Annotated in this window: 48 protein-coding genes and 2 pseudogenes (1 of these 50 running past the window's edge); 42 read left to right on the top strand and 8 right to left on the bottom strand. The window is 31.8% G+C overall.

The genetic code is table 11. From position 1 onward, the window contains the following. From N4A55_RS02450 to N4A55_RS02420, 8 genes and pseudogenes are all read left to right on the top strand, one after another. Positions 1-532 carry the 3' end of a M23 family metallopeptidase gene (locus N4A55_RS02450; protein WP_293753861.1) on the top strand. It extends 578 nt beyond the left edge of the window, so only the last 532 of its 1110 coding nucleotides appear in the window; the start codon falls outside the window, past its left edge; the stop codon is at positions 530-532. Positions 533-603: 71 nt separating this feature from the next. Beyond that, positions 604-1026, top strand: a complete 423-nt coding sequence (locus N4A55_RS02445; RefSeq protein ID WP_293753860.1) for a bactofilin family protein — start codon at positions 604-606, stop codon at positions 1024-1026. Positions 1027-1277: 251 nt separating this feature from the next. Further along, positions 1278-2714, top strand: coding sequence for a S1C family serine protease (locus N4A55_RS02440; RefSeq protein ID WP_293753859.1), 1437 nt, complete (start codon positions 1278-1280; stop codon positions 2712-2714). Positions 2715-2946: 232 nt separating this feature from the next. Continuing rightward, complete coding sequence (locus tag N4A55_RS02435; protein ID WP_293753857.1) at positions 2947-3888, top strand: 3'-5' exoribonuclease YhaM family protein; 942 nt, start codon at positions 2947-2949, stop codon at positions 3886-3888. Between the two features lie 121 nt (positions 3889-4009). Next, on the top strand, positions 4010-5395 hold the full coding sequence (gene rlmD / locus N4A55_RS02430; protein ID WP_293753856.1) for a 23S rRNA (uracil(1939)-C(5))-methyltransferase RlmD: 1386 nt from the start codon (positions 4010-4012) through the stop codon (positions 5393-5395). A gap of 214 nt (positions 5396-5609) precedes the next feature. Further along, on the top strand, positions 5610-5885 hold the full coding sequence (locus N4A55_RS02425; RefSeq protein WP_293753855.1) for a DUF6809 family protein: 276 nt from the start codon (positions 5610-5612) through the stop codon (positions 5883-5885). Positions 5886-5897: 12 nt separating this feature from the next. Further along, positions 5898-6086, top strand: a pseudogene (locus N4A55_RS17005) (TnpV protein); the annotation flags it as partial. Positions 6087-6579: 493 nt separating this feature from the next. Further along, entirely contained in the window at positions 6580-6828 is a 249-nt protein-coding gene (locus N4A55_RS02420) for a hypothetical protein (RefSeq protein ID WP_293753853.1), read from the top strand. A 743-nt stretch (positions 6829-7571) separates the two neighbouring features. Here the strand turns inward: N4A55_RS02420 and N4A55_RS02415 are convergent. Further along, positions 7572-8213, bottom strand: a complete 642-nt coding sequence (locus N4A55_RS02415; RefSeq protein ID WP_293753852.1) for a Crp/Fnr family transcriptional regulator — start codon at positions 8211-8213, stop codon at positions 7572-7574. 127 nt (positions 8214-8340) lie between these two features. On the opposite strand from N4A55_RS02415, the gene deoD reads away from it, so the two are divergent. The 15 genes and pseudogenes from deoD (at position 8341) to N4A55_RS02340 (ending at position 27167) form a co-directional block, all read left to right on the top strand. Then, positions 8341-9039: a purine-nucleoside phosphorylase gene (gene deoD / locus N4A55_RS02410; RefSeq protein ID WP_293753851.1), complete on the top strand. Its 699-nt coding sequence runs from the start codon at positions 8341-8343 to the stop codon at positions 9037-9039. 262 nt (positions 9040-9301) lie between these two features. Then, a pseudogene (locus tag N4A55_RS02405) lies at positions 9302-9418 on the top strand (IS3 family transposase); the annotation flags it as partial. A 62-nt stretch (positions 9419-9480) separates the two neighbouring features. Beyond that, a complete protein-coding gene (locus N4A55_RS02400; protein ID WP_293753850.1) occupies positions 9481-10110 on the top strand; it encodes a YczE/YyaS/YitT family protein in 630 nt (209 codons plus the stop codon). A gap of 113 nt (positions 10111-10223) precedes the next feature. Beyond that, positions 10224-11888: a sensor histidine kinase gene (locus tag N4A55_RS02395; RefSeq protein ID WP_293753849.1), complete on the top strand. Its 1665-nt coding sequence runs from the start codon at positions 10224-10226 to the stop codon at positions 11886-11888. A gap of 22 nt (positions 11889-11910) precedes the next feature. Continuing rightward, positions 11911-13395 carry a response regulator transcription factor gene (locus N4A55_RS02390; RefSeq protein ID WP_293753848.1) on the top strand — a complete coding sequence of 495 codons (1485 nt, stop codon included), beginning with the start codon at positions 11911-11913 and terminating at the stop codon, positions 13393-13395. 223 nt (positions 13396-13618) lie between these two features. Then, positions 13619-14647, top strand: a complete 1029-nt coding sequence (locus N4A55_RS02385) for a BMP family lipoprotein (protein WP_293753847.1) — start codon at positions 13619-13621, stop codon at positions 14645-14647. Positions 14648-14760: 113 nt separating this feature from the next. Then, entirely contained in the window at positions 14761-16296 is a 1536-nt protein-coding gene (locus N4A55_RS02380; RefSeq protein WP_293753845.1) for an ABC transporter ATP-binding protein, read from the top strand. Next, a complete protein-coding gene (locus N4A55_RS02375) occupies positions 16289-17374 on the top strand; it encodes an ABC transporter permease (protein ID WP_293753844.1) in 1086 nt (361 codons plus the stop codon). Before N4A55_RS02380 ends, N4A55_RS02375 begins: the two co-directional genes overlap by 8 nt. Continuing rightward, entirely contained in the window at positions 17371-18291 is a 921-nt protein-coding gene (locus tag N4A55_RS02370) for an ABC transporter permease (protein ID WP_293753842.1), read from the top strand. The genes N4A55_RS02375 and N4A55_RS02370 overlap by 4 nt, the downstream gene beginning before the upstream one ends. Before the next feature lie 30 nt (positions 18292-18321). After that, a complete protein-coding gene (locus N4A55_RS02365) occupies positions 18322-19854 on the top strand; it encodes a sulfatase (protein ID WP_293753841.1) in 1533 nt (510 codons plus the stop codon). A 91-nt stretch (positions 19855-19945) separates the two neighbouring features. After that, positions 19946-20782, top strand: coding sequence for a purine-nucleoside phosphorylase (locus tag N4A55_RS02360; RefSeq protein ID WP_330666283.1), 837 nt, complete (start codon positions 19946-19948; stop codon positions 20780-20782). Beyond that, the gene (locus tag N4A55_RS02355; protein ID WP_293753839.1) at positions 20783-21241 is read left to right on the top strand and encodes a nucleoside deaminase; all 459 of its coding nucleotides are present in this window, start codon (positions 20783-20785) and stop codon (positions 21239-21241) included. Between the two features lie 605 nt (positions 21242-21846). Next, positions 21847-22740: an AraC family transcriptional regulator gene (locus N4A55_RS02350; RefSeq protein ID WP_293753838.1), complete on the top strand. Its 894-nt coding sequence runs from the start codon at positions 21847-21849 to the stop codon at positions 22738-22740. Between the two features lie 237 nt (positions 22741-22977). Next, a complete protein-coding gene (locus N4A55_RS02345) occupies positions 22978-25077 on the top strand; it encodes a methyl-accepting chemotaxis protein (protein ID WP_293753836.1) in 2100 nt (699 codons plus the stop codon). Between the two features lie 188 nt (positions 25078-25265). Beyond that, positions 25266-27167 (top strand): heavy metal translocating P-type ATPase, encoded by a 1902-nt coding sequence (locus tag N4A55_RS02340; protein WP_293753835.1) that lies wholly within the window; start codon positions 25266-25268, stop codon positions 27165-27167. A 26-nt stretch (positions 27168-27193) separates the two neighbouring features. Here the strand turns inward: N4A55_RS02340 and N4A55_RS02335 are convergent, their stop codons facing one another. After that, entirely contained in the window at positions 27194-27757 is a 564-nt protein-coding gene (locus N4A55_RS02335; protein WP_293753833.1) for a TetR/AcrR family transcriptional regulator, read from the bottom strand. Between the two features lie 344 nt (positions 27758-28101). Between N4A55_RS02335 and rsmH the strand changes: the two genes are divergently transcribed. Continuing rightward, positions 28102-29151 (top strand): 16S rRNA (cytosine(1402)-N(4))-methyltransferase RsmH, encoded by a 1050-nt coding sequence (gene rsmH / locus N4A55_RS02330; protein ID WP_293753832.1) that lies wholly within the window; start codon positions 28102-28104, stop codon positions 29149-29151. A gap of 90 nt (positions 29152-29241) precedes the next feature. Here the strand turns inward: rsmH and N4A55_RS02325 are convergent, their stop codons facing one another. Continuing rightward, complete coding sequence (locus N4A55_RS02325) at positions 29242-29865, bottom strand: hypothetical protein (protein ID WP_293753831.1); 624 nt, start codon at positions 29863-29865, stop codon at positions 29242-29244. A 338-nt stretch (positions 29866-30203) separates the two neighbouring features. On the opposite strand from N4A55_RS02325, the gene N4A55_RS02320 reads away from it, so the two are divergent. From N4A55_RS02320 to N4A55_RS02290, 7 genes are all read left to right on the top strand, one after another. Further along, entirely contained in the window at positions 30204-31271 is a 1068-nt protein-coding gene (locus tag N4A55_RS02320; RefSeq protein ID WP_293753830.1) for a helix-turn-helix domain-containing protein, read from the top strand. After that, entirely contained in the window at positions 31258-32511 is a 1254-nt protein-coding gene (locus tag N4A55_RS02315) for an FAD-dependent oxidoreductase (protein WP_293753829.1), read from the top strand. Before N4A55_RS02320 ends, N4A55_RS02315 begins: the two co-directional genes overlap by 14 nt. A 387-nt stretch (positions 32512-32898) precedes the next feature. Further along, complete coding sequence (hypB, locus tag N4A55_RS02310; RefSeq protein ID WP_293753827.1) at positions 32899-33567, top strand: hydrogenase nickel incorporation protein HypB; 669 nt, start codon at positions 32899-32901, stop codon at positions 33565-33567. A 34-nt stretch (positions 33568-33601) separates the two neighbouring features. Further along, positions 33602-36280 (top strand): FAD-dependent oxidoreductase, encoded by a 2679-nt coding sequence (locus N4A55_RS02305; protein ID WP_293753825.1) that lies wholly within the window; start codon positions 33602-33604, stop codon positions 36278-36280. A gap of 28 nt (positions 36281-36308) precedes the next feature. Next, positions 36309-36650 carry a hydrogenase maturation nickel metallochaperone HypA/HybF gene (locus tag N4A55_RS02300; RefSeq protein ID WP_293753824.1) on the top strand — a complete coding sequence of 114 codons (342 nt, stop codon included), beginning with the start codon at positions 36309-36311 and terminating at the stop codon, positions 36648-36650. Between the two features lie 51 nt (positions 36651-36701). Next, positions 36702-37292: a class I SAM-dependent methyltransferase gene (locus N4A55_RS02295; protein WP_293753823.1), complete on the top strand. Its 591-nt coding sequence runs from the start codon at positions 36702-36704 to the stop codon at positions 37290-37292. Between the two features lie 62 nt (positions 37293-37354). Then, a complete protein-coding gene (locus N4A55_RS02290) occupies positions 37355-38176 on the top strand; it encodes a MerR family transcriptional regulator (RefSeq protein WP_293753821.1) in 822 nt (273 codons plus the stop codon). A gap of 66 nt (positions 38177-38242) precedes the next feature. Here N4A55_RS02290 and N4A55_RS02285 read toward each other — a convergent pair whose 3' ends face one another. Next, entirely contained in the window at positions 38243-40240 is a 1998-nt protein-coding gene (locus N4A55_RS02285) for a methyl-accepting chemotaxis protein (RefSeq protein ID WP_293753820.1), read from the bottom strand. A gap of 310 nt (positions 40241-40550) precedes the next feature. Between N4A55_RS02285 and N4A55_RS02280 the strand changes: the two genes are divergently transcribed. Together N4A55_RS02280 and N4A55_RS02275 are read left to right on the top strand one after the other, a co-directional pair. Beyond that, positions 40551-41270 carry a DUF554 domain-containing protein gene (locus N4A55_RS02280; protein ID WP_293753818.1) on the top strand — a complete coding sequence of 240 codons (720 nt, stop codon included), beginning with the start codon at positions 40551-40553 and terminating at the stop codon, positions 41268-41270. Positions 41271-41484: 214 nt separating this feature from the next. Next, positions 41485-43266: an S-layer homology domain-containing protein gene (locus N4A55_RS02275; protein ID WP_293753817.1), complete on the top strand. Its 1782-nt coding sequence runs from the start codon at positions 41485-41487 to the stop codon at positions 43264-43266. A gap of 229 nt (positions 43267-43495) precedes the next feature. On the opposite strand, the gene N4A55_RS02270 is transcribed toward N4A55_RS02275, so the two are convergent. Together N4A55_RS02270 and N4A55_RS02265 are read right to left on the bottom strand one after the other, a co-directional pair. Continuing rightward, the gene (locus N4A55_RS02270) at positions 43496-46957 is read right to left on the bottom strand and encodes a hypothetical protein (protein WP_293753815.1); all 3462 of its coding nucleotides are present in this window, start codon (positions 46955-46957) and stop codon (positions 43496-43498) included. After that, complete coding sequence (locus N4A55_RS02265; protein WP_293753814.1) at positions 46954-49404, bottom strand: efflux RND transporter permease subunit; 2451 nt, start codon at positions 49402-49404, stop codon at positions 46954-46956. The genes N4A55_RS02270 and N4A55_RS02265 overlap by 4 nt, the downstream gene beginning before the upstream one ends. 48 nt (positions 49405-49452) lie before the next feature. On the opposite strand from N4A55_RS02265, the gene N4A55_RS17000 reads away from it, so the two are divergent. The 3 genes from N4A55_RS17000 (at position 49453) to N4A55_RS02255 (ending at position 51674) form a co-directional block, all read left to right on the top strand. Further along, positions 49453-49593 (top strand): GNAT family N-acetyltransferase, encoded by a 141-nt coding sequence (locus tag N4A55_RS17000; RefSeq protein WP_443083807.1) that lies wholly within the window; start codon positions 49453-49455, stop codon positions 49591-49593. Positions 49594-49937: 344 nt separating this feature from the next. Next, the gene (locus N4A55_RS02260; RefSeq protein WP_293753812.1) at positions 49938-50672 is read left to right on the top strand and encodes a GGDEF domain-containing protein; all 735 of its coding nucleotides are present in this window, start codon (positions 49938-49940) and stop codon (positions 50670-50672) included. Between the two features lie 144 nt (positions 50673-50816). Then, positions 50817-51674 carry a DMT family transporter gene (locus tag N4A55_RS02255; RefSeq protein ID WP_293753811.1) on the top strand — a complete coding sequence of 286 codons (858 nt, stop codon included), beginning with the start codon at positions 50817-50819 and terminating at the stop codon, positions 51672-51674. 86 nt (positions 51675-51760) lie between these two features. Here the strand turns inward: N4A55_RS02255 and N4A55_RS02250 are convergent, their stop codons facing one another. Next, positions 51761-52138, bottom strand: coding sequence for a metal-dependent transcriptional regulator (locus N4A55_RS02250; RefSeq protein ID WP_293753810.1), 378 nt, complete (start codon positions 52136-52138; stop codon positions 51761-51763). A gap of 444 nt (positions 52139-52582) precedes the next feature. On the opposite strand from N4A55_RS02250, the gene N4A55_RS02245 reads away from it, so the two are divergent. The 5 genes from N4A55_RS02245 to N4A55_RS02225 all read left to right on the top strand — a co-directional run bounded on the left by N4A55_RS02245 (position 52583) and on the right by N4A55_RS02225 (position 55726). Continuing rightward, positions 52583-52834: an acyl carrier protein gene (locus N4A55_RS02245; protein WP_293753809.1), complete on the top strand. Its 252-nt coding sequence runs from the start codon at positions 52583-52585 to the stop codon at positions 52832-52834. 379 nt (positions 52835-53213) lie between these two features. Then, positions 53214-53870 (top strand): phage head-tail adapter protein, encoded by a 657-nt coding sequence (locus N4A55_RS02240; RefSeq protein WP_293753808.1) that lies wholly within the window; start codon positions 53214-53216, stop codon positions 53868-53870. 88 nt (positions 53871-53958) lie between these two features. Beyond that, complete coding sequence (locus tag N4A55_RS02235) at positions 53959-54537, top strand: TetR/AcrR family transcriptional regulator (protein WP_293753806.1); 579 nt, start codon at positions 53959-53961, stop codon at positions 54535-54537. 42 nt (positions 54538-54579) lie between these two features. Beyond that, positions 54580-55302: a putative ABC transporter permease gene (locus N4A55_RS02230; RefSeq protein WP_293753805.1), complete on the top strand. Its 723-nt coding sequence runs from the start codon at positions 54580-54582 to the stop codon at positions 55300-55302. Beyond that, a complete protein-coding gene (locus N4A55_RS02225; protein ID WP_293753804.1) occupies positions 55253-55726 on the top strand; it encodes an HD domain-containing protein in 474 nt (157 codons plus the stop codon). Before N4A55_RS02230 ends, N4A55_RS02225 begins: the two co-directional genes overlap by 50 nt. Positions 55727-55730: 4 nt before the next feature. Here N4A55_RS02225 and N4A55_RS02220 read toward each other — a convergent pair whose 3' ends face one another. After that, a complete protein-coding gene (locus N4A55_RS02220) occupies positions 55731-56741 on the bottom strand; it encodes an SPL family radical SAM protein (RefSeq protein WP_293753802.1) in 1011 nt (336 codons plus the stop codon). Positions 56742-56981: 240 nt separating this feature from the next. Between N4A55_RS02220 and N4A55_RS02215 the strand changes: the two genes are divergently transcribed. Continuing rightward, positions 56982-57671, top strand: a 690-nt coding sequence (locus tag N4A55_RS02215) for an RluA family pseudouridine synthase (protein WP_293753801.1), incomplete at its 3' end; no start/stop codon positions are given.

The following is a 57671-nucleotide window of genomic DNA, read 5'->3' as shown; positions in this document are numbered from 1 at the left end:
TGTAGAGGAAGATTTTCAAACTAAAGCAGAAGATTTAATAAATAAACTTCAAGAGACAATGAAATTGATTGACAGTGAAACTAATACATATAATGAACTTAATGATAAAGTTGATGAGATAATCCCTTATTGGGAAGCTTATCCTTCAATGTTGCCTGTTAAAAATACGTGGGTAACAAGTCCATATGGTTGGAGAAAAAATCCTTTTGGACGCAAAGCCTTTGAATTTCATAGAGGTGTAGACTTAAAAGCTAGTTATGGAACAAGCGTATATGCTACTGGTAAAGGAACCGTTGTTTTTTCAGGATATGACGGTATATATGGAAGATTGGTAATTATTGACCATGGATATGGTATTACTACCAAATATGCGCATAATTCCAAATTATTAGTTAAAAAAGGTGACAAGGTAAAACGTGGAGATAAAATAGCAAAATCAGGAAGTACTGGCAGAAGCAGTGGACCTCACGTTCATTATGGAGTTCTTATAAATGGTGAAACACAAAATCCAATGGATTATATATATAAATGAAAATAATTATATTTAATTAACAAAATTTAATTACAAAAATTTATTCGAATTTGTATCAAAGGAGAGTTGAAATGATTAAGCAAAAGAAACAAGCAACTTATGATAAACCATCTACTATAATAGGAAAAGATACAATATTAGAAAATTCTACATTAAAATCCAAGAGTTCAGTACAGATAAATGGTAAGTACTATGGAGATATGAAAGTTGAAGCTAGTTTAGCTATTGGGGAAACTGGATATATTAAAGGTAATATAGAAGCAGATTTTTTGTTGGTGGCAGGTAAGATTGATGGTAACTTGAAGATTACAGGTCAGCTTCACCTGACTAAAACAGCGAAAATAACAGGAGATATTAATACAGCTAGTATCATTATTGATGAAGGTGCTCATATAGATGGTAAATGCAGTATGTCAAATGTAAAAAATAATGTTAATCAAATTGTAAATAATAAAGATAAGTCAATTGAAAATAAAAACAAAGATAATAAATAATATTATATTAAAGTTCAATAATAACTAATTTATCCAGATTGTCTAAGTATATTGCTTAGATGGTCTTTTTTATTGTTATTTAACATAATGCTAAATTATTCAAAATTATTAACAAAGAGTTCATATTTTATTCAAAGAAAATGAGTATAATCTTATTATAGAATATATGATTAACCAACTTGGAAGAATTATACTTAGAAAAAAATGCAATGATTAGGTTAATCTAAAAATAAAGATTTGGAGGAATATATATGGATGAATTCAAAAGATATGATGAGAATGGAAATGAAATCAATGGTAACGAAAATAATACTAATAATTTAGAAGGAAATGATTATGATGATATTATAGAAACAACTATTATCAAAAGTCATATCAACGAAAGTAATAATAGCAACTTATCAATGGATGAACATAATCAAGCTTATTCAAATCAATGTTTTCAAGAAAGAATAAAAAATGAAGAGAGAAAAGTTCGTAAAAGAAATTTTACTTGGAAAAAGGTGATAGCAAGTGTTTTAGTAGCAGTTCTTCTAGGAGGAGCATTCCAAATAGGTATGGTAGTTACTAAACCATTTTTTGAAAAATATGTAGGTTCAACAATATCTCAAAAAGATGATTCAAATCAATTTTCTTTTGGAGATACAAGCAATACAACTACTTTATCTGAAGATCTAAAGGAAGTAAGTAGTGAGTATACTTCCATAATTAATGAAAAATATAAATCACCAGTTGTTGCAATAGCGGAAAATATGAAACCTTCAATAGTGACAATTACAAGTGTTGTCACTGCTAAAGATTGGTTTAACAATCAATATGAACAAGAAGGAACTGGCTCAGGTATAATATTTGGAGAAAACAAAGATGATATATATATTGTAACTAATCAACATGTTATAGATGGCGCTAGAAATGTTGTGGTAACTTTTTTCAATTCTGAAAATATCAATGCAAAAGTTGTTGGTTATGAAAGAGATTATGATCTAGCAGTTCTATCTGTAGCAAAAAAGGATATGAAAAATGAATTATTGAATAGTATTAAAATTGCTAAGTTAGGTGATTCTGCCAAGATAAAGGTTGGAGAACTAGCAGTTGCTATAGGTAACCCTCTTGGAAAACAATATAGTAATACTGTTACAGTAGGATATATTAGTGCTATTAACAGAACATTAGAATCTACTGATAAGAGTTTGCCACTTATTCAGACTGATGCAGCAATCAACCCAGGTAATAGTGGTGGAGCATTAGTTAATGCACAGAGTGAAGTTATCGGTATCAATAGTTATAAATTAGCTTCTACAGATATAGAAGGTATGGGATTTGCTATACCAGTCAATGAAGCAAAACCTATTATTGAAGACATTGTTAATCAAAAAGATAGACCAGCATTAGGTATTAGAGGTATTGACGTTACCGAAGAAATGGGTGATTTCTATGGATTACCTATAGGAATACTAGTTAAAGAAGTAACAGAAGGCAGTGGTGCCCAAAAAGCTGGACTTAGATCACAAGATATTATATTTGAATTTGGTGGAGCCAAAATCTTTAATTTTGAAGATTTACAAAAGGAAATTGAAAAATATGAAGTGGGAGACACTGTATCAGTAAAAGTAGCAAGAAAAACAAACAAAGGTTTTAAAAAGGTAGAACTTAATGTGAAACTAACTGATAGACAAAGTATTATGTAATTATTGATAACGGGCTTTGATTATATATAAATACAATAATCAAAGCCTTTTTTAAATTATTATAAAAGAAATCGTGAGTTTCTTTTTTTTTTATATAAAATAGGGTATAATGTAAGATGAATGTTTGGAATAAAATAATACTAAGTTTAAGGTTATTAATATATCTTATTGATATATTGGATAGTATATAGATTATGATATAAATTGATGGTGGTTTTGAAAGGAGTAATATATGCGTTACATAGTAGACATGAAAGAAGGAGAACAAATACAAGACCATTACTTGTGTGTTAATAAGCAAGTATTGAAAACAAGAGCTGGTAAAACTTACTATTCTCTAAAATTACAAGATAAAACAGGTGTAGTAGATGCTAAAATATGGGATTTAAATGATGGTATTAATGATTTTAATGAGCATGAGTATATTAAAATCGATGCTTTGGTTATAACATTCCAAAACTCCATACAGCTTAATATAAGAAGATTGAGAAAAAGTAGCGAAGGAGAGTATGACCCAAGAGAGTATATTCCAGTTTCCAGCAGGGATATTAATGAGATGTATTCTGAATTACTCACATTTGTTAATGATATAGATAACAAATATCTTAGCGTTTTAGTTAAGAAATTTTTTGTTGAAGATAGGGAGTTCATTAAAACCTTCAAAGAACATACAGCAGCGAAAACAATGCATCATAGTTATCTAGGAGGTTTACTAGAGCATACTCTTTGTGTACTCAATATGTGTAAATTCTTTGCTAGTAATTATAAAGTGATTAATAAGGACATATTATATACTTCTGCATTGTTCCACGATATAGGAAAGATAAAAGAGTTATCAAAATTCCCTATTATCGAATATACTGACCCTGGTCAATTATTAGGGCATATAATGATATCTACTGAGTGGGTTTCAGATAGAATCAAAGAGATTCCTGGTTTCCCAGGGGATTTAGCTTACATGGTAAAACATTGTATCTTAGCTCATCATGGAGAATTGGAATATGGTTCACCTAAGAAACCACAAACAATAGAAGCACTTGCTCTACATTTTGCAGATAACTGCGATGCAAAACTAAGAACATTTTCTGATCTATTAGAAACAAGTGATGTGGAAGATAATTGGTTAGGTTGGCAGAGAATCTTTGATTCTAATGTTAGAAGAACTAGATATTAATTAGTAAAAAATAAATTCTATGAGGGGCTTTCTCATAATACATTTCTTTAACTTAGAGAAAAGCGTATTATTGTATTATGGGAATGCCCTTTTTATATTAAAGTATAGAGGATGAATAATCATGAAGGCAAAAAATGTTGAGTTACCCGTAGTTAAGAATGAGTATTATGAAATGGTTATAGATGATCTAGGTATAAATGGTGAAGGTATAGGTAAGATAGATGGCTATACGCTATTTGTTGATGGAGCATTGCCACAAGAGAAAATCAAGGTAAAAGTAATTAAGACAAAAAAGAATTTTGGGTTTGGAAAATTAATTAATATCTTAGAACCTTCAATTCATAGAATTGACCCTGTGTGTGATATAGCAAAACGATGTGGCGGATGTCAGTTACAGCATTTATCCTATGAGGGCCAACTAAGTTATAAACAAAAAAAGGTGCAAGATATTATTGAAAGAATTGGTGGTATAACTGATATAAAAGTTAACAAAGTGATAGGTATGGATAAGCCTTATTTCTATAGAAACAAAGTACAATTTCCTGTAGGAAGCATGGGAGATGATTCTGTCAATATTGGATTTTATGCTATGAGAAGTCATAATATAATATCTACAGATAGATGTTATATACAACAGCCGATAAATAAGGACATTATTAGTGTTATTAAAAAGTATATGTTGATGAATAATGTAAGACCATATAATGAAGTAAGTCATAAGGGTTTTGTTAGACATATTGTTACTAGAGTAAGTTTTCATACGAAAGAGATTATGGTAGGGGTTGTAATTAATGGTAATAAGTTGCCTAATAGTGATGAACTGATCAATAATCTTAGAAAAATAGATAATGTGGCTAGTATATTTATTAGTGTCAATAAAGATAAAACTAATGTTATCATGGGTAATAAAATAAAGATGTTATGGGGCAAACCTTATATAACTGATTATATTGGAGAAGTTGCTTATAATATTTCGCCTTTATCTTTTTATCAAGTGAATCCTGTACAGACTGAGAAGTTGTATAGTAAGGTATTAGAGTTTGCAGATTTGTGTGGAAATGAAGTAGTTTGGGATGCTTATTGTGGTATTGGTACGATATCATTGTTTTTAGCAGATAAGAGTAAGAAGGTTATGGGAGTAGAGATAGTTTCAGAAGCTATAGAGGACGCTAAGAATAACGCTGAGCTTAATAACATAAGTAATACTAAATTTTATGTTGGTAAGGCTGAAGAGGTTATTACAGAAAAGTATAACGATGGTGTTAGGGCGGATGTTATAGTGGTTGATCCACCTAGAAAAGGTTGTGATAGTGAGTTGTTGGAGACTATTATAAAGATGAAGCCAGAGAAGGTTGTGTATGTGTCATGTGATCCTGCGACTATGGCTAGAGATATTAAAGTGCTTGGTGAAGGCGGTTATAGGGTTAAGGAAATTCAGCCGGTGGATATGTTTCCGCAGACTGTGCACGTCGAGACAGTGACAGTACTCTATCGTCAAGACTCTTAATAATCAAGGAATTTACACACTTCTGCGATTATTGTACCTTTAGTACTGACATAGCAAATTTCAGAAATATCGAGAGATTACGGTGCGTGTTGCTATCAAAATAGGTACTGAGTAGATATGTTCAGTCAGTACTGAACTATGGTAGGGCGTGAGTGGATATAAGGATGTTTTTGTTTGGATTACCTTTTAAATAAAAATAAGAAAGGTGATTTGGATGAAACGTATGTTAGAAATGTTGTATTATGGTGAAATTTATAGAAATGAAGAGGATTTCCCAAAAGGAGAAAAATTTGAAAAGATTAATGTGAAAGTTGGTCTAGAAAATGATTTTACAAGTAGACTAGGTAAAGCTGAATTTAGGCTTTATGATGAACTACTGACTACACGTAATGAAAGAGATTCCTATTATTATCTTGAAACCTTCATAGAAGGCTTTAAAATTGGAGCTAGGATGATAATGGAGAGTAAGTTTAAGCCTGTGGAATTGTAGTATGAAGAGGTTGATGGGATATTATATCCTAAGATTCAGATTTCTAATGATGTTAAATATGATGAAATGCCACTTGGGAAGTATGGGAGAATGAGACTCAGGTATCTTAAAGAGTATAAGGCTTATATTTATATCAAATATCATGAATTGATATATCATTATAAACACCGCCTAGTGCTAGTAAATTTAAATATAATATAGTTAGAGTATATACAAAAATATTGTAAACATTAGCATAAGATAATAAAAAATTAGAATTAGATACAGGTTACATTTTATAACAAGTAAGACTATGATAAAATAAAACTGAGGACATAGCACTAATCCTCAAAAAAATAAAATAATCTTAACCAGAGGGATTACATATAATATGTAACCCTAATAGCATGCCATTTACCCAATCGTATCAAGAGAACTATTTGACAAATGCCAAGAAATTAGAAAAAGAAGAAACGTCAATAAAACCCAAGGCAGAATAGACAGATACAGCAGGCAATACACCTTCAGCAGTAAAATAAAATGTGGTTTCTGCCAAGGTGGAGTAGAAAGAAGAGCATGAAATGCAGGCACTAAAAATAGTAAAGTAGTATGGCATTGCATACTATCAAGCAAACATGGCAAGAAAAACTGTCCAGACAGTAAAGGAATACATGAAAAAATCATAGAAGAAGCCTTTGTTAAATGATTCAATGAAATGTGTAAGAATAACAAAAAAATACTAGAAGATTTCCTAGCAACAGTACAAGAAGCATTAAATCAGCAGATAAACGAACTCAGAATAACAGCAGATGAAGAAATAGCCATATCCGAGAAAATTAAAGAATTTAGAAAGCTATTCAAAGACAACAAGATACTGAAAGAATTTGACAAAGAAATATTTGACTCCGTTATAGATTACATCATATTAGGTGGAACAGATGAAAAAGGAAACAGGAAAAGCTAATACTGCTTTTATTTTTCTAGTACCATAGTTGTTTTTACTATCTTTAAATATTCTAATAATTTTATTTTCAAGCTCTGTGTTATTTTTTCTTAATTTCTTTTTATAATAGATTAAGCTTCTAGGGATTTTCAAAACTCTACACATAGCGCTGATGCTGTACTCAGGCGTTCTATTGTCTTTAGCTTTAAAGGATCCAGTATTATCATAATCGGATACCCATTTATTAATAGTTGATTTTGCGACATCATATTCTCTAGCTAATTGAGTTACGCCTTTTCCACTTTTTCTAAGAGCTACTATGTTGCTTTTTAAACTTATCTGTATAATTCTTGCTTTTTCTTGGCATGATATTTACCTTAGTATAGCCTTTCTTAAAAGATTTCTCATGCGCTAAGAAAAGAACTTCATATAGAATTTAGATAAGCGAATTCGACTGCCATCGTGCAGTCGTTTTTATAGCTTAATATAGGTGTTTAGATATTAATGATAAAATAATAAAAAAATCTTGACATTAATACAAGCGATCGTATCATAACGCACACAGTCTAGATACAATCAATGAGGCTATAGGAGGATCTTATACGACTTACTTGTAGATAAAAGACAAGATATTGAGCTTAACAGCATATAAATTGGTGCTGGCAGTTGTCCAAACATTGGGGTGCTGCCAGCATTCATTTTGCATCAAGAGAGGTGCTTTCCAAGTTGGGGTGAGATTCAAAACAGGGTGCGCTTGTAGTTGACTACATATTAAAGTTTAGAGAACCTATTGAATCTTCAAGTGATTTGAGGTTAATAATATGAAATGTCTTGCTGTTATATTCAAGGATTCCTTCCTCATAACAATCTTGAATAATTCTATTTAAGCTTCTTCGAGGTGTACAAACTTCATTTATTAACATTTCTTTAGTCAATGATGTTAGTGTTCCTGATTTATGATGCTGATATATACTAAGCAACACTCTTTCTTTTATCGTCATAGTCGACAAAATGGATGCAAGAGCATTTGCCTGCCTGAAACAAGAAGACAGAAGTTTAATAATATACAAGTTAAATTGAAAGTCTTCCTCCATCCATTGAAGCACAAATTTCCGTTGTACAACAATGACTTGACAATCAGTTTTTGCAATGACACTTTGTGTTTTAAGCTGATCGTCAAAAAGCTCAAGAACACCAAACGTATCAGGAGCAGTATGTAATCGTAGTGATATATTTTTACCTTGGTGACTCTGCATGCTTACTTCGGCTATACCTTCTGTAAGGAGAAATAAACTGGTATTTGATTCTCCTGGAAAGAGAATATGGCGTCCCTTTTCATAATACCGTGTGGTAAGCAGTGGTTTGATATTTATAGGGGCGTGGTCGATCAGGGCTGAAAGTGACATTAGCAGGACCTCCTTTTAGTACTTTATAAGTAAAATTATAACATATTTACCAAACGGGTCAAATGACCTGTTTATTGGCATAAGAATAAGTGATAATAAATCTAAGAAGTTTATAAGGAGGCATTTTATGAGTACACACATTAACGCTAAACTGGGGGCAGTGGCGGAAAAGGTATTGTTACCAGGCGACCCATTAAGAGCAAAGTTTATTGCTGATACATTCCTGGAAGATGTTATTTGCTACAATGAAGTCAGAGGTATGTACGGCTATACTGGTACATATAAAGGGAAAAGAGTCTCGGTACAAGGGACGGGCATGGGAATTCCTTCTGCGTCAATCTATATTAATGAACTGATCGATGACTACAATGTGGAGTCAATGATTCGTGTAGGTACATGTGGAGCTATCCAAGAAGATGTGAAAGTTCGTGACCTGATTATTGCAATGGGTGCATGCACGAATTCAAATATCAATAAGAAGACGTTTGGTAATCTGGATTATGCAGCAATAGCTGATTTTGAACTTTTAAAAGCAGCTTATGACAATAGAGAAATTGCCAATGTGAATACACATGTTGGTAATATTGTTTCAAATGATTCTTTCTATGACGGTGATAAAAATGACATTGAGAAGTTGAGATCACATGGTGTCTTGGGAATAGAAATGGAAGCTGTTGCCTTGTATACAATTGCTGCTAGAAAAAAAGTAAAAGCTCTTTGTCTCTTAACAGTAAGCGATTCATTGGTGACATTTGAAGAAACATCAGCAGAAGAACGTCAAAAAACGTTCATAGATATGATGAAAATAGCTTTGGAAATTATATAGCCATGCCTTTTTGTTCATATTTGGTATAGGAATGAGTCAAATTGAGCTTAGACATAACTGTATTAGGTGGAAAGTTTTCTGAGTCAAAGAATGATGGATAATTTATATGACAGAAATTGTGAAACGAACGGCCTTACGTTTTGTAAGGTCGTCTTTTTTGCTTTTAAGATTGATTTGAATAAAATGATTATGGATAGGTTATAATAAATTATACAATAATTAAAATTATTAGAATATTTGAAGAAAGTAAAACAACCATGGTACTATAAAACAATATAAAGTACATAAATCAACTTGTAATAATGATAAAACAGAAAACATTGTAAATAGAGAAGATTTGGATGTAGTTATAAGTGACTTAACATATATTAATGTTAAGTGAAACGGGTCAAATGACCTGTAAACTGTAATCAAAAAATATAATAATAAAGGAAGATCATCTTGAAAGGAGAGCAAATTATGTATTATCGTTGGATGAAGTATTGGTTAGGATTGATTATTATGGGTATGGGGGTGTCTCTTGTCGTCAGTGCAAACTTGGGAACTGATCCGATATCAACAATTATACTGGGGGTAGCCAATGCGGGCGGTCTGAGCTTTGGTATTGCATCCCAGATTCTACTCATCATCGTAGTTGCTATAGTATATTTCATTGACAAGTCTAGGTTAAAAGTTGGGACGTTGGTTCATGCCATAGCGAGTGGTTCTATTATTGGACTGTGTCTTAAATTACAAATAACTACAGAGCATTTGCCTATAAGAATATCATTACTTGTGAGTGGGGCTATTGTTTTAAGTGTTGGGATTGCAATATACATTTCCTCTAGTCTTGGTGAAGGTGCATTTGATGCATTGATGATGGGGGTACATAATCGATTTGGGCTAAATGTTGGTGTCGTTAGGGTATTTCAGGATGTCGTCCTTACAGCTATTGGATTTATTTTGGGTGCTAAAGTTGGTGTGGGTTCAATATTTATGGTATTAGTAACTGGACATATGATTGGATTCGCCTTGAATGGGATCTCTGTGATAGAAAACAGAAAGAAGAAGACAGCTGGTTTTGCAGGATAATTGTATTATGAACATAATAAGAATAGTATTTAGAACAGACCACTCCGAGAGTGGGCGTTTGTTTTCTGGGATAACAAAGATCTTAGTGATATAATTAAGAAAAGGAGGCAACCATGAATAGAAATTACATCACACAAATATATTTAACTATGGCGTTAGCGCTTTTTACAATGATAGTTATTATTGGATTTCTTGGTTATTATCACTTTAGGGACAGATTGATCAATGAAATAGTTGAAATCAATCAGAATAATGTTGCTCAGTTATCAGACAATATACATGATTTTCTATCAGTAGAAGTAGGAGTGAGTGAGTTGATTGCTTCGGATGTAGAGTTGATAGAGTATTTTAATGAACATGGGAAACCAAAGGACAAGATGGCTGAGAAATCAATAAATGATTTATTGAGCAATATATTGGAGCATTTACATGGAGCAGAAATGAATCTATTCAATGTTCAGTATGTAGGAGCAGCGGAATTTGAAGAGTACGATTTAAGCCCTTTTGATGAATCATGGCTCAGCAGTACTACGGTTGATGATGCATTTGAAAGTATTTATCGTAATATTTTTTGTCTGTATCATGAAATAGAAGATCCCATTACTGGTGAATCATATGGCTACATAAAACTTATTATTAACGAAGCCTTGTTAGCAAGGAAGTATATTAACATGAATAACCTAACAAATGAGTTTTTTATTATGAATGATTCAGGTGAGGTTATTTCACATAAGAACAAGTCATTACTGGGCAATAGATACTTTGATATTAATCTAGCAAATACCAATACAGAATATATGCGATATGAGGAGAATGATAAGTCATATAGTGTTTTTGTGGATCGAATACCAAACACTAGTTGGCATTTAGTTGGTGAGGTCGATGAAGCAATAATAGATAATGTAAGGAAGGAAGTTAGATTCCTGATAATAATCCCAACGATCATAGCATTTATGATTATCATCGTATTAAATTATTTATCAGCAAGAAGGATGAAAAAACCCATCAAGTATATTTATTCAGTTCTTAACAAGGTTTCAGAAGGTGATTTAACAATACGTACATCGTTTGAACATGAAAATGAGTTTTCAAGAATTGGAGAAAGTTTTAATGAAATGGTGGTCAAAATTGGTGACTTACTTGATAAGGTTGCATTAGAAGAAAAGCAAAAAAGACTTGTGGAGATTGATTTTTTAAGAGCTCAGATTAACCCACATTTTATATATAATACTTTAATTTCTATTCGCTTTTATGTAGAAATGGAGAGAAATGAAGAAGCTACAGAAATGTTGTATTTTTTCACACGTATTCTTAGGAAAACATTATCAAGATCAGAAGAATTTGTAACCGTTTCAGAAGAACTGGATATATTAAAGAGTTACGTCGAGTTACAGAAGCATCGCTATACAGAGGAATTTGATGCTGTGTTTACATGTGCGCCTCATCTAAATAAAGCGGTGATACCGAATTTCATACTTCAACCAGTTGTGGAGAACTCAATATACTATAATGCAAATTCAGGCGTTAAGAATATGATTACAGTGGATGTGAGTGAAGTAGATAGCTGTATTGAAATTGTTATTAGTGATGACGGAATAGGGATTTCAAGCGAGAAAATCAAGGATATTCTTGATAGTGAAACCAATATAAACAGGATAGGATTAAACAATGTTAATGAGCGAATAAAACTAATCTATGGCAATGAGTATGGTCTTGAAATTAAAAGTGTTAAGGGGAGTGGAACGACAGTCATTTATAGATTGCCGTTGATGAAATAACTATATTGAAGGAGAAGGTACTATGAAATTAAATATTGTTATTGTTGATGATGAGGCTCCTATTAGAGACTGGTTAAAATATAGAGTTCGTAAGTTAGGTGAGCCTTATGAAGTGATTGGAGTATGTAAATCAGCTCAGGAAGCAGAAACGGTGATAAACAGTGGAGAAGTTGATGTTCTAATAACAGATATTGAAATGCCAGGCATGACTGGGCTTGAGTTAATGTCACGCATTAAGAATAAGTATCCAACAATTTCATTTGTTGTTCTAACAAGTCATGCGGATTTCTCATATGCAAAAGAGGCTATAACATTAGGTACTGTAGAATATCTATTAAAATCTGAGCTTAGGGCCGAAGAGCTTGCTTATTTACTTAATAAGCTTTTCAAGGAGAAAGAGGCAAGTGAAAAGGATAAACTATGGTCTAGTAACCGGCAGAGTTTTGATGTTTCATTGCTAAAATCGAGTAGTGAAAGCCCGAGTGAATACAATAGCTATCTAAGTAAAATGGGCGTGTTAGATGCTGCTTACTGTTGTGTTCTAAGTGTGATAAATAGTAGTGATCTGAATATTGGCAATAAGGTTAGAGATTATACTGAACGAGTCAACTATGATGTAATATTTTATTCGGCAGCAAACGAATATGACTATATTCTATTTTTCGGACAGGCTAAATCAAAAATCAGTGGACATATGGAATATTGGTTAAGTGATGAGTTGGTAAATGAAAATGTTGGTGTAGGTGTAAGTGAACTTGGCAGTGACATGCAAATGATACCAGAGTATATAAAACAGTCCGAGATATCAGCTAAAATTTATTTTTATTCATCAAAGTATACCATATATCATTATAAACAAATCGAAAAGAATAGTTTGCTGCCTCGAAATGAAATATGGCGCTTATATAAAGAAACCTTGTTCAGTCTGAAAACGCAAAAATATGAACTTGTGAAGGACTATCTTGATGAATGGCAGAGTATCTTCGGGTTTCCTAATCCGATGGATGTTTTGTGGGGAATTGAGATGAGCATTAAGATGGTTTTAGCGTTTGAGGAACACTACTATAGCCAGAGAGAGAAGACTCTGGAAAATATGGTGAATATTAACAATATTCTCACACTTAATGACTGTATCTCCCTTTGTGCTATTATGCTTGAGAAAATTGATGATGCTGATAAGCATAACTATTCTAAAAGAATAGAGGAGGCGTTAATATTTATCCATGATAATTATAATAAAGATATTTCCATGGTGGAAGTAGCAAGAAAAATGCACTTAACACCAGAGTACTTTAGTCGTCTATTTAAGGCAGAGGTTAAAGATTCATTTTCAACATATCTTATTATGTACAGGTTGAACAAAGCTGAGTTTTTGTTAGCAAATACAGATATGACTATTTCTGAGATTGCATATGAAATTGGTTATAGTGCACCGGGTAACTTTTCGAGAGTCTATAAAAAGTATAAGGGTATATCTCCTGCTGCTGCTAGATCAAATGATTTGTAGTAAGATGTCATATTCGGAACCTTTCATGTCATATGAGGATATGGAAGGTTTTTTTTGGTTGTTGTATAGTTATAGGTGTAAATAGTTGGTGTGAATTATTAACAGTGATAAAACAGGAGGTATTGGGATGACAAAACTAATCAAACTATTAACCGCACTTGTACTTGTTTTTGTAATGGTAGGCTGCTCACCAAAGAGCAATTCACCAAAAGAAGTCGAGAAGGTGAGTGAGGAGAGTAATGGAACAGAAGCGACAGCAGAAGAAGACAATCAGGCAGATGTTGTTAATCTGAAAGTCGGTATTGTACTTTCAACTGGAGGACTTGGTGACAAGAACTTCAATGATATGGCTTATGCAGGTCTCTTACAGGCCGAGGAAGAGTTTGGGATCGAATTTGATTATTTTGAGCCAAAAGCTGTCAGTGACTATATTGCGAATTTTAGACTTTTTGCAGAAAGTGGAGAATATGACTTAATCATTGGTATTGGTAACGAGCAAGTTGATGCAGTTACCCAGATTGCAGCAGAATACCCGGAGATAAAATTCTCTCTAATTGACTCAGCTGCAGAAATTGAAAATGTAAGAACTGTATATACTGACTGGACTCATCAGACGTTCTTATGCGGTGTAATCGCAGGGCTAGAAACTACAGCAGGAAATTTGCCGAAGACGAACGAAGAAAATGTTATTGGCGTTGTTGTAGGAAAAGAATATCCAGCACTTATGGAAGGTGTAACGGGATTCATGGCAGGTGTAAAATATGTTAACCCAGACGCTGAAATCCTTTCTGCATCAGTTGGAGACTTTGCAGATCCTGCAAAGGGCAAAGAGATTGCTTTATCTATGTATAGTAGAAATGCTGATTTTGTCCAGCATATTGCAGGGGCAAGTGGTCTAGGTGTATTCGCAGCAGCAGAAGAAACTGATAATTATGCATTTGGTGTAGGTGGTAATCAAAATGCTATAGAACCTGACTATATTGTTGCCACGTCAATTAGAAATGTAAATGAAATGGTGTTCAATGAAGTATGGCATGTGATTCAAGAAACTTGGGTTACTGGTTCAGTTGGAAGTGGTATAAAGCAGGGTTCTGTTGGATACTCTGTTGAAGGTTCCAATGTGACATTATCTGAGGAAACTATTAAAATTGTTGAAGAGGCAAAGAAGAGAATTATAGATGGTGAACTTATTCCATGTAGAACTGTAGAAGAGTTGGAAGCTTGGACAGCTGAAAACCAATACTTCAATTAGAGTTATAGCGATATTATTGACTGACGAAGCGATGGAACTTGATGGCTATAATGAGTTCCATCGCTTTTATAGAAAGACAGTCTCTATGAAATCGACTGGAAAGGAATAGTGGTATGGTAGATGCAGTAAGAATGTTGAATATTGAAAAGATTTATACCAGTGTTAATGTAAAGGCTGTTGATAAAGTTGATTTTACACTTCAAAAAGGTGAGATACATTCGCTCTTGGGTGAAAATGGTGCAGGTAAATCAACGCTTATGAAAATTCTTTACGGAATGAACTATCCCTATGAAGGAGAAGTTTATATAAATGGAACAAAACAGATAATGAAACATCCGATGGATGCAATTAAACAGGGAATTAGTATGGTACATCAGCATTTTATGCTAACCCCTGTGATGACAGTGACTGAAAACGTTGTAATAGGTAGAGAACCCAATAAGGGCCTCTTTTTTGATAAAGCCAGGGCGGAGACAGAGATTCAAGAGATGATTGATACGTATGGCTTTAATATGTCTGCATCAGCTAAAGTAGAATCACTGTCCACCGGTGAACAACAACGTGTTGAAATCTTGAAAGCTATGTATGGTGGTGCAGATATCATCATTTTGGACGAGCCAACTGCTGTTCTAACACCTCAGGAAGTTGACGAGTTGTTTAAAATAATGAGTAAACTTAAAAAAGATGGCAAGACGATCGTTATTATTACACATAAACTAAAAGAGACAATTAATATTGCTGACAGGGCTTCTGTGCTTCGGGATGGAAAGATGATAGAAAAGAATATTGATGTGAGCAAAGTTACAGTCGAAGACCTGTCAAAAATGATGGTGGGAAGGGATGTAGAACTTGGTATGCAGAGACCGAGTACATCTGTAGGAGAAACAGCTTTTGAGGTTAAAAATTTGTCATTAGAAAAAAATGGTAGAAACATTCTAAACAACATTAATCTACAGCTTAGAAGAGGAGAAATTCTTGGCATTGCAGGTATTGAAGGGAATGGGCAAAGTGAGTTACTCGAAATTCTTACAGGTGTGAAAAAAGCAACTACGGTTGAGATGTACAAAGACGGTGCTAAGATTGATGGAAATGCAAGAAATATGATTAGCAATAAGGTGGGACATGTTCCAGAGGATAGGATGTCCCAAGGCCTTGTGACAGAAATGTCATTAATGGATAATGTCATTCTTGGCTATCATAAGAATCCTGAGTTCAGTAAAAAAGGGATTCTAAAGAAGGATGCTATTCATGAATTTGCCACAGATAAGATAGATAGTTACAGAATAAAAGCCTCAAATGCAAAAGTTGCATGCAAAACTCTTTCAGGTGGAAATCAGCAAAAAATTGTGATAGCAAGAATATTTAGCCAGGATCCTGATGTTATTATCATTGCGCAACCAACAAGGGGTGTTGATATTGGAGCAATGGAATATATACATTCAAAAATGTTAGAGCTTAGGGATGAAGGAAAAGCTATTTTATTGATATCTGCAGATCTTGATGAAGTGAGAAATCTCAGCGACCGCCTTGCGGTGATTTACGAAGGCGAAATAGTTCTTGAGGCCAAAAGAGATGAATTTACAGAGTCTGAGCTTGGTGTATACATGACCGGTAGCCATACGATTAAAGGAGGTGTTGGCGTTGAATAGACTAAGAGGTTTGTTGACTAGTAAAGATAATAAAGTGTTTATGTCAATTACTGCTATGATTATGGCAATTCTCGTCAGCGGTGCTTTTATTGGTATTAGCGGTTATAGTCCAATTGAAGCTCTTAAAGCAATAATTTTGGGAGCGTTCGATGGAAAAGCTGCTATTGCTAGAACTTTGACTCAAGCAACACCACTTATACTTAGTGGTTTGGCATTTGCGATTGCAGGAAAGGCCAATATGATTAACCTTGGTGTAGAAGGTCAGCTTTACCTGGGCGCACTTGGCGCTGCGTATATAGCAACAACTGTACAAGGAATACCTTCAACCTTAGTTATTTTACTAGCTATAGGTGCTGGTATGGCCATTGGCGGATTTTATGCCGGTATTGTAGGCTTCATGAAAGTTAAGTTTGGTTCCAATGAAGTAATTGCAACCATTATGCTTAACTCTATAGCAGTACTCATTGCAAATTATTTGGTTAGTTTTCCCCTGAAAGCAGAAGGGAGCGTTATTGGCCAGACAGAAATGATTGGAGATCAGCTCAGACTCATAAAACTGGTACCCAAAAGCCAATTAACAGTAGCTTTTATCATTGCAGTATTAGCTTGTTTTATAGCCAAGTATGTAATTGACAATACTATACTTGGTTACGAAATCAAGGTTGTAGGTCTCAATAAGAGAGCCGCAAATACGGCTGGCATCAACGTTGGACGTACAGTAATGACATCAATGTTTCTTAGTGGCGCAGTAGCAGGTTTGGCTGGCGCAGTACATGTTTTAGGTGTAGATGGACGATTTATCGTTGATTTTTCTCCTGGGTATGGCTTTAGTGGAATAGCTGTATCTGCCTTGGCAGCGGGTAGTCCGATTGGTGTTCTTTTTTCTGGATTGGTTTTTGGTGTTATTAGGGCTGGGTCCATGATTCTTGACCTAAAGACGGATATACCTCTAACATATGCAGATATTGTTCAAGCACTAGTAATTATATTTGTTGCTACTCCGCTTTTAATTAAGGAAATTCTATCTTTGCCTAGTAAAGTAAAAAAATGTTTCAAAGAAGGAGGACATCATAAATGAGTTTATTGCAAGGAAACCTTGAATATATACTTATCGCAACAATAAGTATGTCGATACCATTGATATTGGCATCGTTAGGCGGCGTGTTCTCTGCGAGAAGCGGAATTATGGCATTGGGGCTTGAAAGTATGATGATGACCGGTGCTTTTTCAGCGGTTGCAGGTTCTTATGCAACTGGAAGTGCCCTTTGGGGTGTATTGATAGGAATGCTAGGTGGGGCTCTGTTTGCTTTTCTGTATGGAATATTATGTATTAGATACAAGGTTAATCAAGTTATTGCAGGTGTAGGGATGAACTTGCTGGCCCTTGCTGCTACAACTTTATTGACAGAGCTTATTTGGGGCTCAAAGGGTAGTTCACCACAGGTGGCCAGCATTAGTGTTGAATTGGATTTCCTTAAAGGAATTCCGCTAATTGGCAATATAATTGGCAGCCAGTCTATACTATTCCTGTTTATGGTGATTTTCATTATTGTTGGATGGATTATACTTTTTAAGACAGTCTTTGGCATGAGACTCAGAGTTGTGGGAGAGAATCCAAAAGCTGCATCTACAATGGGTCTAAAAGTAAAGCAGATTAAATATACAGGTGTACTAATATGTGGAGTTCTGGCTGGTTTAGCAGGAGCATACTTGTCAATTGATAACATAAATCTATTCCAAAAGAACATGACAGCTGGTAGAGGGTATATTGCCGTTGTTATAGCGATTCTTGGTAGGTACAATCCGTTTTATATTGTATTCTCAGCATTGATCTTTGGTTTCTCCGATGCGCTACAGATATATTTACAGGGACAAGGTGTACCATCACAAATTATGCAGACAATTCCGTATTTTGTAACCTTATTTGTGTTGGCATTCGGTGTTAAACATATTCGCCCACCAGCAGGAATTGGTAAGCACGAGGATGAACACTAGATTTTCTATATAACCTAAAGGAGGTATATTATGAAGGCAATTATGGTGATGTACGATTCCTTAAACAGGCATATGCTACCCGCATATGGATGTGACTGGACTCATGCACCTAACTTTCAGCGTCTTGCTGAAAAGAGTTTAACATTTGATAACTGTTATGTAGGAAGCATGCCTTGTATGCCGGCAAGAAGAGAGCTTCATACAGGAAGATTGAATTTTCTGCATAGGAGTTGGGGACCGTTAGAGCCATTTGATGACTCTATGCCTAAACTTCTACACAAAAATGGTATCCACAGTCATCTCGTAACTGATCACTGGCACTACTGGGATGAAGGCGGTGCAAATTACCACACCAAGTATAGCACTCATTCGTTCTCAAGAGGACAAGAGGGTGAAGGATGGATGGGAGTCGTTGGCGATATTGATATTCCAGATCACCTTGATGGGAAAGGTGGATTCTGGGGTCGACAAGAATATGTAAATCGCCAATTTATGCAAGAGGAGGTTAATCAGCCTCAAGCTAAGACCTTTCACAATGGACTGGAGTTTATTGAATTAAATCATAGTGAGGACAATTGGTTCCTTCAAATTGAAACATTTGACCCACATGAGCCATTTTTTACAAGTGCAAATTATAAAGAATTCTATCCCCATGAGTATGATGGACCAGATTTTGATTGGCCTAATTATCATCCGGTTAGTGAGACAAGGGAGCAAATTGAACATTGTAGATATGAATATGCTGCACTTCTGTCTATGTGTGACAATTATATTGGTAAAGTCCTGGACATGATGGATAAATACAATTTGTGGGAGGATACGATGTTGATCGTAAATACTGACCATGGATTCATCTTGGGTGAGCATGAATGGTGGGGCAAAATGTTTATGCCATATTACAATGAAATAGCAAATACGCCATTGTTCATATGGGACCCACGAGCACAAGTAAAAGGTGAAAGACGATCGTCGTTGGTTCAGACAATTGATCTTGCACCAACACTGTTAGAGTACTTCGACTTAGAGATACCTAAAGATATTCAAGGCAAAGTTTTGAAAGACGTGATTATGAGCGATAAAACAGAGAGGGACTATGCATTGTTTGGACAACATGGTGGCCATGTCTGTATCACTGATGGGCGGTACGTTTATATGAGAGCGCCACAAGGCGGAGTCATTGAGAATCGAAAGAATCTGAACAACTATACACTGATGCCGGCTCACTCCAAAAATCCATTTCCTATCGATGAACTTGAAAACATGGAGTTAGTGGATGGCTTCGAGTTTACAAAAGGTGTGAAAGTTCTTAAGGTTGCTGGGGGAAAATCATTTACATTTAAAGAAATCAACATGGAATTTCCACCAGTTGATTTATTTGAGGAAGGCAACATGCTATTTGATTTAGAATCGGACAAGAAGCAGCTTAGCCCAATTACTGATGAAGATATTGAAGATAGAATGTGTTTTCATATGGTCCGACTGATGAAGGATAATGACAGTCCTATGGAACAATACACTCGACTTGGACTGGAAGAGTATTTTACTAAGATTCTTGATGATTAATGGGTGGAATGGTACCTATGATCTACAAACAATGAACGTGTAAAACGTTGACTAAGACAATAGAATAAAGAGTAAGCAGAAGGAGACGATCATGGATAAAATGTACGAAAAAGTGATGCAATCTGTTGAGTATATCAACAGCAAGGTCAACATTGAACCTGATGTAGCAGTAATACTTGGATCAGGTCTGGGACAACTGGTTGATAGTATAGAGAAACCGACTTATATCAAGTATACAGATATTCCGAATTTCCCTCAATCAACTGTAGTCGGACATGAAGGTCAACTGGTGTTTGGGAACATCAAAGGAGTGAATGTGTTGGCCATGCAAGGTAGGTTTCATTATTATGAAGGATATTCAATGAAGGAAGTTACTTATCCGGTGTATGTGATGAAGCAACTGGGCATTGAAAATCTGATTATAACAAATTCTTGTGGTGGGATTAATACGTCTTTTGCACCTGGAACTTTGATGCTTATCACTGACTTCATCAATTTTGTAAGTGATAATCCATTATATGGTCCAAATGATGAGCGATTTGGTCCACGGTTCCCTGATATGACTGAACCATATGATTTGGAACTTCAAAAGCGTGCTAAGTCAGTTGCAATGGAGTTAGGCATTAGCCATGGCGAAGGGGTATATGGAGGTTTTATTGGTCCTTGTTACGAAACAGCTGCAGAAATTAGAGCTTTTGGTAAATTGGGTGCGGATGCGATCGGTATGTCGACTGTGCCAGAAACGATTGCGGCCAATTATCTTGGTATGAAAGTTTTAGGCATCTCATGTATTACAAATATGGCAACTGGCATTCAACAGCAAAAGCACTCCCATGCTAATGTAGTTGCGATTGCAAAGAAAGCTTCATTAGACTTTTGCAAATGGGTAGGTGGCGTCATTGAAGATTTTGGAAGGGAAGATAATTAGATGAATACAATGGATAAGGCTTTCATGATAGAAGCAATCAATATGGCAAAAGAAGCAAGAGAAAAAGGAAATGAACCATTTGGAGCAATTCTTGTTAAAGATAATAAGATTGTAATGCGTGCTTCAAACCAGATTTTTTCAGGAAGCGATCCGACGTATCATGCTGAGATAGGTCTGATTCGTGATTTCTGCCGTACCAACAACACTAGCGACCTAAGCGAATATACTCTTTATACAAGTTGTGAACCATGCTGCATGTGCGCAGGAGCAATGGTTTGGAGTAAGTTAGGGAAAATGGTGTACAGTGTCACGCATGATCAATTGGCAGAAATTGCTGGTAGTAATATCATGATATCTTCGGAAGAGATATTTGAAAATAGTCCCAACAAGCCAACAGTCCTACCAAAGTTGCTAAATGAAGAAGGGCTTGAAGTTTTTGACGGTTATAAGTTTGGGTAAATAGGCGAGTGAAATCCCGAAAGCCACAGACATCTTACTTCTCATATTATTATTTTATTAGGTGGAGAGATGAGTTGGCGAATAAATAAGATACTTTCTATTCAATGCCGTTAAAAATATAATGATAGAATAGGAATATGGCTGAGGAAATATAATTAAATAACATAGTAGTATACATTAAGAGACAAAATTTCTAGTGTTTAACAAGAGATTTTGTCTTTTGTTTTTAAAAATTATCATTATTAATTGAATAATATTGGAATATGTTATTGTTAGTGATATAATATTCAATAAATACACTATGACGGTGAAAGGGGGCATAATTAATGGCATTAAAGAACAATAAGATTGATGTATAAGGGACAGAGATAACTATAAGTTTAGTGAATAAAGAAGAATGACATTTGAAATTAAAATAAGCTTTGAATTAAAGGGTAAAAAAAATATACATGTATGGTATAATTAGTAATAAATAAAAATCTACTAAAAACAATTGTATAATACTTTGACTATCTTTCAATAGAAGTGATTGAATAAAAATGTGTTTATAAACGAATTTTTCAGCCACTTGCTTATGAAATAAAGAGAGGAGGAATTTACATTAGATGGGAATAGATAGCAGTGTACATGCATGTGTTAGAGTTGTTAAAGACCACCTCTATCATTGGCACGATAATATGACAGTTGTTATGGTAGTAGCAGGTAAAATTAAATTGAGAGTTTGGGCAAAAGATAATATAATGAAATCAGGAGATATATTAGTTCTAAATAAGGGAGAGATACATAAATTAACAGCAATAACAGAAGAAAATTTAGTTGTTGTGGTAACGTTTGATAGGGAATTTTGCCTTTCAGCTTGTTGTGACTATAAAGAATCAATTATATTATGTAATTCAGTTAAATACGGAAATAGAAATAAAGAAAGATATAATGAACTTCAATTGAAACTAAGAGATTTAATTCATGAATATGGGAAAACTTCGTGTAATTGCAATACAAGAAAAAAAGCAAAAGAGATAATAAAATTCTTATGCTATCATTTTGACTATATTTCGTCTGGAAAGAACCATAAACGATTTAGCGAATATATTATTGCAAGAAACAAATTGCTATATAAGAAGATTTTTTTGGAAAATAGTGAGTTATCTGAAATGAGTTTAAAGAATTTATCAAGCTACCTTGGAGTGAGCTATGCTTATTTAAGGATTGATATTCTTGAGCGATTTGGATATGGGTTTAGTTGGCTAAAGCATACAATGATGACAGAGAAAGCTGCAAGAATGATGTTGACAACCGACAAAAGGCTGATAGATATATCTAATCAATGTGGATTTTCTGATCAGAAATATTTAAGAAAGTATATTAAAAAATTTTATCAGTGCAATCCATCTGAATTTCGGAAACAATATAAAGTTCAGTGTGAAAAAGAAGGTTATGTTGAGATACCTTTAAGGTATGTAACAGGGTTTTGTGAGAATTTTAGGAGGCTAGAGGGATAGAAATATCTTCTAGCTTTTATTAGTTAAAAAATTATTATAATTCTGTATTTTCTATAATTTCAGATATTAGATCCTAATAATTCTAAGTAAAAGTTACTTATTAAATAGACTGTAACATAAAATATTTCTTCAAGAAAATAAAAGACCTAACAATAGTCATAGTTATAAAGACAGTTCACTGTTATAATAACAAGTACTATGTTTCGACAAATTAATGGATTAAGGAGATGACTAACAATGAAACTAAGAAATAGATTAGTGTACTTAAATTTAGGTATTATTATTCTAGTTATGGTAAGTATCGTTGGATATTTATTATTCGTGAATCATTCTTTTAGCAAAGAATCAGCTATCAGAGAAATAGAATTGTTTACTGAAAACAAAGCAAATGATTTAGAAAAAGTTTTAGATCACGCTCGACATGCAACTATTGGATTAAGTGAGTCAATAGAATTAATGATGTTAAGTGGTAATAATAATCGAGAAAGTGTAATTAACTATATAAAAGAACAGCTTAGTAATAATAATGATTATGTAGATGCTTGGGCAGTGTTTGATTCCAATGCTTTTGACAATAACGACTTGATTAATAGAAGTACACAAGGTAGTAATGCAAATGGGCGTTTTGCACCACTTATTACTCGTAAGGGGAGTGATTTGGTAATAGACTATTGTAAAAACATTGAAGGAAACGAATATTATGATGTTCCAAAAGAAACTGGAGAATTGTATATTTCTGATCCTAATATATGGAATATTAATAATGAAAGCGTCACATGTATTACAATGAGTCAGCCTATATTTAAGAATGGGAAGTTTATAGGTATTGCGGGATTTGATATTTCTCTTAATACTTTGAAAAATATTTGTGCTGATGTTAAGTTTTTTGATACAGGATTCGGTAGACTAATTAGTGACAAAGGCATAGTACTTGCTCATCTAAAAGAAGATAGACTTAATAAAATTGGTGGAGAATTTACTGGTGATAAAGGGGAAGAAATATTAGATAAAATAAATAAGGGTGAGTCTTTTATTAGCTTCTCATGGTCTGAATCAATGGGTAAAGATGTACAAAAAGTATATGAACCAATAAATTTTGAAGGATCTGATTTAAAATGGTCGTACAGTGCCATTGTTCCATATGATGAAATGATGGCTGAAGCAAATAACCTACTTAAAATAACTATTGTACTAGCTATAATAGGAACAGTTTTAATGACACTTTTTATGTATTGGAATAGTAAGTATGTTGTTAATACAATACATATTCTATCTGAATTAATAAACCGCTTAGCAGCATTTGATCTATCTTTTCAAAAAGAACATAAAGCAATTAAGTTTTTAAATCGTAAAGATGAAACAGGAGATATAGCGAGAGCATTAACTACAATGCAAAATAATTTTATTGAGCTAATTAAACAAGTTCAGGACGTATCAAGTCATGTTTCTGCCTCTTCAGAAGAGTTAACGGCAACTGCAGAACAGGTAGCAAGTAGTTCAGAAGAAGTATCAAAAACCATTGATGAATTAGCAAAAGGTGCAATGGGTCAGGCTCAAGATACGGAGAAGGGAGCTTCAAAAATTACGGATCTTGGTCAATTGATTAATCAAAATCAAAGCTATATGGATGATGTAAATAACTCATCTAATAATGTCTATAGATTGATAGACGAAGGGTTGGAAGTTATCAAAGATTTAATACATAAAACTAGAATAAGTGGACAATCAGCTAATGAAATTTTTAAAATTATTGAGGAAACAAATTATAGTTCTGACAAAATAGGAAAAGCTAGTGGAGTTATAGCATCTATTGCAGAGCAGACAAATTTATTAGCATTAAATGCTGCCATTGAAGCTGCAAGAGCAGGTGAAGCAGGTAAAGGTTTTGCAGTGGTAGCAGAAGAAATAAGGAAGTTAGCAGAACAATCTACTTCTTCGACTAAGGAGATTGATAGCATAGTAAATGAATTGCATAGAAATTCATCAGGGGCAGTAGAGAAGATGGAAGAAGTTAGAGTAACAGTTAATAAACAAGTTGATAGTGTGAAAGAAACTGAAGAAAAGTATAATGAAATATCAGTAGCAGTTAGTTCAACTGAAGATGCGATTGAAAAAATGAGCACCTCTGTGGAAGAAATGGATAATAGAAAATCGAATATCCTTGATATAATACAATCACTTTCTGCAATAGCTGAAGAAAATGCTGCTGGTACAGAAGAAGCATCGGCATCTACACAAGAACAATCTGCTTCTATTCAAGAAATGGCTAATGCCAGTGCTAATCTAGCAGAGTTAGCTATGGAATTGCAGCAGACTATTTCTAAATTCACTATATAAAAGTAGTGAAGTGAAAATTGAGGTAAAGACAAATATAAAATATCTTTTTTGAACATTTATTCATATATGTACAGTATTGAACATTTATATGATATTGATTATTGTTTTCGTTTATATTTAGAATTATAATTACAGTACAATATTAACTAACAGGTATATTGTACTGTTTTTGTAAGGAGGAATATACAATGAAGAAATTAATGGACTTTTTATTTGGTGTTAAGATGACAATTGTATCAGGCATATTCTTAATATTAAGTCTAATATGTATGCTTTTTGGAATACAATCTCCTATTGATTTTGCTTGGGGTGCAGTTTTAATTTCTGGTATTCCCATGTTAATATTAGCATTGGAGAGGTTAATATTTGAAAGGTGGGTATCTTCGGCATTATTAATATCAATGGCTATGGTTGCATCTATTTTAATAGGCGAATTCTTTGCGGCTGGTGAAGTTGCTTTTATTATGGCAATAGGAGCCATATTGGAAGATAAAACTGTAGAGAAAGCACATAAAGGGTTAAAGAATCTTATTAACCTTACGCCAGTAAAAGGAAGAATACTTACAGGAGATGATAAAGAGGAATTAATAGATGCAAAAGATATTAAACTAAATGATAATCTAAGAGTATTACCAGGAGAAAAAATACCTGTAGATGGCGTTATAATAAATGGTAGTTCATCTATTGATCAATCTATAATGACAGGAGAATCCTTACCAGTTGATAAGTCTATGGGTGATGATGTATATTGTGGAACTCTGAATTGTTATGGAACTATTGATATAAAAGCAATAGCTGTTGGAGAAGATTCATCACTTAAAAAGATGATAAAGATGGTTGAAGAAGCTGAAAAAAATAAAGCTCCAATGCAGAGAATTGCAGATAAATTAGCTGTATGGTTAGTTCCTATAGCGTTATTAATTGCCATATTTGTTTGGCTCATTACTGGTAATGTAGTAAGAGGCGTAACTGTTCTTGTTGTTTTCTGTCCTTGTGCGCTGGCATTAGCAACCCCTACTTCAATAATGGCTGCCATTGGTCAGGCTACAAAAAAAGGTATTATTATAAAATCTGGTTCAGCATTAGAAAGTATGGGCAAGGTTGATACAATAACTTTTGATAAAACTGGGACATTAACTTATGGTAAATTGACAGTTAGTGATATATATTTTGATAAAAATATGATAGACAGAGAGAAATTTTTGACATTGGTATCAAGTATTGAAAGGTTATCCGAACATCCACTAGCTAAATCAGTGGTAGAAAAAGCTCAAGAGGAAAATATAGATTTTATAGATTGTGAAAAATTTTCAATGATTCCAGGAAAAGGAGTAAAAGGTATAATTGATTCTAAAGCTGTATATTGTGGAAAAGTAAATTTCTTGAAGGAAAACAATATTACAATTGATAAGCAAATAGAATATAATATCAATGAACTTCAAAACAAGGGAATGGCTTTAATTCTTATGGCAATAGATGGTATATGTGTTGGTGTAATTGGACTATCTGATATATTGCGTAATGATGTAAAAGATATTGTTGATGAATTGAAACATATGAATACAGAAGTAGTATTACTTACAGGGGATAATGAAAAAACAGCTAATTTTTTTGCTGAAAAAATAGGTATATCAAATATTCACAGTGATTTATTGCCAGAGGATAAAGTTTCCCATGTTAAAAAATTAAAAAATAACAAGAAAATAGTAGCTATGGTTGGAGATGGAGTAAATGATGCACCAGCATTAAAAACTGCAGACGTAAGTATAGCAATGGGTACAATAGGTTCTGATGTTGCAATTGAAGCAGCTGATATTGCGTTATTAGGAGATGATATTGGTAAAATACCATATGTAAAAAGACTTGCAAATGCAACTGTAAAAACAATTAAATTTAATATAACAGTGTCCATGATTATTAATGTGCTCGCAATAATAATGAGTGTACTGGGACTTTTGAACCCTATAACAGGTGCACTTGTCCATAACGCAGGTTCTGTTCTTGTTGTTCTAAATGCAGCATTGCTGTATGATAGAAATTATGAGAATAAAGAGGATAACAAAAATACCAGTTTAGCTAAAGTTATGTAAAGGAATACAAAATATATATTATAAAATTAAATTATACTTTTGATTATATATAAATAATAATCAGCCACTTTTTCTGGTGAATCTTTCAAATTATGGTTAAACCACCATCTTATTGTTTCAACAAAGCTTGATACAATATGATTATTTATATATTCTATATCAATGTTATTAGTATTAATTGGTTGAATAACTTTTGAAAAAGAATCATAAATGTATTCTTTAAAGTAATTCATAAATACACCGCTATCTTCAAAGGTTAACATGGATTTAATAATTTTCTTATTATCCTTTAGGTGATATAAAATATGAGTAATATAATCATTAAAATCTCTAGCTTGTGAAAAATCATGAGTTGCTTCTACAAAAACTTTTTCAGCGAATACATGTTGAAAAAGTTTTTGGCATGATTTATATAATAATTCATCTTTTGTTTGAAAGTGAGAATAAAATGTTGATCTTCCAATGTTGGCTCTTGAAGTAATATCCTCAACAGTAATTTTGCTGTATTGATTTTCTGAGAGTAATTCATCAAATGCTTCAAATATTAATTTTTGGGTTCTCATAGATCGTCTATCTAATTTACCATTCATTGTATCACCTTCAATAAAATATTAATATATATATTGCACTATTTGTTAAAAATATAAATATTAAGCTAACTTTTAAATATGATTAATTTAATCTAATATAGTGAATGTACAAGATGTTAAATGCAAGCTAATTATACTATGTTTTTAGTAATTCGTAAAGACATGGAAAGACCTATCTAAACAGTCTATAATCATAATATACACGTATCAACATATTATTTTGAAACAAAGTCTTAAAATCTAAGAGTTATAGGAAATGAAATTGACTGGCATGTTTGTGAATGATATAATTTTTACATATTGACAATTAATAATAATACCCATAAAAAAAGAGAGGTTATACAATGGATAGGCAAGAACAAAAACATAAGCGACGTGTTAGATATAAAGGGACTCATCCTAGATCTTATAAAGAAAAATACAAGGAACTTCAACCAGAAAAATATGGCGATACAGTAGCAAAAGTGATTCGTAAAGGTAGTACACCTGCGGGTATGCATATTTCAATTTGCGTGAAAGAAATATTGGAATTCTTACAAATAGTTCCTGGACAAATTGGATTAGATGCAACATTAGGTTATGGTGGTCATACCTTGGAAATGCTTAAATGTCTAGACTCAAAAGGACACTTGTATGCACTTGATGTTGATCCTATTGAATTAGTACGTACTAGAGAACGCTTAGAGAAGTTAGGTTATGATGGTAAAATATTAACTATCAAGCAAATGAACTTTTCCAACATAGATGAAATAACAGCTGAGTCAGGACCACTGAATTTTGTATTAGCTGATTTAGGGGTATCTTCAATGCAAATAGATAATCCTGAAAGAGGATTTTCATATAAGAATGAAGGACCACTAGATTTACGACTAAATCCGGATAAGGGCATATCCGCAGCAGAGTGCTTAAAAGATATTTCACAAGAGGAGTTACAAGGTATGTTAATAGAAAATGCAGATGAACCTTATGCAGAAGTAATCTCTCGTGCTATTATATCTGAAATAAAAAAAGGAACAAATATTATTACAACAACTCAGTTGCAATGTATAATAAAAGAGGCTCTACAATTTATTCCAAAAGATAAAAGAAAAGATGAGATTAAAAAATCCTGTCAAAGATCTTTTCAAGCTTTAAGAATTGATGTCAATAATGAATACGAAGTTTTATATGAATTTTTGGAAAAACTACCTGATAGCCTCGCTCCAGGAGGACGAGTAGCAATATTATCTTTTCATTCAGGTGAAGATCGTCTTGTTAAAAAATCCTTTAAGCGTTTATTACGTGAAGGTGTCTACCAAAAAATTGCTCCTGACATTATTAGACCATCAGCAGAGGAATGTCGTATTAATAGTCGTGCTCGTTCTACTAAAATGCGATGGGCAATAAAAGCATAGTATTAATATTAGAATCAAACAAATAAGAACCTGAATTTCATGAAATTCAGGTTCAAGAACAGTTAGTATACTATCTAACTGGTAGCTATTTTATAACGATTTCATATAGCATTTTTCACCTTCAAAAGAATCTAATTGAAATCCCATCTTCAATAAATATTTTATATGCTTCTCATTAGAAGAAAAACTAACAAGGTTATAGTAGCCTTTATCAGTAAAATATTCTTTATTCTTATCAAAAATATAATTTGCTATCTTAAAATCCCTGTATTCCGGAACTACAAAATCCAGATTTATCTTAAGGGTGTTATCATTTAGTTGTGCTGACATGAATATTCCTGCTGGAACCATGTTTCTTAGAATATAGAAAGCTACATCTGAATTTTCTATACTAAACTCTGATTCGTGGAATTTATTTATCTCATCCCTATAAAAATCAAGAAAATAGTCATAATAAAGGGAACGTTTCTTGATTGGTAGTATCTTAAAATATTCCTTATAATTATATATCTTGAATAAGAAATAGATATTGATAAAGCAAATACCTAGATTCATAAACCCTACAGGTAAAGCACCTATCAAAAAACCATACAATGAAAATAAAAAAGAACCTAGTAGACTTATCCATCTTAATTTTATTATTGAACTCATAAGTAAAGATACTAAAACAATAAGTGAAGCTAAATAACCTAGCCATTCAAGCCAATTTTCCATGGTGTAACTCCTCTCTAATTACAAAGATTGTTAATATAATTTTATAATGCAAAATAAATGTTAATAATTTGTTTCATTATAACAGATATCATATACTAATAAAAAGGACATTTTAGCTTGTTATCTACTAAAATATTAGATGATATAAAAAAATTATCCCGATTATATGATATATACGATTTATATTTTGTAGATTCACTATCTATGTCTAAAAAGTTAGCCTTAGAGATAATAGGAAAAAGATTAATATAATAAATTGATTTTATTAAGTATTTAGACTAGAATGTATATATAAACCAAACTCTTATTCATAATATATGAAAAAGTGAGGGACTGATATGAAAGCAGAAGTTTTTAATTCATATAACAAATATATGATTCTGAAACATGCTTTGAAAGAGAACAATGTTTCTGAGACATGTGATTTGTTTGGAATTTCAAGAACTACATATTACAATTGGAAAAGAGCTTATCTAAAACATGGTATGATGGGACTAGAGATCAAAGAACACAAAAAGCCTAAAATGCCTAATAAAGTTAATAAAACAATAGAAAATGAAATCTTATCATATGTACAAAGATTTCCTGAAGATGGACCCAATAGAATCTATTATGAGTTAAAAGCTGAGGGTTATGATATCGGGGTATCGGGGATTTATAATGTCTTAAAAAGGAACAACCTATCAAAAAAAGTCCAAAGACTACAATATTCTAAAAATAAAAAACAAAATTCTGGCGGGAATAGAAATAATAGAAAATTAATAAAATGTTTTGATAACAAAAAAAAGTCATATGTAGGTTATCTAGTTATTCAAAGAATCGATTTTATAGGTACATATGAAGGTATTGGCAAAATATATCAATATACTCTCTATGACACTTATTCAAAATGGGGTTCTGTTAAGATATATAATAAAAAACAAGACATAGATATGTGGGATTATTTCGAGCTGAAACTAGGTTACTTAATGAGCACTTTGAACTTAGACATTGATAATTTATTAACAGAAAAAACAAGAGAATTCATACCCTATTTTATTAAAAACAATAAGTATAGGAATATAATGGAAGATTTTAATATTAATCACAAGTTCATTTCACATGAAAACAATTCTATCTTCAATGATATGGATGAATTTAATAAGTTATTGGTAAAAGAGTTCTATAGTAGAATTACTAAAGAAAATATTGACTCTTTCAATAAGGTAGAACGAGCATTACACAAATTCCTTAGACATTATAATTTCGCTAGAAAGATATCTGGTGGCTGCAATGAAGGAAAAGTACCTGCTAAGGTTATCCTAGAAAGAGTAGCTCATAATAATGTTGATTTTGAAACATTACCACTTTGGATTCTTACTTTGATTAATTCTCTAAAGCGGGGTGATTACAATGAAGAAAACTAATTGTAAGGTCGCTGTAATCGGTGGGGGTATTTCAGGGCTTGTAATAGCGGAAGGTCTACAAGAAAAGGGATACGGAAAGGTTACTGTTTTTGAAAAAGATAATAGGGTAGGAGGTAAATTACATACAATATGGTATAAAGGAAAGTCTTATGAGCTAGGTGCTCTTTTTGGACTGCCTTCTCAAAATAGTCTTAAGGAATTAATGAAGACTTATAATATCAAAAATGATGGACCCAAATTATCAAGGGTCAATTATGATGCAAGTGGTAATAGAATCATGCAGATTCCAAAAGAAGATTTAGATGATTTTGTTGAAGAACTAGACAGATTCCCACATATTCTTAATGAATACAAATCTTTAAAAAGAGTGAATATTCACAGCATAGAAGATTCTCTAATGATTCCTTTTTCAAAGTGGTGTGATATGAATGATTTTAGGGTTTTAAAGACAGTATACGTCAATTATTTTACAAGCTATGGTTTAGGAGATATTAATGTTATACCTGCACTTTATGTCCTTAGGATATTGGATTATGATACATTAATGTCTTTTATGGAACTTCCTGAATTCTATACATGGGAGAAAGGAGTTTCAACATTCATAAATTCCTTGAAGCATAAGATAAAAGATATCAGGTTGACACAGAATGTTAAAGAAATCACTAAGACTGATAACGGAAAAGTATGTGTTCATACTAATTTTGAACAATTAGAATATGATAGGGTTATTATTACTGCTTTACTCAATCAATTTTCTAATCTTTGTGATACAAATTACCAAATGAATCATTACTTTAGTTCCATAAAATACCAAGATTTTAATGTTTATGCTTTTATAGTTGAAAAGATCCCAAAAAAAAGTGGTTTTGTACTAGAAAATCTATCTATAGAAAATAGAGGACATGTTATTATATGGAATTCTAGATGGGATTCAAGTGATGGGGAAGAACTGGTAATGGTTTATGCTTATAATTCACCTAAAAGATCCAAAGAAGCATCATTAAAGATTATTAAAAGTGATTTATTGAAATTGGGATTTCTTAATCCGAGACTTTATCAATTTAAGAGTTGGCATCAGTGTCCATACGTAGATACCCGTACTCTGCAAAAAGGATTCTATGATAAAATAGAAGAAATACAAGGTAAAAATAACATATATATAGCTGGTGAAATTATGAGTACAGTATCAATAAATAACTGTATTAAGTTCTCAAACTATATACTCAACAGATATTTTTAGGAGTTGTTAGATGATTTTAATCAATTTAGCAACTTTTTTACTTTCAAGTATAGTTTACATTTGTTCATATATTATTCTCTCTAATCAGCATTATATATAGGATTAGAGGTATCGTTTGTGTGTAAATCAAACTTGAAATAGAAAGTCATAAAAGCTTGATTTTATAAGGTTTTTGCTTTTTTGACAATAATATCATTTTCAAATATACTGAGAGTGATAAAATAATAACAATCTTAATGGATTAAATTTATAAAAGTAAATTAATTACTTTCTATTTTTTAGCATTAGGTCAAAGCACCTAATATGTGTCAAAAACATTCCAAACTAACAAATTTATGAGACATAATACTAACAATTAAAATCTATAAGATAAGGAGATGGATAAAAATGGATACATACAAGGTTCTAGAAATCAAGCAGAGTGTATTTGAGGATAATAATCGCCAAGCAGACTTGCTTAGAGAAGAATTGAAAAAAGAGAAAACTTTTTTATTGAATCTAATGTCATCACCAGGTTCAGGTAAGACAACAACTCTTACAAAAACAATTAACGCTTTGAAAGATGAAATGAATATCGGGGTAATGGAAGCTGATATTGATTCAGATGTTGATGCTAACACAATTTCTCAGACAGGAGCAAAAGTGATTCAACTTCACACAGGAGGTATGTGTCATCTTGATGCCGATATGACAAAACAAGGATTGGTTGGTCTTGGAACAGAAGGAATTGATTTCGCTATTCTAGAAAATGTTGGAAATCTAGTCTGTCCAGCTGAATTTGACACAGGTTCATCAAAAAATGCCATGATTCTCAGCGTACCAGAGGGAGATGATAAACCTCTTAAATACCCTTTAATGTTTAAAATAGTGGATGTTTTACTAATAAACAAAATGGATGTCATTGAATATTTTGATTTTGACTTAGAAGCTGTAAAAAATCGTGCTATAAAATTGAATCCAAATATCAAAATAATTCCAATATCCGCTAGGACAGGGGAAGGGATTGATGAATGGGCTGATTGGATACGTACTGAAGTGAAAGAATGGAATCAATAGTATCATATTATAATAAAATTTGGAGGGAATAGGCATGGTTAACGAAAAGGTATTGGATCTTGCTAATAAGATAAGCAGAACAAAAAAAGGTTCTAAGATGGAAATAAAACCTGAATATCCAGAATATAAGATTTTAGAACCTGTTGTAACAGAAGAAATGGCAGAAGTAGCACTTTGTCTTGAACTAAGAAAACCACAGAGTGCAGAAGAAATTGCTCCCAAGTGTGGTAAATCTGTAGAAAAAACAGCAAAGCTATTATGGGAAATAGCAGTTGCAGGAGTGGCTTTTGTTAATAAGATTGACGGTGTTGATAAATATTGGCATGAAGTTTGGGTTCCAGGTCATATGGAAATGATGGTTAATAACAGAGAGAATGTAAAAAAATATCCACAGATAGCCATAGCCTTTGATGAATACGGAAAAAGAAAAGGTCCAATGGGAGTAGGCGTTTTTTCACCAGGAACAGGTCCTATGCGTGTAATTCCTATTGAAAGTGCAATAGATGGGGAGACTAGAAAAGCATCTTATGAAGAAGTATCTAAATATCTTAATGATAACACTATATTTTCTGTTTCAGATTGTGCCTGTCGTACAACAAGAGAGGTTATGGGAGAAGGCTGTGGCCATCTAAAAGAAGATATGTGTATTCAGATGGGTCATGCTGCAGAATACTATATTCGAACTGGCAGAGGACGTGAGATTACAAGAGAAGAAGCATTTGAAATCATTAAAAAAGCAGAGGAAAATGGATTAGTACATAGTATACCCAATCTAGATGGTTCTGGAAAAACTCATGCTATTTGTAACTGCTGTGGTTGTTCGTGTTTTTCAATGAGAATAGCAGAAATGTATGTGAACCCTGATATGGTACGTTCCAATTATGTCTCACATGTTGATCCAGAAAAGTGTGTTGGCTGTGGTGAATGTGTAGAGGTGTGTCCAGTAAATGCATTAAAATTAGGACAGAAAATATGTGCAAAGACTCCAATCCAAGAAGAGAAGAGAAAGGATTTTCCACATAATACTGAGTGGGGACCAGATAAATGGAATCCAGATTATCGTATAAATAGAAAAAATGTTGTTGATACAGGTACTAGCCCTTGTAAAACAGAATGTCCAGCCCATATCTCTGTTCAGGGTTATATCAAATTAGCATCTCAAGGTAGGTACAAAGAAGCTCTTGAACTTATTAAGCATGAGAATCCATTTCCAGCAGTATGTGGTCGTGTCTGTCCCAGGAAATGTGAATCAGCATGTACAAGAGGAGATATTGATGACCCAGTTGCTATAGATGAGATTAAAAAATTCATTGCTGAACAAGATTTAACAGAAGAAAACAGATATGTACCAGAATTATGCCATGAATATGGGAATAAAATTGCTATTATAGGTGCTGGACCTTCAGGTCTTTCATGTGCTTATTACCTAGCTCTAGATGGTTATAAAGTAACTGTATTCGAGAAACAAAAAGTTCTTGGTGGTATGTTGACACTTGGAATACCAGCTTTCAGACTTGAAAAAGATGTAATTAATGCAGAAATAGATATTTTAAAGCAATTAGGAGTTCAGTTCAAGACAGGTGTTGAAGTGGGAAAAGATATCAGTTTGAAAGAACTGAGAACTCAGGGCTATGAGGCGTTCTATCTAGCTATTGGTGCACAAGCAGGTAGAAAACTTGGATTAGAAGGAGAAGATTCAGAAGGAGTTATAACAGGTGTTGATTTCTTGAGAGAGGTAAATTTGGGTAATGATATGAAACTTGATGGAAATGTAGTTGTTATAGGTGGCGGAAATGTTGCTATTGATGTAGCAAGAACTGCTACAAGAGTTGGTTCACCAAAAGTTGAGATGTTCTGTCTTGAAAATCAAAAAGAAATGCCAGCTCTACCAGAAGAAATAGAAGAAGCATTATCAGAGGATATAACAATCAATAACTCTTGGGGACCAAAACGAATTATAGAGGAAGATGGACGTGTTGTAGGAATAGAATTTAAAAAATGTCTTTCGGTTTTTGACGAAAATGGAAGATTCAATCCTACTTATGATGAAAATGAAACCAAAGTAGTTAAAACAAATCATGTATTAATATCAGTAGGTCAAAGTATGGATTGGGGAGATATATTAGAAAGTAGTAAAATAGAATTAAATAGAAATAATACAATAAAAGTAGATTCATTTACTTTGCAGACAGGAGAACCAGATATATTCGCTGGTGGAGATGCTATGACTGGGCCTAAGTTTGCTATTGACGCTATTGCTTTGGGCAAACAAGGAGCAATATCAATACATCGTTATGTTCAACCAGGACAGAGCTTGGTTCTTGGTCGTGACAGAAGAGATTTTCATGCACTTGATAAAGAGAATCTAACACTTGATGGATATGATCGTATGCCTAGACAAAGACCACTACATGTAGATGGTAAGGAATCAAAGAAAACATTCAAAGATTTACGTACTACATTTACAGAAGAGCAGATCAAAAAGGAAACAGAACGTTGTCTTGGTTGTGGTGCTACTACTGTAGATGAATTCATGTGTCTAGGTTGCGGCGGATGTACAACTAAATGTAAATTCGATGCCATCTCACTTGTAAGAAAATATGATAAAGAGAGTGTAGAGTTAGAAAAACTTAAACCAATAGTTGTCAAAAATATGATTAAACGTAAAGGTAGAATCGCAGTTAAAAAGGTAACAAAAGTTTTTAAAGGTTAAAAGTAGCAAATAAGGTTAGGTGAGTAAATTGCATGAATTAGGAGTTGTAATTGAAGTTGTCAAAACGGTACAAAATATTGCCCAGGAAAATAAATTGACTAAAATAGATTCATTAGTTTTGCAGATTGGAGAATTATCTTCAATGATTCCAAGATATATCAAGGAATGTTATCCTGCCGCAGTTGACGGTACCTTATTACAGGATACCAAATTGAAAATTGAGATTATACCAGGTAACGCTCTTTGCAAAAACTGCAATAAGGTTTTCAATCTCTTAGAAAATAAAGGAAAATGTCCTCATTGTGGGCTAAAAGACTGGGAGTTGTTAAGCGGAAAAGAATTTATGATTAAGGAGATTGTCGCTTGTTAGAATCTCATGCGAGAATAGTGATCTAACAAAAAATACTGTAGGAGAGTTTATATGAAATTAAAAAAAGATTTTTTTAATAGCGTAGCAGACTCGTGGGATGAAATGTGCAACCATGATATGAAGAAAGTAGAATACATTCTGGACTTGGTAGATATACAAGCTGGAAGCAGAATTCTGGATGTGGGTACTGGAACAGGGGTTTTGATTCCAAGTTTGTACAAAAGAGTTACTAGTTCAGGTAAAATCAAAGCTATTGATATGGCTGAAAGTATGATAGAAGTAGCTAAGAAGAAAAATAGTTACGAAAATGTATTCTTTGAATGCAATGATATACTAAAAAACAAAGGTGAAGAAGCATACTATGATTATATCATCTGTTATTCCATGTTTCCTCATTTTCACTGCAAAGAAGAAGCAGTAGAAAAGCTTTCAAAGAAATTAAAGAAAGGAGGAAAACTTACTATCTGCCATTCTCAAAGTAGAAAAGCTATTAACAATCTTCATAAAAGAGTTGATAATACGGTTAAAAAAGATAATCTACCTAATATGAAAATTTTAAAAGAATATTTTTCAGAATCGGGTTTGGAAGTAGTGGAGCAAGTCGATAATAAGGATATGTTTGTAGTAATAGGAATTAGATAATTAAGGTTGTAAAAAGTATAAGATATTAATATAGAAATAAAAATAGTAATTTTGGTGATATTATGAATACAAAATTTTCAATTGGAGAAATGGCAAAACTACATAACATATCAATAAAAGCCTTAAGATACTATGATGAAATAGGTCTATTCAAACCTATTGAAGTTAACAAAGATAGTGGATACAGGTATTATTCACATGAACAATTTGAGCAATTGAATACAATAAAATATTTGAAATACTTAGGAGTACCTTTAAAAGATATAAAGAATTACTTGGAAATCAGAGATATTGACTATTACTTAGAAATGCTACATAAAGAAAAAGATATTGTTACTGAAAAAATAAAAGTTCTAGAAAAGATAACTAAAAGACTAAATAATCAAATCCAGGAAATTAATCAGGTAAAAACGATAAATAATATAGGTATTGTTCATATTAAAGATATTCCAGAACGAAAAATAATTAGTTTAAAAGAAGAAATCAATTCTAATCTTGAACTAGAACTTTCATTACGAAAATTAGAAAACTTAACTAAGAAAAGATTACCTATTGTAATTGGACGAGTAGGGGTTACTCTTAGTATGGATAATGTTAATAATCATAATTATGGAAACTATAATTCTGTTTTTATTCTTCTTGAAGAAGATGTGGAGAGTGATATGATAGCAACTCTAAAATATGGGAAATATGCAAGTATATATTATAGAGGTTGTGACCACAAAGAATCACCAAAATACTATAAAATGATACATGAATATCTTAAAATCAATAGTTATAAAATTAGTGGAGACAGCATTGAACGAGTAATAATCAATGAATATAAATCAAATAATACACATGATTATCTTACTGAGATTCAAGTTCCTGTAGTACATTTATAAATAATACTCATTAAAATAAAGGTGGTTAAGTAAAATAAATAACCACCTTTATAATTAGAAAATAGTTTATAGCTTAAACTTACTTATAACGTTTTGTAGATCAGTTGCCATATTAGCTAATGATTCACTAGCATTAGCTATTTCTTCAATAGCTGATGTTTGTTCCTCTGTAGAGGCTGATGCTTGTTGAGTACCTGCTGCATTTTCCTCAGCTATAGCAGCTAGATTTTGAACAATGCCAAGTAGTTCATCTTTTTTTGCATCTATATCCTTACTCATATCTTTTAGTTCATTTGTTGTTTCTCCATTTAATTTTACTGAATCAGAAATTTCATTATACTTATTTTCCGCAAACTTTATGTATTCTACTTGATCTTTTATAATATCAACAACTTGATTTATAATTTTTACTGATACTTCCGAGTTTTTTTGTAATTCATTTACGGCATCATCAATAACTTTGGTTGAATTAGCTGATTGTTCTGCCAGATTTCTTATCTCATCTGCGACAACGGCAAATCCCTTACCTGCTTCCCCAGCTCTTGCTGCTTCAATTGCAGCATTTAAGGCAAGTAGATTAGTCTGTTCTGCTATCAATGAAATCACTTGACTTGCTTCACTGATGTTGGCTACACTCTCACTAGTTTTTATTATCCCATCATAGACTTCTTTAGCTCCCTTACCACTATTATTCGCTTTTTCCGTTAAAGTATGTATAGTTTCCAAACCTTCTTTTGTTAAGTCAATAACTTGATTAGATATATTGTATGACTTATCAATCGTTTTGAGGTTCTGTTCTATAAGGTTATTTAATTCTGATAATTTAGTGGTACCATCTTCAGTTTCTTGTGCTTGTGATGAGGCACCGTTTGCAATTTCTTCAATAGTTTCAGCCATCTCTTGGGAAGTTATAGCAGCTTGTTGTGAAGTTGCTGTCAATTCTTCTGACGATGATGTTACCTGTTGAGAAGTATCTATTATATTAATTACTAGAAGTTTTAGGTTTTCATTAATATTTTTAAAAGATTTCCCGAGTAATCCGATTTCATCTTTTCTGTTTAAAAACTGTTGTGGAACATCTTTTGTTAAAATCCCTTTGGCTATTAATTCAGCATGTTCAGAGGCTTTTATTATTGGTGTAGCTATCATATGTCCTGTTCTTAATATTAATAAAGTTATAATAGCAAGAATGATTGTGGAAATAATTAATAAGGTAACTTTCAAAGAAGATAAACCAGACAACATTTCAGAATCTAATGCAGTAACTGAAATACTCCAGTCTGAATTATTGATAGGGGCATATCCCATTATTTTATGGTCGCCATAGTAATAGTATTTACTGCTGCCAATTTCTTTGTTCATCATTTTCTTCGTAATTTCTGATAATTGATAATGGTTTTTATTGTTAAGAGATTCTTGATATAAATTTGTTCTATTAGTAACCAATTCAATATTTTTATGTCCTACAATAATACCTTCAGAATTTACTACAAACGTATACCCCGATTCTCCTAGTGTAATGTCACTTACTAATTTACTTAGACTGTTCCCATCACGAATAGCTACTAAACTGCCTGTAATTTCATTATTATACTTTATTGGAGTGGCATAAGCTATAACTAAAGAATTAGAACCCACTTCACAAATTAAAATATCTGATATACATGATTCACCTTTTAGAGACTTTTTGATATACTCTTTATCGGATAAATTAATATTATCTCCATTAGTTGAATAACCGTTTCCAGTTTTATCTACAATATACATTTTAAGATGATCACTTCTTGAAACTTCAACTTTCAGGACAGTTAATTTATCTTTCATTGAATGATCTGGGTTGGAAATAATATCATTATTTGCAACAGTTTCAAGATTGATAATTTGTCCAGTAATTCTACTTTCAATAGTTTTAGCTGATTGAACTGCAATTAATTCTAAATCTTCTTTTTTACTGTTAATCAATGAATTTGATGATAGGATATAGGAAATTATTCCAAGAGATCCTACTGCAATAATAAAAATGATGCTGAATACTAGAATAAGATTTGACTTTATACTTTTCATTGCTACACCTCCAACTATATTATGTATTTTGAGTATAACAAAATCTACATAATTCGTCAATAAAATGGATGTTTTGCGAAAATTAAAAATATATATATTATTACTAAATATTATATTTAAAATATTATAAATATAGTATTAAAAGCATTTCTTTTATATAAGATATTATGATATATATTAAAAAATTAATATAATGATATATAATTTTCTTATTGAGATTCAAACTCCTGCTAACTATATATTGACTCTCCCCTTACTGGATGCTTTTTAATATAGGTATGAGATTAATTTTACTTATCAGGAGGTTATTATGTTAGGGACAATAGTCAATACAAGTGCAATAATTATGGGAAGTTCTGTTGGTGCTATCTTCAAAAAAGGTATCAAAGAAAAACAGAAAGCAATATTATATCAAGCAATGGGGCTTGTAGCCATTTCATTGGGAATTACATGGATAGTTACTAATCTTAGCAAAAATAATCAACCACTTTTATTTATTGTAAGTATGGTGATTGGTGGGCTAATAGGAGAAGCTATTGATATTGAAGAGAAGGTTAACAGGTTAGGTAAGAGAATTAGTGGAAACAATGATAAAAAACTTATTGAAGGATTAACAACTGCTGTACTTCTTTTTTGTGTTGGTACATTATCTATATTAGGACCTATAGAAAGTGCATTAAAAGGTGATAATACTTTGCTTTTTACAAATGCAATGTTAGATGGAATTACATCTATGATACTGGCAACAACCTTTGGGATTGGGATCATGCTATCAGGAGTCATATTATTTATATGGCAGGGGACTATATTTTTGTTAGCTCAGTTTATAGGACCATATGCTACACCAGTAATACTTAATCAAATATCTATTATAGGAGGGATACTTATCTTTAGTACAGGGATCAATATACTGGAAATAAAGAAAATAAAAACTATAAATCTCATACCAGCTCTTTTTATACCTGTAATTTACAATATACCATTTATTAATAAATTTATTGTTGAAGTATTGAGCTATTTCGCACATTAACTTTTTTATTCTAAAGAGATGAATTCAATATGCTAGTAAAAGGCAATGTAACAAACACAATCTGAAGTAGTGGTTATAAATGTTTACAACTTTATCCAATTATGATAAAATAAACATATTACAAATGTAATATGTTGGTAAAATATATAATAAACTTATGTGTGAAAGATATTTAGTAAATTGTATAGTATTAAAACCTACAAGGAGGAATAATATGTTCAAGAAAAATCACAAGATAATTATACTTATGCTAGTAGTAATGGCATTAAGTATAACAAGTTTTGCAGGGGGATGGGATGTATCATCAGCAAGTTCATGGGCACAACCTGAGATCGAAGAGGCTTATTACTATGACCTTATGCCTTATAAACTTATGTCAAGTAATTTGAAAGATAAAATTACACGTGCAGAATTCGCATCACTTGTTGTAAAAATGTATGAAACAATAACAGGTGAAGTGGTTAAACAGGCACCAATAGACACTTTTGATGATACAGATGATATTGACGTGTTAAAAGCTAATGCACTAGGGATAATGTTAGGTTCAAACAAACAGGCTAAACCGAATGAATTAGTAACAAGACAGCAGATGGCTGTTATGTATTATAGGACTCTTAGTGAAGTATATAATTTTTTTGGAGAAGAAATGAAAAGCACTGATGAAGTCTTAACAATTAATGATAAGAATTTAATAGCTAACTGGGCTTTAAAAGCTGTAGATTATATTAATGAAAATAATATAATGAAAGGTAGCAATGGTAGCTTTAACCCAACAGATAATGCACCAATAGAACAAGCGGTTATCGTTATTAAAAGAATCTACTCAGATGAAAAAGATCTGAAAGAAGGCACAAGAAATATTGATTTATCCAAAGGATATACCTATAAAGCAGATGCATATGGGGAAAACTTTACAATTACATATAATGCTAATAATAAGACAAAGACTATAAAAGCAGGAGATAATTCAGTTCTAGGTGTCTATGCAAATGATGCAAATAATTCTAAGATTTATTATAAGGTAGTTAATAAAAACAGTAATGATGCAACAGGTACTAATTCTTACAGCTATGATGTTGCAACTAATAAATCAATTTCTTTAGATGAGTATTTTGGTTATGAGGTATCAACTATTGCTCTTATTAATAGTGGAACCTATAAAGGTAATATCTTAGTATATCCATATGAAGATACTGTAAGTGTATATACAAAAGAATTAGAATTAGTATGTACTCTTGAAGGAATGGTTACTGCTGAAAATGCAAACGTTATGATTGATAATAAACTAAATCCGCCAACAGCAACTATGGAATTTGAGAATAGACTTCTTTATGGTAATAATAAAGGAGATGCCACTTCAACTAAGTATTTTAATTTCTATGGAGAAAGTGAGTCTAAGATAATTCAACAGCAAGTATTAGGACTAAATCCTTGTTCAACTATGAATGATATAAAGACTGGTAACGGTCCAGTGTTATTAGCTTGTGATTCTAATGGAGATAATTATCAGCTTGATATTTCTATGCGTACTGTTGTTTGTAGATTTCAGGTTAAGACAACAAATACATATGCCGACTCTGCAAATGCAGGAATAGTACTTGGAGTAAGAAAGCCAGGAACTGGTAATGATCAATACTATGGGTACTATATAGGTATAGCACCTAAAAATAAAACGGTTATTATAGGAAGATCCAATAATAAATGGAATGGTTTACTATCTGCCAATATACCAGATTATATAGATCCTTATGATTGTCGTGTAAAAGTTACTGTTAAGACTAGTTACATGTTTGGAAGTTCAATGTATAACTTGACTGTAGCATTAGAAGGCGAAAAGGAAGATGCTGTTGTTATTAACAATAAGTATCTAGGTAGTACTTCAGGTTCACATACTTCATATGGAGCAAAATATATACCAGGTTTTTCAGGAGCATTTGGTATCAGATCATATAAGAGTGATGTAGAGTTTCCATACTTTGAAATAACTAGGAAATAAAAAGATTACAAAGGATTCTATTATATTCCTACTGCTTTCTATAACTGGATAGATAGGGATAGCGATGGTGAAGAAACCATTTAAACCAAGAGAGACCTATATGGTTTTAATTAATATTAGCAATTTAACATGGGGCTGTATCACAATACATTATATTTACGATTAGGAAAACTAATTGTAATATAAGATTCACTTGTGATACACCCCATTATAATTGATACACATAACTTTATTCTACAGGTCTTATTTTATATTTTTTTGACTTTGCTCTTTTTTTAATTTTTCTTTTAAAAATGAGAAGTATCATAATCAAGATAGAACCCATACCTATATATAATTTTATATCAATATTTTTTTCTACAAATGCTAACTTAAAGGTATTTAAGTTAGATTCAAAGGTTAGATAGCTACCATCTACTTTTGATTTAGCAATTTTCCATTTGTTGCCTTCTTTTTTATATAAGATAATTTTTTTCTTTGTTTTAGGCTTCTTAATTCTATAAGTGTAAGATTCATTAGATACTTTACTTAATTGTACACACCACTCTTCAATGATTTTATGAGTAGCAATCATTTTTGTAGGTGATTCTACTTGTTCTATTTTTAAAGTATCATCAAGGTCAAATGCTCCTTCTACCAACAACTTGGGATGAGGATTGTTACTATCTGATGGTAATACTTGTATCATGGGTGTATATATTGCTACCAGTTTTTTTGAAAAGGTTAAGTTGTTATAATTACATGATGGCCAGTTACTATAGTATCCTTCTTTTTTAGGTATTGCAGGGAGTTTATTATCATCAAGTGAATCTCCATATTCAAATGGTATTTCTTTAACTATTTCATCATCAACAACAAAGGTTAATTTGAATGATTGAAATGATTCTGGTAGTTCTTCATTTAGAATAAATTCACCATAAGATTGAGGAATAGCTTTTTCACCATAACTTATACTGTCTACACCTTCAATATTACCTTTAACAAAATAATTATTTAACATTTTACCACTTATGTCACCTGCTATAGCACCTGTGAATTCATTAGACTTATTAACCTTTACTAATGAAAAACAATTATAAATGTCAGTAGCATATCCAGCTATTCCGCCCACATAATCTCTACCGCTAAGCTCGCTTAGAGAGTAACATTGTCTAATTACGCTACTAGATGAACCAACTATACCTCCTGTGTAATTACCATCTAGACTTTCTATAAAACCATAATTTTCGCTTTTAATAAGTAAACCTAAATCCATTCTGCCTATTATACCGCCAGCATAATTCTTTTTTGATTGAATATTACCTTTGTTGATAGATGACATCAGTAAAGCTTTTGTCTGGTATTTGAAATTGAAAGATGTATTACCTTTATTGATGATATCATCTTCGGGGTCAAAGTCATATTCAATTGCCATTGAACCTATAATACCGCCTATATTTACATCTCCAAGGACATCACCTTCATTATAACATTCTTTTACTACACCTTTTTCCTTGATAGATTCTTCTTCTGGAGATTGGTCTGAAATATCCTCAAACAAATCTTTGTTGTCAAAAGATAAGGAATTCAATCCATCTCTTATAATATCAACAATTACCTCAAACTGTTTGTTGACAGCTCTTATATTTTTGTGAAAAGAATCAGATGATCCTTTTACTTCTTCATTAAGTATAGATAATTCTTCAGATATACTATCTATTTCATGAAATAAGGAATCACTTGTTTCAGTTACATAATCTTTTAACTTAGGTATATGTAATTTCTCATAATCATTAATCTCTTCAACTATTGATTTTATATCTGTCATAGCATTGGTACATTCTGTAGAACAATTAGTGAAATATTTCATACCTTTGGAAATATATTCCATAGATTCAGTGATAGCATCTGTTGCAAGATCTAAGTCTTCTAAGGCATATTCCATATCTATTAAGGCATCATTCATGTTAGTAGATAGATCTTTCAAATCTTTAATAGCAAAGTTAAAATATGTAAATGCTTGTCTAATAAGAGCTTGATCATCAGTATATTCTTTATAAAATACATCAAGAGCAAAAGTTATTTTGGTATTAGCACTAGAATACTTTTCTTTCATGGTTTTAAGATTAACTTGTATATCTTGACTTATTTTATCCCAATCTGTACTTAGTGGATTATCAACTTCTTTTAAAGCATCTGCTATTTTTTCGAGTGCTTTAATACCTGCCTGTGTTGCATCATCAAGGTCGCTCAAACCATTTTTGAGTTTTTTCATAGCTTTTTCCATATCATCAGAATTCTCAGTAGCTTTTTGAATGATTTTAGTTGCTGCAGTGATATTATCCAAAGCTGTATTAGCATTGTTATGCGCCAAATGTAGGTCATCAAAAGCATCAGCTACATCTTTTAAGCTATTATTGATATCTTTTGATGATTTTGCAAGTTGGTCAAAGCCTTTTCTGAATTCATCAAAACCTTTAGTTAATTCTTCAGATGCATTTACAAATGAATCAAGAATAGGCTCCAATTGGTCCATAGTATGACGTATTCTATCTATACCAGTATTAGCTACGGCTGTTGAATCATCAATATAATTAGTTGTATAATTAGCTAGGTCATGCATTTTATTAGAAGCAGATGAAGTAAGGTTATTTAGATTATCCAGTCTGCTTGAAATAGTTTGTGAAGATTTTTCGCTGTCATTAATTAATTGATTGACTTGTTTATTAAGAGTACCTAACTCATTATCAATCTGTTCTAAGGTGTCTTCTGAGAATAATAAGCGGATAGAGGGTTCTGCTTGACCGATGACACCACCTATATCTTTACGTCCTTTGACTATACCATAATTATTACAATCAGATACATAACCAGATTGTCTACCGATTATGCCACCTATATTATAACCTACATGATGATAACCTATAGCACCACGATTTTCACTTAATTCTACAATACCTTGATTATAACCAACAACTCCCCCAGTATCAGTTAAAGCATCAATATTTTCAGTTGAATTTAGTTGTTCTATATTCATGTCTTTTATATTATAAGATGCCATATCTTTGTTTTGAACTTTACCATCATTTGTTGTATTTACTTTACTGTTATTGACACATTCTGATATATAACCTACATTTTGACCAACAACTCCGCCTATGTAATGTTCTCCAATGATTAGACCATAAGACTTACAACTTGCAATTTTCCCTGATTTATCATTGTATCCAGCTATGCCTCCAATACTGGTTGAACCTTTGACAGTTCCATTAAAAGAACAATTAATGATTTGTCCTCTGTTAGTACCAACAATCCCACCTATTTCTTTCTTAGTACCGCTAGGTCTAATATTGCCCTTAACAGTAAGATTTTTAATTATACCATCTTCTTGTAGATACCTAAATAATCCTTGGTTTGAACCTGAATCATAGGCGTTTAAACCACTTATTGTATAGTTGCTTCCTTCAAAGATACCAGAGAAGCTTGATATTGGTTCAAAAGATATAGAAGATAGGTCAATATCACCTGTCAATGTAACAATAATGTTCTCGGAGAAGGTATCTAGACGACAATTCTCTGAAAGTTTTTGTAAATCTTCAGCTGTATGTATGTATATGACATTAGAAGTTGTTTCTGCTGTAGAATCATAATTAAAAATGAATAACAAAATCATTGATAATACAACAGATAGATATATTTTTAATCTATTCAATCTACAACCTCCTCTCTCATTTCCAATTCTTTATTATCAGTTGTTACGCTTCCCATTTCAACGATACCTTTTACTTCGCCTTTAATAGTACCTTTTATTTCTGCATCTACATATCCTGAGATATATCCTTGTAATCTACCATTCATTTTTAGGTTTCCTCTATGGAGTGTTATTATCCCTCTTCTTTTTAACACAAAAGCAGTTTTTTCTATTATTTTATCACCAAACAACAGTGTTTGAGGTAGAACACCCATAACTAGGATGAGAGATATTATGGTACCTCTTCCCAAGCAGGTTCCAATAGAAGATATTGCATAGTCAGAAGTTATTCTACCAATTAATATACCAGCTGAGGCTAATATGGTACCTGATGTAATGATAGTAGGAAAAGCCTGATTCAGCGATTGTATCATTGCCTTATTTATTGGCATGAATTTCTTTAATTCCATATAGCGGCTCGTTATTACTATAGCATAATCTATGGTAGCACCCATCTGTATTGATGTAACAACAAGATAACTCATGAAGAATATATTGGTATCTTGAATTACTGGGAAAGAGAAGTTGATCCAGATACTACCTTGTATTGTTAAAACTAATAGTACTGGAACACCTGCTGATTTAAAGGTAAATAATAAGATAATCATTACAAATAAACCTGATAGAATACTAATAATTAGATTATCTTTTGCAAAAAATGCACCTAAATCATTATCACTGGTAGTAGCACCGGCGAAATGTACTTCATCATAATATTTATTTGCTATAGTATGGAATTTATCTAACCAGCTAAAAGCTTCTTCACCTTCCTCGGGCATATTTAAATTCAGTAGTAACCTTGAATATTTATCACTTTCTAATTGAACCTTACCTTCATATAACTTCTCATACAAATCATTCATTTTGTCTTCTAATTCTTCATCTAAATTATAATATCCAGCTTCTTTTTGATTGTATAGGAATATGAATATATCAATTAATGGTACGCCGTATTCATCTAGCCCATTAACCAATTTGCTATATATGCCTTGTTCGATAGCATAAGCTTGATATAGTAATTTTGATATTTCTATATCTATGTCTATTAATTCAGCAAATTGTCTTGGATTCAATTTATCAGTAACATAATATCGGTCATCTACCTTAGTGTTTGCAAGTCCAATAGCAGAATCTGTTACTTTTAGTTTTTCATAATCCTTTAATAGCTTGCCCTCTAATTCATAATTACCTGCTGGTACCATAATTGCTAATAGATTATTACTTCCAAATGTTTCTTCTATCTTTTTCTTAGCAATTTGATTCTCATTTTGTTTTACCGTAGTTAAAGTACTGTAACCATATACATAATTAGTTTGATTTGATAAGTAAAGTGCACCTACTACAATAACAACAAATAGTGGGGGAATGATATATCTTGTCTTTACTACAAATTTTCCCCAATTAGTTATTGAGGGTACAAAGTTTTTATGTACAGTTTTATCCATTGAGTTACTAAATACCATTAATAGCCCTGGCATCAATGTAAAAACAATCAATAAGCTGAATAATAAAGCTTTTATCAAAACAAGACCCATATCAAAACCTAGTTTGAACTGCATGAACATCAAAGCCATTAAACCAGATATTGTTGTCAAACTACTTGACGAAATTTCAGGGATTGCTTTACTAAGAGATTTAATTGCCGCTTCTCTTGCTGGTAGATGCTCTCTTTCTTCAGTGAATCTATGGCATAATATTATTGCATAATCAATAGCTAATGCTAATTGGAGAACTACCGCAATAGAGTTAGATATAAATGAAATTTCCCCATACAAGAAATGGGTTCCCATATTAAGGATGGCAGCAATACCAAATGTAAGTACTAAAACGGGTATCTCCATATAAGTTTTTGAAGTGAACAGTAAAACACCCAAGATAATAAATATAGCAACAACTAGAACCAATTTTATTTCAGATTCTAATGAAGTTACTGAATCTTCGGTAATGGTACTAGATACATAATAATCGTAGTTATCTAAATAAGTGAGAACTTCTTTCATGGCATTTTGTGTTAATTCATCTTTATCTTCACCTTTGAATGATATTGAAAATAGTGCTGATGCCAATTTGTAATGATCTATACTTTCATCAAACTCGATACGAGAAATACCTTCTATTTTTTCCAAATCCTCTTTTATTAATAGTGCTCCGTCATATGTAATATTTGATACCATGACTTTTGCTGTACCATATGTTATAAACTCTTCTTTCATAATGGTAAGCCCCTGCCTTGTCTGAGTTGTTTCAGGTAAATATGTAGTAATATCATTATTAACATATACCCATGATTTAGAAAAAAAACAAAATATAACTAGTATTGTATATAGTAGAAAAAAGGCGTTTCTCTTATCTATAATTTGAGTTGATATTTTTTCCATAAACGATACCTTGTTTTCTTTTTCGGCCATAAACTATCCTCCTTCATATAATTGAATGTATAAAAAAGTATAAAACAATTGCCAACAATATACAATAGTCATTTTTACAAGATTTATATTATAACTTCTGAAAGAGGTATTGGACTGGCTAAGACTTTAATGGAATATCATGAGAAGAAAGCTAAAGAAATTGGATGTAGGCAGTTATTCTTGAAGTAATTAAAGGTAATGACAGAGCGATAAACTTTTATAAAAAGATGGGCTATGAAAAAGTATGTAATTTAACTTATAGAAAATGGGAGTTAAAACATAAGAACAACATAGGTATAAGCCCTTATGAACCAGATACATACTTTTTGTAATTATTTGAATATGAAGATGGAATCAATAAGTTCTAGGGCTTGTATTTTTTAGTACGAATTTATTCTGAAATTATAAATAGAGATTCTGTCTATATTAACTAGATTGTAATTTTTTAACTATTAAATTATACTAAAATAATATATAATATGAGTAAGATATGTTAGACATTATATAATATACTAACAGATGAGGTGGCTATTATGTTTGAAAAAATAGTAAGAAAGCATTCAGTACAGATGGTAATATTTTTTATATGGTTTTTTAGTGTAGTCATATCTGGTTTATTGACTTTGCTTATTAAAAGGATAACAACAAATGAAAATTATAGAAATGCTATAACAATAGCTTGTTCAGCTGCAACTGTTGCTTCTCTATCAACTTCTGTTCCTACGTCTTTAGTGTACAAAAAGATAATAAAAATGAAAGATGAAATAATTAAATTATCTAAAATAGATGGATTGACTAAGTTGTTGAATAGAACTTCATTCATGGAATTATATGAGCAATTAGTTAAATGTTCAATTGAAAAACAAGATAGCTTAGCAGTAATTATATTCGACTTAGACCATTTTAAACGTATTAATGATTCTTATGGTCATGCTGGGGGAGATAAAGTGCTTGAAAGAGTAGGGACAATAATAAAACAGTTATTACCCGAGCAAGAACTGATTGGTAGATTTGGCGGAGAAGAATTCATAGTTGTATTACATGATGTAACAAAAGATGAATCTAGTGTTATTGGGGAGAAAATTAGAAGAGAATTAAATAGCAGTATAATATATAATGAAAAAGAAATTAATTTTGCTGTTAGTGTAGGAATTGTCCATACAAGTCATTGTAAATTGGATACTGATAGTCTAATAAAAATTGCTGATGATAATTTATATATTGCCAAAAGAAATGGAAGGAATAATATTAGTATACAATATGTTTGAAATTTTAGAGTATCATTCTTGTGTAACCTTATAGAATGGTACTTATATTTTTGGTATTTTACTTTTGTTTATTGAATAACTTTGAACCTTGTTAATAGCTAATAGATAGAGTATAATGTATCACAGAAATGTAGGAGGATAATTATGGATAACAAACCTAAAGCAGTACTATTTATGCTGATTTCTGCGGTTGCTTTTGCTCTTATGCAGACAATGGTAAAATTGGCTGGAAATATACCAACATTTGAAAAAGTTTTATTTAGAAATATGGTAAGTTTATTTGTTGCACTAAGCGTTATTTATCGTACAAAAACATCTATGTTTGGGAAAAAGGAGAATAGGAAGTATCTGTTAGGAAGATCTCTTCTAGGATTAGGAGGAGTAGTTTTTTATTTCTACGCCATAAATAATTTGATTATGGCAGATGCGGCGATGCTTAACAAGTTATCACCTTTTTTTGTAACTATTTTTGCTTGCATATTCCTAAAAGAGAAATTGAACAAGATTCAGATTCCTTCATTAATTATAGTATTTATTGGAGCAATGTTAATCATTAAGCCTGAGTTCAGCTTTGATGTGTTGCCGGCTGGAGCAGGATTACTTTCAGCGATATGTGCAGGAGCGGCATATACAATTGTAAGATCATTAAAAAATAAAGAAAACCCATCTACTATTGTGTTTTACTTTTCTTTCGTTTCTGTTATCGTGATGATTCCATTGACCATAATGAATTTTCAGATGCCTTTGGGTATACAGTGGGTGTACTTAATAGGAACAGGTATCTTTGCTGCTATGGGTCAATATGGATTGACCTTTGCTTATAAATATGCACCAGCTTCTGAAATATCTATATATAACTATACCACTATCATTTTTGCTGCACTAATGGGCTTTCTTGTATGGGGAGAATTACCAGATTGGCTTAGTTTATTAGGAAGTATATTAATTATTGTCACAGCTGTAGTTGCATTCATATACCAGAATAAACGTATTGATGAATAGATTTAGAGAGAGTTATTATGGGTTAATTAAGGAAAAATAATTTATAGATAATAATTAAAAAAATGGCTGAAAAACAAATATTGTTTTCAGTCATTTTTTAAGTAATGATTTAACATAGCTGATACGGATTCATCACTGATAACGTGTTCAATAGCACATGCATCCTTGTCAGCTATGACTGGGTCGATATCTAATATTTCTATTAAGAAACGACTGATGACATGATGTTTATGAGATGTCTGTTCAGCTATAACCTTACCTTTTTCTGTTAATACAATTTCTTTATATTTTTCATTAATTAGTAAACCTTTTTTAGTTAATGTGGTCATGGCGCTATTGGTGCTGGCTTTTGTGACACCAAGACGTTTAGCAATATCAGATACTCTTGCACTTCCATTACCTTCTTTTGATAATTCGTATATTGCCTCTAGATAATTCTCCATAGTGAAAGTTAGTTTTTCCATTAAATCTACTCCTTTGTGTTCTTATACCATTATATCAAATAAATACTATTATTAAAATATTTTATTTAATAACTATTTTTCTAACATTTATCAATGAATCTTATGGCAAAAAATTATGTATCAATACATTATTTACCATGCAAATATACAATATTGCAAACATATATCAATATTTACAGAAAAAAGCATTATTTTACACTATAAAAAATATTATGTATTATATTAAATTGCATTAATTAATTAAAAAGTAACAATAAAATAAAAATATTGAAAAATAGTATAGAATAAGGTATAATTAACTTTATTTATATGACATAAGACATAATAAACTATATTGTTAGATGATAATCTATATCTAATGGAAAAACAGTTTATTGAGGAGCTTATAAGTAAATGTGTTAATGGGATTGAAGTTACTACTATTTAGATAGGAGGAGGAGAATGATGGATAAGACTATTGAAGAAAAATTTAAAAGCAAACTTATGGAAATTTTTCAACTAGAACAAAATGCCATTGTGCTTGATAAATCACTAAGTAAACTAGGTGTAAGTTCAATATATTATATAAGGATGGTTGTTGGTATGGAAGAGCTGTTTAATATTGAATTTGATGATGAATGCTTGGATTATGAAAAATTTGAAACACTATCAGAGATATTAGAATATATCAAGAAAAAAATCAGCGAAAAGCAATAAGTATATAGTTTATATAAATCCCATATACAAAAATAAATTCAAAAAACATATTGTTAATGATAAAATAAAATGTTAAAAAATTTCTATAAGAGAAGAATTATATGTATACTGCAAAGGTAATAGAATCTCTATGAATGCTGTATTGCTAACTGCTTACTTGATATATCTAAGAAACTCAGAAGAAAGATAGTGAAATAGATTCAATGGGAAAACAGCTTATTAGTGTAATAAAGAAAGTAATAAGTGATAATAAATTGAGCATACAGTAGGTTTCATTATTAACCGATAATGAATATGAAAAGCTGGTTAACCAATTCAATAATACAGAAACCTATCCTATTGATAAAACAGTTATTGATAAAGACGGAGATGATAAATAATGAAAGAGAAAGCTGAACTATCGTTGCTTTTCAAAGAGTTCCAAGGTGCGATTAAGAAAAAAGATGAATTTGAAATAGGTATAAAGCATCTGTTAGAATTTAGAAAGGAACTGTGGGAAATATATCAATTTATTTTCGATAATGTTAATGAGGAAGAATATTTTTTGATGCCTTTGGCAAAAGATAAGACTATAGCATATTTTTTATATCATTTGACTAGGATTGAAGATATTCCTTCAAATACATTGATATTGGCTCAAGAACAGATTTTCTATAAAAATGATTATCAAAATAGGATACAATCCCCTATATCCACAACAGGTAATGAAATACCTAGAGAGCAGTTAGTGGAATTTTCGAAACAATTGAATATAGATGAATTAAAAAATTATATAACAGATGTTTTCCAAAACACTAACAAATTAATTGAAAATATGACACTGAAAGAAAGTAGAACAAAGGTTAGTGAGGAAAGAAAGGAAAAGCTCATAGCTTTGAATTGTGTATCTACTGATGAAAAAGCGTTTTGGCTTGTGGATTATTGGTGTAAGAAAAATTATAGGGGCTTACTGCTCATGCCTTTTTCAAGACATCAATTCCTGCATTTAAATGGATGCTTGAGGATATACAGGAAATTAAGAAAGATTAAGAAATAGTAGCTATTTCTAATTTGACACATCTAAGATATTAGGATATTATAATTAATATAGGACGGTCGTCCGAATTATTTAGAGAGGATTGTATATGATGAGTAGTAAAACTAATCAGTCAGAATTAATTCTTGATGCGGCGTATAAATGTGTTTCAGAAAAAGGCTATGCCAATATATCATTGAGAGACATAGCAAAAGAAGCTAATGTTGCACTTAGTCAATTACATTATTATTTTGGAAGCAAAAAGAAGTTATTGCAAGAGATAATTAAAAGAATGATTGGTAAATATACAACGGAACTTGAAAAACAGATAAAAAAAAGTCAATCAGACAAAAAGGAAATATCAAATGTATTTAACTTGATTAAAGAAGTGCTTGAAAGAAATCCTGAACTTTTTAAGATACTATTTGATTTATCAGGTTTAGCTCTTAGGTCTGATTCATTCAAACTTATGCTATCTGACCTATTTGACCATTTGTCAGGAGTTATAAAGGAATGTATTGACGAAAGCAGTTCAGTAGTAGATGAAGTCAAAGATTTTTCTTCCAGTACTTTATCAAGATTGATATTAGGAAGTGTTTTAGGTGTAGCATTTGAATATACTCTCGATTCTAATAAAAATGAAGATATACTTGACTCATTAAACGCTTTATCTGTGATTTTTCAATAAACACATAGCTTAATTATAAAGACATAAAAAGGGGTTGAAATAATGGTTACTATAAGTAGATTAATGATATATTTTAGTATATATTCTTTTTTAGGCTGGGTATGGGAAACATCTTTTGTATCAGTATGTACTGGGAAATTTGTTAATAGAGGTTTCCTAAAAGGCTTCTTCATTCCTATATATGGATTAGGAGCATTATCTGTAATTATGGTGCAAAGTATTATAGGAAATACCACAAATAATTATATATTAGATTTATTTATAGTTGTAATAGTATCCACATTGGTAGTTACAACACTAGAATTCTTGACTGGTTTCGCAATGGAAAAAATATTCAATAAAAAATGGTGGGATTATAGTAATAAACCTTTTAATCTGAAAGGATATATCTGCTTGAAGTTCTCAATAGGTTGGGGAGTATTCATTTTTGTATTCTTATTACTGTTGCATCCTAATATTTCATATTATTTATCTGGTTTTAATGAGGGTGTTATAGTAAGTATGTCAGTAATATTTACAGTATATCTTATAACAGATGTAGTATTATCAACTAAAGATGTCATATCACTTAGGGAAGCTATCAGAAAATACGCTGAAATCCCATTTGAAAAATATCGTATGAGTATTATAAAATGCAGAAGAATATTTAATGCTTTTCCTGATCTATTAAAATTAAATGCAGGAACATTAAAATTTGACGTAAGGAGTATTCTTAATGAAGGTGTTGAAAAGTTCAAGACACAAATCGTCAGTAGATTTAGATAATGTTAGTGAATATAGAGAGTGTGTTTCAGAGCTTATGAAACATCCTAATGTAAAATTAATGGAAACATTTATTCAACACTCAGATGTTACTACATTGAATCATTGTTTAAATGTTTCCTATAAGAGTTTTATTATATGCAAACGTCTAAATCTAGACTGTCGTGCTGGTGCTAGGGGAGGACTATTGCATGATTTTTATCTCTATGATTGGCATGAAACAAAACCAAAAGAAGGCAAGCATGGTTTTGTCCATCCAAGTATTGCCCTTGCTAACGCTAATAAACACTTTAAATTAAACAAACGTGAACAGGATATCATTGCTAAACATATGTTTCCCCTCACATTAAAACTACCAAGATATGCGGAATCATGGGTAGTTACATTAGTTGATAAATGGATTGCTATAAAAGAAATAATAATGTAATGACTTATACAATATAACTAATTGTGGCATTGGGGAAATAATGAGTAATCAGGTCTTTGAAATATCTAGCTGCATCTTCTCGAATATCTAGGTCATAACAGAACTTTCCACGTCCTTTTGGACACATTTTTGATCTATCAAATACATTAAGAACACCCTTTAGAGCGGCGCTGTTAATGGTATCATTAGCATATCCATAGGTCATGAATATAAGTTCAAAAAACAATTGATCCTGTAGTTTGTTATCAAGTTTTTTGGACAATGATTCTAACAATTCTCTATACATCACTTGCCAATTATCCAAAAGGATTATAGGTGCTATATTGATACCAACTCTGTATCCTGCATTAAACATTTTGTTAGCTGCATCTATTCTATCTTCAAGCTTAGAAGTGCCGATTTCCACTTTGCGTATGATATAATCTGGATTGACACTAATCCTCATCTGAGTATTTCCATTATGGTCAGCATCAAGAAGGTCATCAACCATAGCAAATTTTGTGGCAAAGGTACAAGTTGCATTATCTAGTTTGCCAAACTCTTCTATAGCCCATTTCAAGTTACCTGTAATAGTATTTTCAAGAACCATATCACTTGTTGAACCGATTTCATAGATTTTTCTTTCTCCTACTTGTTTGATTTTCCTTTTGACGGAATTAATCATTGCTTCACGATTAACGAATATGCGTAAATACGAACCCTTGAAGAAATTACATACCAGGTAGCAATATGTACACATAGCGGAGCAGCCTGAAGATGTAAAAGGAACAATGAAATCTGCAGATAGTTTATTAGGAGTTAACTGTAAACTTTTTCTGATACCTAAAACCAGATATTTTTTGAATTCAACAAATTTTTCATCAGGTGCTTTTTTAATGAATTCTACATCATGATGTTTTTCTATGGGTATCATTTCAATATTCATATTTTTATATCGTTCATAAAGGGTTTTACCTAATTCATATTCAAGGATTGTTTCTTCATAAAGTACTTTTGCTGGTATAAAATTATCCAATATATCACCTCTATAGTATTTAATATAATGATATATTTAGTATTACTATTTCAATATAAAATATTCTTAACCAATCAGCTATAAATCTAACTATGGATATTAGGCTAATAATGGATTATACTAATATATGAAAACATTTATAATGGATTAGTGTGATTCCATTACTATAACCAAGCATTAGATTAGGATTAGGTTATTTAATAAAAATTTATATAAAAAAATTATTAATAGGAGACTAAAATGGAATTAGAGATACTATATGAAGATACACATATAATTGTTGCAAAAAAACCTCCAAAAGTTCCTTCCCAAAAGGACAAGACTAGAGATAAGGATATGTTAACGTTATTGAAAGAGTATTTGATAAAAGAATATAATGTTAGAAATCCATATATTGGGTTGATTCATAGACTTGACCGTCCAGTGGGCGGCTTGATGGTGTTTGCCAAGACAAAATATGCCAATACTAGATTATCAGAAGAAATTAGAAACAAAAGATTTGAAAAACACTATTATACTGTAGTCTGTGGTAAACCTAGCCAAGATAGAGGAGAATTAAGAGATTTTCTTAAAAAGAATGGTAGAAATAACATATCTAAAGTAGTTGCTAAAGATGTAAAAGATTCCAAAGAAGCTGTTTTAGAATATGAACTAATAGAAACTATAGAAACTGAAGAAGATGGTACTTTGAGTCTATTTAAGATTAATCTCAAAACAGGAAGACATCATCAGATACGTGTTCAACTTTCTAATGTTTCCTTACCCATATGGGGAGATAATAAATACAATGATAATTTTATAAAAATGAAGAAATGGACTCAGATTGCATTATGGGCTGGATTCGTTTCATTCAAGCATCCAAAAGAGAATAAGATCTGTAGATTTGAACTAAAACCAAGTAATGAGTATTATCCTTTTAACATGTTTGTT

Origin of the sequence: Vallitalea sp., assembly GCF_025211055.1 — a bacterium.
GTDB lineage: Bacteria > Bacillota > Clostridia > Lachnospirales > Vallitaleaceae > Vallitalea.
The sequence above is the reverse complement of the archived record's forward strand: the minus strand, read 5'-3'. Positions and strand labels throughout refer to the sequence as shown.

Coding starts and splice junctions, on each gene's coding strand:
- N4A55_RS02445 (WP_293753860.1), top strand. CDS start 604: ATGATTAAGCAAAAGAAACAAGCAACTTATGATAAACCATCTACTATA.
- N4A55_RS02440 (WP_293753859.1), top strand. CDS start 1,278: ATGGATGAATTCAAAAGATATGATGAGAATGGAAATGAAATCAATGGT.
- N4A55_RS02435 (WP_293753857.1), top strand. CDS start 2,947: ATGCGTTACATAGTAGACATGAAAGAAGGAGAACAAATACAAGACCAT.
- rlmD (WP_293753856.1), top strand. CDS start 4,010: ATGAAGGCAAAAAATGTTGAGTTACCCGTAGTTAAGAATGAGTATTAT.
- N4A55_RS02425 (WP_293753855.1), top strand. CDS start 5,610: ATGAAACGTATGTTAGAAATGTTGTATTATGGTGAAATTTATAGAAAT.
- N4A55_RS02420 (WP_293753853.1), top strand. CDS start 6,580: ATGTGTAAGAATAACAAAAAAATACTAGAAGATTTCCTAGCAACAGTA.
- N4A55_RS02415 (WP_293753852.1), bottom strand. CDS start 8,213: ATGTCACTTTCAGCCCTGATCGACCACGCCCCTATAAATATCAAACCA.
- deoD (WP_293753851.1), top strand. CDS start 8,341: ATGAGTACACACATTAACGCTAAACTGGGGGCAGTGGCGGAAAAGGTA.
- N4A55_RS02395 (WP_293753849.1), top strand. CDS start 10,224: ATGAATAGAAATTACATCACACAAATATATTTAACTATGGCGTTAGCG.
- N4A55_RS02390 (WP_293753848.1), top strand. CDS start 11,911: ATGAAATTAAATATTGTTATTGTTGATGATGAGGCTCCTATTAGAGAC.
- N4A55_RS02380 (WP_293753845.1), top strand. CDS start 14,761: ATGGTAGATGCAGTAAGAATGTTGAATATTGAAAAGATTTATACCAGT.
- N4A55_RS02370 (WP_293753842.1), top strand. CDS start 17,371: ATGAGTTTATTGCAAGGAAACCTTGAATATATACTTATCGCAACAATA.
- N4A55_RS02365 (WP_293753841.1), top strand. CDS start 18,322: ATGAAGGCAATTATGGTGATGTACGATTCCTTAAACAGGCATATGCTA.
- N4A55_RS02360 (WP_330666283.1), top strand. CDS start 19,946: ATGGATAAAATGTACGAAAAAGTGATGCAATCTGTTGAGTATATCAAC.
- N4A55_RS02355 (WP_293753839.1), top strand. CDS start 20,783: ATGAATACAATGGATAAGGCTTTCATGATAGAAGCAATCAATATGGCA.
- N4A55_RS02350 (WP_293753838.1), top strand. CDS start 21,847: ATGGGAATAGATAGCAGTGTACATGCATGTGTTAGAGTTGTTAAAGAC.
- N4A55_RS02345 (WP_293753836.1), top strand. CDS start 22,978: ATGAAACTAAGAAATAGATTAGTGTACTTAAATTTAGGTATTATTATT.
- N4A55_RS02340 (WP_293753835.1), top strand. CDS start 25,266: ATGAAGAAATTAATGGACTTTTTATTTGGTGTTAAGATGACAATTGTA.
- N4A55_RS02335 (WP_293753833.1), bottom strand. CDS start 27,757: ATGAATGGTAAATTAGATAGACGATCTATGAGAACCCAAAAATTAATA.
- rsmH (WP_293753832.1), top strand. CDS start 28,102: ATGGATAGGCAAGAACAAAAACATAAGCGACGTGTTAGATATAAAGGG.
- N4A55_RS02325 (WP_293753831.1), bottom strand. CDS start 29,865: ATGGAAAATTGGCTTGAATGGCTAGGTTATTTAGCTTCACTTATTGTT.
- N4A55_RS02320 (WP_293753830.1), top strand. CDS start 30,204: ATGAAAGCAGAAGTTTTTAATTCATATAACAAATATATGATTCTGAAA.
- N4A55_RS02315 (WP_293753829.1), top strand. CDS start 31,258: ATGAAGAAAACTAATTGTAAGGTCGCTGTAATCGGTGGGGGTATTTCA.
- hypB (WP_293753827.1), top strand. CDS start 32,899: ATGGATACATACAAGGTTCTAGAAATCAAGCAGAGTGTATTTGAGGAT.
- N4A55_RS02305 (WP_293753825.1), top strand. CDS start 33,602: ATGGTTAACGAAAAGGTATTGGATCTTGCTAATAAGATAAGCAGAACA.
- N4A55_RS02295 (WP_293753823.1), top strand. CDS start 36,702: ATGAAATTAAAAAAAGATTTTTTTAATAGCGTAGCAGACTCGTGGGAT.
- N4A55_RS02290 (WP_293753821.1), top strand. CDS start 37,355: ATGAATACAAAATTTTCAATTGGAGAAATGGCAAAACTACATAACATA.
- N4A55_RS02285 (WP_293753820.1), bottom strand. CDS start 40,240: ATGAAAAGTATAAAGTCAAATCTTATTCTAGTATTCAGCATCATTTTT.
- N4A55_RS02280 (WP_293753818.1), top strand. CDS start 40,551: ATGTTAGGGACAATAGTCAATACAAGTGCAATAATTATGGGAAGTTCT.
- N4A55_RS02275 (WP_293753817.1), top strand. CDS start 41,485: ATGTTCAAGAAAAATCACAAGATAATTATACTTATGCTAGTAGTAATG.
- N4A55_RS02265 (WP_293753814.1), bottom strand. CDS start 49,404: ATGGCCGAAAAAGAAAACAAGGTATCGTTTATGGAAAAAATATCAACT.
- N4A55_RS02260 (WP_293753812.1), top strand. CDS start 49,938: ATGTTTGAAAAAATAGTAAGAAAGCATTCAGTACAGATGGTAATATTT.
- N4A55_RS02255 (WP_293753811.1), top strand. CDS start 50,817: ATGGATAACAAACCTAAAGCAGTACTATTTATGCTGATTTCTGCGGTT.
- N4A55_RS02250 (WP_293753810.1), bottom strand. CDS start 52,138: ATGGAAAAACTAACTTTCACTATGGAGAATTATCTAGAGGCAATATAC.
- N4A55_RS02245 (WP_293753809.1), top strand. CDS start 52,583: ATGGATAAGACTATTGAAGAAAAATTTAAAAGCAAACTTATGGAAATT.
- N4A55_RS02240 (WP_293753808.1), top strand. CDS start 53,214: ATGAAAGAGAAAGCTGAACTATCGTTGCTTTTCAAAGAGTTCCAAGGT.
- N4A55_RS02235 (WP_293753806.1), top strand. CDS start 53,959: ATGATGAGTAGTAAAACTAATCAGTCAGAATTAATTCTTGATGCGGCG.
- N4A55_RS02230 (WP_293753805.1), top strand. CDS start 54,580: ATGGTTACTATAAGTAGATTAATGATATATTTTAGTATATATTCTTTT.
- N4A55_RS02225 (WP_293753804.1), top strand. CDS start 55,253: ATGAAGGTGTTGAAAAGTTCAAGACACAAATCGTCAGTAGATTTAGAT.